This is a genomic window from Mycolicibacter longobardus, assembly GCF_002102265.1.
Taxonomy (GTDB): domain Bacteria; phylum Actinomycetota; class Actinomycetes; order Mycobacteriales; family Mycobacteriaceae; genus Mycobacterium; species Mycobacterium longobardum.
In genome coordinates this window covers 1-57,406 of the sequence record NZ_LQPG01000033.1, presented here as the reverse complement: position 1 = coordinate 57,406, position 57,406 = coordinate 1, and the positions used below count along the sequence as shown (strand labels likewise).

Genomic DNA, 57,406 nt, shown 5'->3' with positions numbered 1-57,406 from the left:
CCCGGCTGGTCGAACGCTTCCAGCAGGCACAGCCAGTCCTCGGCGGCCCGCGAGGCGAACACGTCGGTGTCGCCGGTGTAGACGACCGGGATGCCGAGCCGGGTCAGGGCGTCGCGGCACAACGCCGCGTCCTGATGCTGCTCGACCAGGATCGCGATGTCACCGGCGCGCACCGCCCGGCCGTCGTAGCGGGCGCCGGAGTTCAGCAGGGCGCCGATGTCGGCGGCCAGGTCGGCCGGAATATGTTCGCGCAGTGGGCCGATCAGCAGATTGTCGCGGCCCTGGCGGCCCAGCGTGGGTCGCTTGACGACCCGCAGCCGGAACGGGGCGTTGTGCGGGGCTCCGGTCAGTCGATGCCCGGTGCGGTGCGCCTCGATGGGCGGCACCGTGATCTCGGGGTGGCCCAGTTGGGCGCCGCTGAGCACCGTCTGCAGGCTGTCGACGAGAACCTTGTCGCTGCGGTAGTTGGTGGCCAGGGTGCGCTGGTCGCCGGCGGCCCGGACCGCGGCCAGGTAGGTGTAGATGTCGCCGCCGCGGAAGCCGTAGATGGCCTGCTTGGGGTCACCGATGAGCACCAGCGTGGCATGCCCGGTGAAGGCGCGGTCGATCACCTGCCACTGCACCGGGTCGGTGTCCTGGAACTCATCGACCATCACGAACTTCCAGCGTCGGCGCATCCGGTCCGCGGCGTCGGAGTCGCTGTGCTGCAGGGCATCCGCCAGCCGGGTCAGCAGGTCGTTGTAGCCGAGGATCCCCAGCCGGCGCTTGCGGTGCGCGAGCTCCTCGAGCACCGCCTCGGCGAACGCCAGCCGGACTCCCGCCTCGGATTCCGGGTCGGGGCCCACCGGGCGCAGCTGCGCGGCCGGATCTTCGACGGCCTGGGTTGCCAGCTCGATCGCCTCCTTGCGCGTGAAGGGCGGCTTGTTCTCATCGTTGCCGAAATGCGCCAGGTAGTGGTCGTCGACGATCTCGGTGACCAGATCGGTGAGGCTTTCCACCAGCGTCGCCGACGAAGCCGTATCACCCGCCACGCCAAGTGATTTCAGCACCATGGCGCAGAACTGGTGGATGGTGACGATGGTGGCGGCGTCGAAGTCGGCCAGCGCGTCCCGCAGCCGGGCGCCGCGCCGAGCCGCCTCGTCGGTGCCGGGGCCGCCGTCGAGCAGATGGGCCTCCAGGTCGTTGCCGGGCTCGCGGCGGCCCTCCAGCACCGCCAGGGCGTCGCTGATCTGGTCGCGCACCCGTTCCCGCAGTTCCCGGCTGGCCACCCGGCCGAAGGTGATCAGCAGCAGCTGGTCCACGGTCGCCACCCCGTCGGCCAGATAGCGGGTGACCAGGCCGGCCAGGGCGAACGTCTTGCCGGTGCCGGCGCTGGCTTCCAGCACCACGGTGGAGCGCTCGGTGGGCAGCGGCCCCAGCAGGTCGAAGCGATTGGTCACGACAGGACCTCCGCGCTCAGCAGCGGCGCCCACAGTCGCACCGCCAGCGCCCCCAACCGGGTGCCCTCGCCGGTGACTTCCTCGCCGGGGCGCGGGGTGTCCAGCAGCTTGTCCAGCGGGGCGCCCGGGCCCCACACCTTGATATGGGCGGCATCGGTGCCCTCGCCGAACCTGCCGCCCCAGGCCTGCCTGGCGGCCTCGACCGGGTCCTCGTTCTCGCGGCGGGCTAACGCCCAGGCGTGCGACGTCGCCAGCGGAAGCGGCAGCGGCTCACGCCGGCCGGCGTCGTAGATCGCCACCAGATCACCGAGTGCTGCGGCCGGGTCCGTCGGCGGCACGAAACGCCGCTGCCGGATATGGTTGCGGCCCGTACCCCGGCCGATGCACAGTGCGCTCCACCGCGTTTCGGGATGCTGGACGGCCAACGTCAGCAACGGAATCCAGGCTGCGAGTACATGTTTGGCGGCCAGCCGCGAGTAGACCACCGAGACGGTACCGGTGCCGTACACCCCGGAGACGGTTCCGGTCAGCCGCTGGCCACCGCCCAGGTCGACGTCGACGTCGTACGCCTCCGGGTCCCCGACGCGATGGCCGAACGCCGCCTCGGCGAGCGCGCGAGACAGGTCGCGGATCTCACAGGCGGTGCGCATACCGAGCCGGCCGGGCGGCAGCGTGCCGCGCCGCCATTCGGCGTTCGCGGCATCCTCGGGGTGCATACCGGAGAGCATGTCGGCGAGCATCCGGTCGCCGACCGTCCACTGCTTGAGGCTGTCGATCTCGACGGGCATGGCGTCCTCCACCCCCTCGACGTCCCACGGCAGGGTGTAGTCCAGCGCCCGGAAGTAACCCTTGACCGGGTCCTTGAAGAATCGCGTCAGCTCATCGAGTTCCACGTCGGCGGCCGGTGGCGGCGGCAGCAGCGCGGCGAAGGTGTCGGTGGGTTCGGTCCGTTTGCCGGCGGCGGCCTCGGCGGCGGTCAGCGCCGTCGGGTCGAAGGTGAACGGCTGCCCCGGCACACCCAGCTCGCCCGGCTGGACATTGCGGATATCGAAGGGCTGCAGGGGGTGCCGCACCACGACGTGGTCGCGTACCGGCTCGGCGGTGGTGGCGTCCAGCGCGTCGAGGAGTTCGGCGAGCGGCACCGCGGGCGGGCGCACCTTGCCGGTGCTCTCGTCGGCGCCGGCGTAGGTGATGACCAGGGTCTCGGTGGCCGCGCACACCGCGTCCAGCAGCAGTTGGCGGTCTTCGGAACGGATGTCGCGTTCCCCGGTCAGTGGGCGGCGGCACAACACGTCGTCACCGTCGACGTGATCGACGCGGGGAAACACGCCGTCGTCGAGGCCGACCAGACACACCACCCGGTGCGGCACCGAGCGCATCGGCACCATGGTGCACACCGTCAGGCCGCCGGTGCGGAAGTTGGCCCGGGTGGGCCGGCCGGCCAGGTGACCGGCGAGCAGCGCGCGCACATCGGACAGCTGCAGCGCGGTCCCGGCGTGCGAACCGGCCCGGGCCACCACCTCGGACAGCTCCCGCTGCAGCTGGCCGGCCTGCCAGCCGTCGTCGAGCGACACCCGGGTCAGCGCGGTCACGCCGTCGATCAGGGCGGCGATCCACTCGTCGAGCGGCCGCGCCCCGGTGAGCGCGTCGGCGGCGCTCTGCAGCCGGGCGACGAACTCGGCCAGCCGCCCGGCCAGCTCCACCCGGTTACTGCCCACGTCATCGAGCGGCAGGGCGGTGCCCAGCCACGCCCGGGAATCCTGCGACATCGCCACCCCGGTCAGGATCCGGTCCAGCCCGAACCGCCAGGTGTTGTGCTGGATACCGTTGAGCCCGTAAGGCTCCCGATGGGCGGCGTCGAAACTCCACCGCACGTTGGCTTCCTGCACCCAGGCGGTGATGTCCTCCAGGTCGTCGTCGGTGAACGCGAACCGGGCCCGCACCGGCGCGGCCTGCGCCAGGTTGAGCACCGCGGAGGCCGTGGCACGGCTGTCGGCGATATCCAGCAGTTCCTCGGCCACCCCCAGCAGCGGGTTGGTCTGGGTGAGCGCGCGGTCGGCCAACTGCACCCGCAGCAGGTGAGCCGGATGGCTCTCGCCGACCAGCTCACCCAGCCCGAAGCCGGCGACGATCAGCGGTGCGTAGCTTTCGATGTCCGGACACATCACCACGATGTCGCGCGGCTGCAGGGTGGGATCGTCTTCGAGCAGGCCGAGCAGCACCTCACGCAACACGTCGACCTGACGGGCCGGGCCGTGACAGGCGTGCACCTGAATCGACCGATCGGCCGGGGTGGCCGAGCGCCCGTCCGGGCGCACCGCGTTGGCGGCGATGTCGGCCTGCAGCCATCCCAGCAGCGTGCCGGATTGTGTTGCGGCACCGTGGTAGACGTCGCTGTCGGGTGCCGGGGGCAGCGCCCGTTGCAGCTCGCGCAGGTCACGGCCCAGGGTCTGCAGCAGCGGATGGGCCGCGCTGTGCCGGCTCTCGTCGGTGGCGCGCGGCACGATGCCCTGCACGTCGCTGAGTGCCTGCCACAGCGCATCGGAGGGGTGCGGCAGCCACAGGTGCAGCTCGTGGTGGGTGGCCAGTGCGCCGAGCAGGTCGATGTCGGTGCACGACAGCCGGGTGTGCCCGAACAGCGACAGCCGGGCCGGCAGGTCCGCCGCGGCGGCCTCCTGCAACCGTGCCACGGCCCGGCGGTGCCGCAGGTGCGGGGGATCGGCTGGGACGGCGGCGACCAGCGCGCGCCACAGCGGCGGCTGCCAGGCCAGGTCGGAGTCCAGTGTCCCGCCGGCGCCGTCGCCGGAGCCGCCGTCGAGCCAGTCGGCCAGCATGTCCGGACGCTGCCGCGCGTAGGAGGCGAACAGTCCGGCCAGCCGCCGCGCCACCGCATAGCGCCGGCCGCGCCGCACGTCTGCGTCGTCGCCGGTGTGAAAATGACCCAAATGCCTTGCCAGGGTGGCACACCACGGCTCGTCCAGGCTGGCGTCGATCACCGCCAGCAACGGCCAACTCATCGCATCCGGCGACCATGGATCGTCGTCGCCTGCGCCGATGATCTCGGCGATCAGCGACCCCGGACTACGGAACTCAACCCCCGCGCACACCCCGTCGCCGCCGGAACCGGCGCCCAGCACATGCGACAGCCGCTGCGACAGCCAGCGCTCCACCCCGCGCGCGGGCACCAGCACCAGGTCGCGAGCGAACGGGTCGGCCGGCGGCGTCGCCAACAACGCGCCGAGGCCGTCGGCGAGGACATCGGTGCGTTCGGCGCGGTGCAGGTGCAATCCCATCGCGGCCACCATAAACCGCGACACCGACACCGAGTGTTGAGTCCACGCCCTTGTGACTGAACCATCGGCCGCGTCCGATCGTGGTGCAGTTATGAGGATTTACACGCTGGCGCTGTCCATCGTCGCCGCACTGGTCGCCGCACTGGTCGTCGGGCTGGCCGGCCCACCGGCCGCCACGGCCGCCGATGACCGGTTACAGTTCACCGCCACCACCATCGACGGTGCCCCGTTCAACGGCGCAAGCCTGCAGGGCAAACCCGCGGTGCTGTGGTTCTGGACGCCGTGGTGCCCGTTCTGCAACGCCGAGGCGCCGTCGGTTAGCCAGGTCGCCGCCGCCAACCCCGGGGTGACCTTCGTCGGGGTGGCGGCGCGCTCCGATCCGGCGGCGCTGCGCAACTTCGTGGCCAAGTACCACCTGAACTTCACCCACCTCAACGACACCGACGGCGCGATCTGGGCCCGATTCGGGGTGCCGTGGCAGCCCGCGTACGTGTTCGAGCGCGCCGACGGCACCTCGACGTTCGTCAACAACCCGACGTCGGCGATGACCAAGCAGGAGTTGGCCGACCGGGTTGCCGCGCTGACGAGGTGAACCAGAACCTGACCGGGTTGGCTTTCGCCGCCGGGTTGGTGGCGGCACTCAATCCGTGCGGGTTCGCCCTGCTACCCGCCTATCTGGCGTTGGTGGTGCGTGGCGAGCGCAGCCGCGGGTGGGGCGCGGTAGGCCGCGCGCTGCTGGCCACCGTGGCGATGACCCTCGGGTTTCTGGCGGTGTTCGGCGCCTTCGGGCTGCTCACCGTCACCGTCGCGGCGACGGTGCAGCGCTACCTGCCCTATGCCACCGCCGTGATCGGCGCGGTGCTGGTCGCGCTCGGTGTCTGGCTGCTGGCCGGGCGCCGACTCGGGGTTGCGGCATTCGCTGGGCGCTGGGCGCCGACGGCCCGGATCGGGTCGATGTTCGGCTACGGGGTGGGCTACGCGTGCGCGTCGCTGGGCTGCACGATCGGCCCTTTCCTGGCGGTCACCGGGGCGGCGTTTCACGGTGGTCACCACGGGGTGATGGTGTATCTGGCGTATGCGGCCGGGTTCGGCCTGCTGGTCGGGGTGCTGGCGATCGCGGTGGCGCTGGCTCGCTCGGCACTGATAGACCGGATGCGCCGAATCACGCGCTATGCCAGCCGGATCAGCGGAGCACTGCTGGTGGTCGTCGGGCTTTACGTCGGCTACTACGGCTACCACGAAGTTCGGCTGTTCGGGCTGAACGCCAGTGCGGGTGATCCGGTGCTGACCGCCGCCGGACGGCTACAGGGCACCCTCGCCGGGTGGGTACACCAGCAGGGGGCCTGGCCGTGGCTGGCGGTGCTGGCCGTTGTTGCGCTGGGTGCGCTGCGCTCGCGATAAACCGCCGCGCCGACCGGGCCGCCTCGTAGGCTTGGGTGCGTGAAAGCGGTCAGCTGCAGCAACGCGCAACTCGATGTCGTCGACCTACCGACCCCGGTACCGGCCAAAGGCCAACTGCTCATCGACGTGCTGCGCTGCGGCATCTGCGGATCGGATCTGCATGCCCGCCGGCACTGCGACGAGGTCGCCGAGGTCATGGCCGAAACCGGGTACGACGGCTTCATGCGCTCGGACCAGCACGTGGTGATGGGGCACGAATTCTGCGGTGAAGTGCTCGACCACGGCCCCCGCACCCGCAAGGCGCCGCGTCCGGGCACCCGGGTGGTCGCGGTGCCCCTGGTGCGGCGCGGGCAAGCCGTCCACGCGATCGGATTGTCGGAATCTGCGCCGGGCGGCTACGCCGAGCACATGGTCGTCGAGCAGTCCCTGGCGCTGCCGGTTCCCAACGGACTGTCGGCCGACGCCGCCGCGCTCACCGAGCCGATGGCGGTCGCCTGGCATGCCGTGCGGCGCGGCGAGGTCCGCAAACGCGACGTGGCGATCGTGATCGGCTGTGGCCCGATCGGCCTGGCGGTGGTGTGCATGCTCAAGGCACGCGGCGTGCGCACGGTGATCGCCAGTGACTTCTCGCCCGGCCGGCGTGCCCTGGCGACCCGATGCGGCGCCGACATCGTGGTGGACCCGGCGCAGGGCTCACCGTATGCCGCGGCCGCGGGTCACGGTCACCTGGAGACGGCACCGGAGGCCTTCGGCCTGGCGATCGGCACCGTGGAGAAGCTGTACCGGGCGCGGCTGCCCTGGTGGCACGTCTGGCGGGCCGCCGAAGCCGTCGGCGCCGCCACTCCGAAACGTCCGGTCGTCTTCGAGTGCGTCGGGGTGCCGGGGGTCATCGACGGCATCATCGCCGGGGCGCCGCTGTTCACCCGGGTGGTGGTGGTCGGGGTCTGCATGGGCACCGACGCGATCCGGCCCGCGATGGCGATCAACAAGGAAACCGACCTGCGGTTCGTTTTCGGTTACACCCCAATGGAATTCCGTGACACCCTGCACATGATCGCCGAGGGCAAAGTCGACGTTTCGCCGCTGATCACCGGTACGGTCGGACTGGGTGGGGTGGCGAATGCGTTCGACGCGCTGGCCGACCCGGCCAAGCACGCCAAGATCCTGATCGACCCGAAGAGCGCGCTACAGGAGGTTTAGGTGACGTCCGGCATCAAACGCATCGCGATCAGCACCGGAGGCGGGGACGCTCCCGGCCTGAACGCCGTCATCTACGCCGCCACCCTGGCCGCCCGCAACCGGGGCTGGGACGTCGTCGGGATCCGCGACGGCTTCAACGGGCTGCTGGTCAGCGACGACTACCCCGGCGGCGGCTTGATCGAGCTGACCCGGCAGCGGGTGCGCGGCATCATCCACCAGGGCGGCACCATTCTGGGCAGCACCAACCGCGGCAACCCGATCGCCTACCCGGTGCAGCAGCCCGACGGCAGCTGGATCGAGCAGGACCGCACCGAGGAGCTGCTCGGCCGGTTCGCGCAGCACGGGATCGACGCGCTGATCACCATCGGCGGCGACGGCTCCCTGACGATCGGCAACCACCTGCACGAGGCCGGGCTGCGGTTGGTCGGGGTGCCCAAGACCATCGACAACGACCTGGAGGGCACCGCGGCGACGTTCGGTTTCGACAGCGCCGTCGGGTTCGCCTCGGAGTGCATCGACCGGTTGTTCTCCACGGCCACCTCGCACAGCCGGATCATCGTGGTGGAGGTGATGGGCCGCTACGCCGGCTGGATCGCGCTGCACGCGGGCATGGCGTCCGGGGTGCACGCCATCCTGCTGCCGGAGATCCCGTATCGCCTCGAGCCGGTGGCCGAGCTGATCAACGAACGCGCACAACGCGGTTCGACGTACTCGATCGTGTGTGTCGCCGAGGGCGCCAAGCCGGTCGGCGGTGAGCACACCGTGGCGGGCCAGTCGATCGGGCAGGCCGTCCGCCTGGGCGGTATCGGGGCCAAGGTGGCTGCCGAGCTGGAGGAGCTGACCGGGCGCGAATCGCGCGCCGTCGTGCTGGGTCACCTGCTGCGCGGTGGTTCGCCGACCTCGGTGGACCGGCTGCTGGGGCTGCGTTTCGGCGCCGCCGCGGTGCGGGCCCTCGACGAGGGGCGCAGCGGGGTGATGGTGGCGCTCAACCCGCCGACGGTGGACTACGTGCCGCTGGTCGAGGCCACCAGCCGACTGAAAACGGTTCCACCGGACTGTGATTCGATCCAGGCCGCGCGTGACGTGGGTATCAGGTTCGGCGACGAGAGTTGACCGACGTCTCGTCGACCTCGTGAGTGGGAAATTCACGACGGGACACGCCGATGGTGCGTCGGGTGGTTCCGCTCGGCGCGGAACGCAACCGGCCTGGTGCGGCGTCAGAACAAGACAGTGAACCCGTGCCGCAGCACCAGATCGGCGGTGACGTCCGGGCGCTGCGCCAGTGGCCAGGACTCCACGTCGAACGCCCCGGCGGCGAAGAACGCGTAGTTGACCGAGGTCTCCGGGGTGGTGCGGGAACGGTAGACGATCGCGTCCGGGCATTCGTCGGTTTCGGGCCACCAGCGCGGCACGGCGTCGGCCAGCCGCTGGCAGGTGGCCCACACCGCGTCGTGCTGGCCGGTGCTGATCTGATCGTCGACGCCCAGGGCGTCCAGATTGAGTTCGGTGCGCAGGTCGAGCACCCGCAGGTGCCGGGCGGCGGACAGCCGAACCAGGTGGTGGCCAGCGTGGTCGGTGGGGATCATCAGGCCGGTCAGACGGTAACGCTCCCGGAATGCGCCGACGAGATCGGTTGCCGCGTAACGGGTGCGGAACGCTCCCGACTGCGGGTCGAACCGGTAGCGCGGCTCGGCGAACCCGTCCCAGTCCCACTGGTCGGGGTGCTGCGCGTCCAGGCGCCACAGCAGCGTTCCGGCGGGAATCCTGCGGCGGCGCAGTCCGGTCGGCTTGGCGTCGGGCAGGGGAGCCCGGTAACCGGAGGGAAGCTCAGGCACCGAGCGAGGCGAGCAGTCGCCGCGCGGCCTGCGCGGTGTCCGGGTGCCGCAGCGCTTCGGCGATCGAGGCGCCGCCCAACTCGTCATGGGTGAGCCGCATGATGCGGTCGGCGGCGAGCGGGTCGGTGGTGAACCGCCCCAGCAACTCCAGGATCTCCGGCAGGTCGGGGCGCACCCGCGCGTCATCGAATTGCCAGGCCGGGAACCAGGTTTGGTTGCCCACAGCCGCGCCGACGAGCTTGCCGCGGCTGCGCAACCGGTGGACGGCCTGCGGTGTGCCCAACCGCAGCAGTTCCTGCACCTTCGGGGTGGGCAGCGCCCCGGCGACGAAGTCGTCGACAACCGCGGCGCGGCGCTGATCGTTCAGCGCGTGGGCGGCGATGCGCTCCAGGGTGCCCTGCGGCGCCGTGGGCGCCTCCAGCAGGGCGTCGAGGACATGCGCGAACCCCGCGTCGGTACGGGCACGTTCGGCGACCTGGCGGGCGATCGGTGCGACGGCGGTGGGCATGCGAACCATGCTACCCGCTGCGGCGCGGGATTGAAACAATCGAAACAATCGTGCCATCGGGTCACGTCGGGCTAGAGTTCCTGCATGGCACGCGGCCGCCTGGAACACACCGCCGACATCGCGGCGCCGCCCGAGGCCGTGGCGACGTTTCTGGCCGACCTGGTCAACTACGAAGCCCTGCACCCGATGCTGGTCGACGTGCGCCAGATCCCCGGCGGCCCCGACGGCGCCACCCGCTACCTGGCTCCGCACCGCATGCGCCTGTACGGCATACCGATCCGGTTCACCTGCCGGGTGGACCTGCGCACCGCCGGCCCCGGCGAGATCCGCACCCACACGCTGCAGCGGCCCGGCATCGAGATGTGGTCCACCATGACGGTGCGCCCGAACGCCGGCGGCACCCGGCTGCACGAACAGGTCGACATCAGCGCGCCGCGGCTGTTGATGAAGACCGTGCTGCGCGACGGTGGCAGCTCGCACGCCGCGATGTGGGACAACCTGCGCCGCCATTTCGAACGCTGAGCAACAAGGGCATGCTGGAAATCATGAACCGGAGCCAGATCACCGAACAGATCATCGCCGCACGCCTTGCCAAGGGACTGACCTGGCAGGAACTGGCCGACGCGATCGACAAGCCCGTCGTGTGGACCACGTCGGCACTGTTGGGTCAGCACCCCATCCCCGCCGAGCTGGGCGAGACCCTCGCCGGCCTGCTGGGGCTGGACCCGGAGGTGGTGCCGGTGTTGGCCGCGGTGCCGATGCGCGGCGGGCTCACCGGGCCGCCCACCGACCCGACCATCTACCGGCTCTACGAGGCGGTGGGGGTCTACGGTCCGGCGATCAAGGAACTGATCCACGAGCAGTTCGGCGACGGCATCATGAGCGCCATCAACTTCAGCATGGACATCGAGCGCAAGCCGCATCCGGGCGGTGACCGGGTGGTGATCACCTTCGACGGCAAATTCCTTCCCTACGAGTGGAATTCAGCGAACCGGGCGTGAGCCGATGCCCACCAGCCGATCGAAAGACACCCAGCCGCTGACGGCCGATCTGGTGCTGTCCGGCGGGGGAGTCCGGTTCGCCGGGCTGGTCGGTGCGGTGGTCGCGCTGATGGACGCCGGCTACACGGTGCAGCGCGTCTCGGGGGTGTCCGGCGGTTCGGTGGTGGGCACCATCCTGGCTGCCGCCGCCCGGGGCGATCAGCTGACCGCGGCGCAGATCAAGGAGCTGGCCCTGTCGGTGCCGCTGCCCAAATGGCGCGACGCGGTGGTGCCGCTGCCGGTGCTGGGCCCGGCGTTGGGATTCCTGCGGGACAACGGCCTGTACCGCGGCGACTTCGCCCACGACTGGATCCGTGGTGAACTGCGGAACCTGGGGGTGAGCACCTGGGGGGATCTGGCCTACCACGGCGACGACCTGCTGGCGGAGCGGCGCTACCGCGCGGTGGTCAGCGTGACCGACGTGACGACCGGACAGCTGGTCCGGCTGCCGTGGGACTACCGGCGGGTCTACGGACTCGATCCCGACGAACAGCCGGTCGCCGATGCGGTACGCGCCTCGATGTCGGTGCCGTTCTTCTACCGCCCGATGACGCTGACCAGCACCGCCGGGGTGCGGTCCACACTGCTCGACGGCGGGGTGCTCTCCAACTTTCCGATCGACAGCTTCGATCGGCCCGACGGCCGGACACCGCTGTGGCCCACCTTCGGGGTGACGGTGGCTCCGGAACCCACCGGCGACGACATCGGCGCCGCGATTCCGGCCCTGGGGCCGCTGCGGCAGTTCGGGCAGGCACGGCTGCTGGAGGATCTGATCACCACCTTGCTGGTCGGCCACGACCAGACTCACCTGAACCTGCCGTGGGTCAGTGTGCGCGCCATCAGGGTCAACCCGACCGACGTCGGGGTGCTGGACTTCGACATCTCCCGCGTCCGGCTCGAAGAGCTCTACGACAACGGCTACCGCGCGGCCGCGCAGTTCCTGTCGACCTGGGACTGGCCGGGCTACCTGCAGCGGTTCCGCGCCGCGCACTATCCCGGCGCCGAACCGGTAGGGCCCGACTAGGCCTCTGCTAGCTGCGGTGCTTGCCCAACTCGGCGCTGGCGTCGCCGAGGCGCACCGTGATGTCGGTGTTGCCGGAGCTCTCCAGCTGCTCGCGGCCGCGCAACCGGTCCTGGATCTCGCGGGCCGCCCCGTTGATCCGCTCGATCTCGGCGCGGAACGCGTCCGGGCGGGTCTCCTTGCTCGCGTAGTGGAAGTAGCTGAGCAGGCTGCGCAGCAGCTCCAGCTTCTGCTTCTCCCGCTTGGCCAGGTCATGCGTCGTCATCAACTCGACCCGCCGCACCGGGGGCAGGTCGCCCCAGTCCAGCGTCACCTTGTTCTCGTAGCGGGTGCGCTTGCCGCGGCCGAACCAGCCCTTGGGCTCCTCAGGGGTGTCGTAGTAGCTGACCGTCCCGGTGAATCGCGACTCGATGCCCTCACCGAGCTCGGCCCGGTCGATCGCCGAGTCCCACACCGTTCGCCACTCCTGGTTGGGCGCCAGCACCGTGAGCTCCTCGGGCAGCTGCAACGCGACCACGTCGGCGTAGCCGTCGGAGGCCGTCTCGTAGCGGGCCACGGTGGGCGGCTGGGCGAACGAGAACCGGATGTCGTAGGCCGCGGTCTTGCCGAAGTTGCGGACCACCAGCTCGATGACGTGCCAGTCCGCAGCGTGCGGCTCCATGTACATCGCCACGTGCGGGCGGGTCTGCTCGGCGGCCGCCCGCCGATTGCGCTGCAGTTGCCGGTTCAGGTAGATCAGCGCCAGCACGGTGATCCCGATCGCCAGCCACGCGGCCCATGCCAGCCAGGCATCCGGCCCCGCGTGAGTCAGGCCGTGCAAGTGGTCCTCGACTGATCCCATCGACTATCCCCTCATCCACCCATCAGCATGCGCCACCGGTCCAGGCTTCCGGCGCTGAATACGTAGTTGGATCGCTTGACCTCTGACAGTGCAGCGCTGGGATCGGCCGAATACCAGTGGCCGGGGAACACCGTCGGGTCACCCGGCAGTGCCGCCAGCTGCTGCAGACTGCGGTACATCTCGTCGGAGTCGCCGCCCGGAAAGTCGGTGCGGCCGCAGCCCTCCAGGAACAGGGTGTCGCCGGCGACCAGGCGGCCGTCCAGGAGGAAGCACTGGCTGCCCGGGGTGTGCCCGGGGGTGTGCAGCAGCTCGATGTCGATGTCGCCGATGCTGACCCGGTCGCCGTGATGGTGCGTGGTCAAGTCCGTCATCGGGATCTCGGTCACCCGCGAAACCCACTGCGCCTCATGGGTGTTCACGTGAACCGGAACGCTGACCCGCTCCAGCAGCTCGGCCAGCCCCTTGAGCTCGAAGCCCATCATCTTGCCGCCGACGTGATCGGGGTGGTGATGGGTCACCAACACGCCGGACAGGCGCATGCCGTCGGCCTCGAGGGTGTCGAGCAGATCGCCGGCGGCATAGGCCGGGTCGACCATCACGGCGTCGCCGGTCTGCCGGTCGCCGATCAGGTATGCGAAGTTACGCATCTGGGCGGCAATCGGGTCCCCGGCGGCGAAATCGCGTCCGGAGAGCAGCTGGCGGAAATACAGCCGGTCGGATTCGGGCACGCCCTCCACCCTAAAGCAGCCGCGATTGCAAGCGGGGCGAAGCCGGGCGCGGCAGATCGCCGCCGTTGGCAGGGCGATTGCAAGCGGGGCGAAGCCGGGCGCGGCAGATCGCCGCCGTCTGGTGGCGTCTAGAGCGGGATCCGTCATTGCGGTTTGGTGACCTCGCGGGCGAGGTTGTAACCTTCTACAGGCTTGCGGCGCCCGAACGGGACACCGCGGGCAGCAACAAGTAGGCCCCCTTAGCTCAGTCGGCAGAGCGTTTCCATGGTAAGGAAAAGGTCAACGGTTCGATTCCGTTAGGGGGCTCGGTGGACGCCGGGCCTGCTGGCAGGTGTATTACCCGCGGCGATGTAGCTCAGTTGGTTAGAGCGAACGACTCATAATCGTTAGGTCGCCGGTTCAAGTCCGGCCATCGCTACTACGAGAACCAGCGCAACAACAGATGAAAGAGGGCAGCTGACGTGGCCTCCAGCACCGATGTGCGGCCGAAGATCACTTTGGCCTGTGAGGTGTGCAAGCACCGCAACTACATCACCAAGAAGAACCGCCGCAACGACCCCGACCGGCTGGAGCTGAAGAAATTCTGCCCCAACTGCGGCAAGCACGAGTCGCACCGCGAATCTCGGTAGGTAGCGCGAACCGTGTCGTTGGCAGATCGCCTCGCCGGGGCGCACTATCGCTACCCCGACCACTATGACGTGGAGCGGGAAAAGATCCGTGAGTACGCGCGCGCGGTCAAAGCGGTGGACCCGGCCAGCTTCGACCTGCGGGCCGCTGCCGGGCTCGGCTACGACGGCCTGGTCGCCTCGCTGACCTACATCTCGGTGTTCGGGCACAAGGCGATCTCCGGGTTCTTCGAGCACTGCGGCGTCACGGTCGATGACGCCCAGATCGTCCAGGTCGACCAGAAGCTGGAATTTCTTCAGCCGATCAAGGAGGGCGACCGGCTGTACTGCGACGTGTCGGTCGAATCGATACGTCGCGCACACGGCACCGACATCATCATGACCAAGCAGGTGGTCACCAACGATGCCGGTGACATCGTGCAGAAGACGTACACGACGCTGGCAGGCCGCGCCGGCGAAGGAGAAAAGGGTTTCACCGATGGCGTTGCGTGAGTTCAGTTCGGTCAAGGTCGGCGATCAGCTGCCGGAGCGGGTCATCCCGCTGTCGAGGCAGGACCTGGTCAACTATGCCGGTGTGTCCGGTGACCTCAACCCGATCCACTGGGACGACGAGATCGCCCAGCAGGTGGGCCTGGACACCGCGATCGCCCACGGCATGCTCACCATGGGGCTCGGCGGCGGGTACGTCACGTCCTGGGTGGGTGACCCGGGTGCGGTGACCGAGTACAACGTCCGCTTCACCTCCGTGGTACCGGTTCCCAATGACGGCAAGGGCGCGGAGATCGTCTTCAGCGGCCGGGTGAAGTCCGTCGACCCCGAAACGAAGATGGTGACGGTTGCGCTCACCGCCACCACCGGTGGCAAGAAGATCTTCGGACGGGCGGTCGCCTCGGCGAAGCTGGCCTAGGGGAGACGCAGCAATGGCGATCAAAACCGATATCCGGGGCATGATCTGGCGTTATCCCGAGCCGTTCGCCGTAGGCCGCGAGAAGATCCGCGAGTACGCTCGGGCCGTCAAGGCCGAGGACCCGTCCTGTTACGACGAGGAGGCGGCAGCCGAACTGGGCTACGACTCGCTGCTGGCGCCGTTGACCTTCGTGGCGATCCTGGCGAAGCTGGTGCAGTCCGACTTCTTCCGCCACGTCGACACCGGCTACACCACCATGCAGATGGTCCAGGTCGATCAGGGGTTCACCTACCGCAAGCCGATCAAGGCCGGCGACATGCTCTACGCGCGGATGGAGATCGCCTCGGTGAACGAGCGCTTCGGCGCCGACATCGTGACGACCCGCAATATCCTGACCAACCAGGATGGCGACGTGGTGCTGGAGGCGTTCACCACCATGATGGGCCACGACGGTGACGATTCGGTCAACCTCAGGTGGGACGCCGAAACCGGTCAGGTCGTCCGAACAGCCTGATTAGTAACTGGCCGCGGCGGCGAGGTACACTCGGACTTCGGGATTTTCCCAGCACTAGCGCGCTTTCCGTGAGGCGAACGGGGGGCGCGCGAATTGTGTGGGCCGGAGACGGCGCACAGGGCGAATCTCCGAGAACACGCAGGTTGGTCTGCCAACCGCGAAGGGGCGTAGCTCAACTGGCAGAGCAGCGGTCTCCAAAACCGCAGGTTGCAGGTTCAAGTCCTGTCGCCCCTGCTGACGTGCCATGGTGGACACTGGAGTACACCATGCGCGATACGGCAATGAGATAAGCGAGAAGAACGAAGGAGCATGCGGTGACCGACGAGCTCGACCGTCCCGACGCCGCAGCCGACGGCGACAGCGATGCCGAATCCACCGGCCGCAACGCTCGCACGGCCGTGGTGAGCAGGCAGGTCGGCGAACCGCTGCGGCCCACCGGCAAGCGCTCGCGGCGACGCGGCGCGGGTGACGATGCAGACGTGGATTCCACGGCCATCGAGCTGGACTCCGAAGACGCCGGGACCGTCAAGAAGGCGAAGAAGCCCAAGAAGAAGACGGAGGGGCCGTCCCGCAACCCGTTCGTCTTCGTCCTCAACTACCTCAAGCAGGTCGTCGGCGAGCTTCGCAAGGTGATCTGGCCGAACCGCAAGCAGATGGTCACCTACACCGCGGTGGTGCTGGCGTTCCTGGTCTTCATGGTGGCTTTGGTCTCCGGGGCAGACTTCGGATTCGCCAAGCTGGTGCTGCTGGTGTTCGGCGAGTGAAGTTATAGGAAGGACTGACAACCGTGACTACCTTCGACGGCGATACGCCCGCGGGCGAGCCGGTCGACGTGGCGGAGACCACCGAGGTTGCCGCTGACGACTCCGCGGTGGAGGCCGCTGCGGCTCCCGAGGTCGCCGAGGCCGCTGAGCCTCAGCCGGCCGAGGAAGCGCCGGCTGAGGAGGAACTCGACCCCGCGGTGGCGCTGAAGGCCGAGCTGCGCTCCAAGCCGGGCGACTGGTACGTCATCCACTCCTACGCCGGTTACGAGAACAAGGTGAAGGCCAACCTCGAGACCCGCGTGCAGAACCTCGACGTCGGCGACTACATCTTCCAGGTGGAAGTGCCCACTGAAGAGGTCACCGAGATCAAGAACGGCCAGCGCAAGCAGGTCAACCGCAAGGTGCTGCCGGGCTACATCCTGGTCCGGATGGACCTCACCGACGACTCCTGGTCGGCGGTGCGCAACACCCCCGGCGTCACCGGATTCGTCGGTGCCACCTCCCGGCCCACCTCACTGCCGCTGGACGACGTGGTCAAGTTCCTGCTGCCCCAAGGCGCGGCCAAGAAGCAGGCGCGGGGTACGGCGAGCACCGCGGCGGCCGCCGCCGAGGGCGGCCTGGAGCGGCCGGTCATCGAGGTCGACTACGAGGTCGGCGAATCGGTCACCGTCATGGACGGCCCGTTCGCCACGCTGCCCGCCTCGATCAGCGAGGTCAACGCCGAACAGCAGAAGCTCAAGGTGCTGGTGTCCATCTTCGGTCGCGAGACACCAGTGGAACTGGCCTTCAACCAGGTCTCCAAGATTTAGTACGTAGGAAAGGAACACCCCACTCATGGCCCCGAAGAAGAAGGTCGCCGGTCTGATCAAGCTTCAGATCGAAGCCGGCCAGGCCAACCCCGCGCCGCCGGTCGGACCCGCGCTCGGTCAGCACGGCGTCAACATCATGGAGTTCTGCAAGGCGTACAACGCCGCGACGGAGAGCCAGCGCGGCAACGTCATCCCGGTGGAGATCACCGTCTACGAGGACCGCAGCTTCACCTTCGCGCTCAAGACCCCGCCCGCGGCGCGGCTGCTGCTCAAGGCCGCCGGTATCGCCAAGGGCTCGGCCGAGCCGCACAAGACCAAGGTCGCCAAGGTGAGCTGGGATCAGGTGCGCGAGATCGCCGAGACCAAGAAGGCCGACCTCAACGCCAACGACATCGAGGCCGGCGCCAAGATCATCGCCGGTACCGCCCGCTCCATGGGCATCACCGTCGAGTAAGACCTGTTGATTCTGCGCTGACGGTGGAGAAGTGCGAGTAAGCACCGCCCTGGACGCAGACTCAACGCAGAAGGAAAGTGTGGGAGGGCCAGCTTCGGCCCGCTGACCACAACCAACCACGAGATTGGAAAATCGATGAGCAAGAACAGCAAGGCCTACCGCGCCGCCGCCGAGAAGGTGGACCGCGACAACCTCTACACCCCGCTGCAGGCGGCCAAACTGGCCAAGGAGACCTCCTCGACCAAGCAGGACGCCACCGTCGAGGTCGCCATTCGGCTCGGGGTCGACCCGCGCAAGGCCGACCAGATGGTCCGCGGCACCGTCAACCTGCCGCACGGCACCGGTAAGACCGCACGCGTGGCGGTGTTCGCGGTCGGCGAGAAGGCCGAGCAGGCCATCGCCGCCGGCGCCGACGTGGTCGGCAGCGACGACCTGATCGAGAAGATCCAGGGTGGTTTTCTTGACTTCGACGCGGCGATCGCCACCCCGGACCAGATGGCCAAGGTGGGTCGTATCGCCCGCGTGCTGGGTCCGCGCGGCCTGATGCCCAACCCCAAGACCGGCACCGTCACCCCCGACGTCGCCAAGGCCGTCTCCGACATCAAGGGCGGCAAGATCAACTTCCGGGTGGACAAGCAGGCCAACCTGCACTTCGTCATCGGCAAGGCCTCGTTCGACGAGAAGAACCTGGCGGAGAACTACGGCGCCGCCCTCGACGAGGTGCTGCGTCTCAAGCCGTCGTCCTCCAAGGGCCGCTACCTCAAGAAGGTCACCATCTCGACCACCACCGGCCCCGGCATCCCGGTGGACCCGGCCGTCACCCGCAACTTCGCGGGCGAGTAGTCCACAGCGAAAAGCCCCCGCACGCTAGGCGCGTGGCGGGGGCTTTTTCATGCTGTCCGGGTCAGGCGGCGTCTTTGACGTAGGTGACCAGGCTGACGTCCAGGGCCTCGTCGGTGAAGTAGTACTCGCAGCCGCGCAGGTACTTCATGTAGCGCTGGTAGACCTCTTCGGACTGGATCGCAACGGCCTCGTCGTGATGGGCCTCCAGCGCGTCGCCCCAGATCCTGAGGGTCTTGATGTAGTGCGGCCGCAGCGAAATCGCCTCCGGCACAGTGAAACCGGCCTTCTCGCCGTGGTCGATCATCATCTGGGTGGTGGGCAGGCGCCCGCCCGGGAAGATCTCGGTGAGGATGAACTTGATGAATCGTGCGGTCTCGAACGTCAGCTTCTTGCCGCGCGCGTTGAGCTCATAGGGGTGGAAGCCCACGCTGCTCTGGATCGCCATCCGGCCGTCGGCCGGCATGATCTCGTAACAGTTCTTGAAGAAGTCGTCGTAGTTCTCGAAACCGAAGTGCTCGAACGCCTCGACCGAGACGATCCGGTCCACCGGCTCGTGAAACTCTTCCCAGCCCTGCAGCAGGACCCGCCGCGACCGGTCGGTGTCGATGGCATCCAGCAGTTCCTGAGAGTACGCGTGCTGGTTCTTCGACAAGGTCAAGCCGATCACGTTGACGTCGTACTTCTCGACGGCGCGCTTCATGGTCCCGCCCCAGCCGCAACCGATGTCCAGCAGCGTCATTCCCGGCCGCAGATCCAGCTTGTCCAGGTTCAGGTCGAGCTTGGCGACCTGAGCCTCCTCCAAGCTGATGTCCCACGGCTCGAAGTACGCGCAGCTGTAGGTGCGGCTCGGGTCCTGGAACAGCGCGAAGAAGTCATCAGACAGGTCGTAGTGCGCCTGGATGTTTTCGAATTTCGGACGCATCCCCGCGGTGTGTGTCGCTTTGTCCGCCATCTGTGACTGATTGCCTTCCTGATGAAGCCCGGTGTGACTGCACATGGCGTCTGCTCTGTCGCCTGTGCGGGTCAACTGTTGCAGCTTAGCGTGTCGAGGGTGGGCCGGTTGACGTGAAATGTAGCGAAGCCGGAACCCGGGGCAGGCCCGATCCGTGCTATTTCTGCAGCGTGTACTGGTGCACGCTGTTGTACCCCTCGCGGAACAGTCTTACGCAGCCGTTGAGGTACTTGTCGAAGCGGTCGTAGGCTTCCTGGCCCTGGACCTCGATCGCCCGCTCCTTGTTGGCCGCCAACATCGCCGCCCAGTCCTCCAGGGTGCGTGCGTAGTGCGGCCCGATCTCGTCGTCGCGGGTCACACGGAAACCGGCCTCGGCGGCGAACTTGCGGGGCAACCACGCCGACGGAAGCTGCCCGCCCGGGAAGATCTCCTTCATGATGAACAGGGTGAACTTGGCCAGCTCCATCGTCATCGGAAGACCCTTCTGCTGGGCTTCGTCCTGGCCGCTGATGCCGGTGATGGTGTGCAGCAGCATCCGTCCGTCGGCCGGCAGCGCGTCGTAGGTGATCTTGAAGAAGTCCGCCCAGCGGTCACGCCCGAAGTGCTCGAACGCGCCGATCGACACGATCCGGTCCACCTTGTCGGTGAACTCCTCCCAGCCCTGCAGTCGAACCTCGATGTTGCGGTTGGTGTCCACCTTGGACAGCTTCTCGATGGCGTAGTCGCGCTGCTCGCCACTGAGGGTCAGCCCGATGACGTTGACGTCGTACTTCTCCAGCGCGTGCTGCATGCAGGCCCCCCAGCCGCATCCAACGTCGAGCAGCGTCATACCGGGCTCCAGACCCAGCTTGCCCAGCGCCAAGTCGAACTTGGCGATCTGCGCCTCGTCGCAGGTGGTGTCCTTGTCCGGATAGAACCCGCAGGTGTAGCCCATCGTCGGACCTAGGAACAGCTCGTAGAACTCGTTCGAGATGTCGTAGATCGACTGCAGTTCCTCGTACTTCGGCTCCAGTTTGGGCATGCTTGGTTCACTCACGATCTTCTGGGGGGTATAGGGAGAGGCTCCGACATCTTAGCGTTTGACGGCGCGAATCCAGCAATGGGCTCAGTGTGCGGCGGCAAATGTCATGGTCAGCTCGCTGATCACCGAATCCCACAGCTCCTCGGGCAGGTCGTGGCCCATCCCTTCGAACAGCACCAACCGGGCGCGGTCGATGGCGTCGGCCACCGCCTTTCCCCCCGACGGGCGCATCAGCTTGTCGGCCAGGCCGTGGATGACCACCGTCGGCGCGGTGATCAGCTGGTCGTAGGCCGCCAGGCTGCCGGTGGCCAGGATGGCGCCGAACTGCCGGGCGATACCCCACGGGTAGTAGCTGCGTTCGTAGGCCTCGATGATGTTGGCCCGCAACTGATGCTCCGGCGTCGGGTACCGGGGACTGCCGATGATCCGGCTGGCCCGCACCGCGTTGTCGACGATCACCTCGCGGGGCGAGTCCGGTGATGGCCCGCTCAGCAGCGCCAGCAGCGCGCGCGGCGCCGGCGGCGGCAGGAAGCGCCGGTTGTTGCTGGAGAAGATCACTCCCAGCGACTGGGTCCGCGCGGCGAACCGGGCCGCGAAGATCTGCGCGATCATCCCGCCCATCGAGGCGCCGACCACGTGTGCCTGGTCGATATCCAGGTGGTCCAGCACGGCGGCGGCGTCGTCGGCCATGTCCTCGAGGGTGTACACCGCCGAGCTGGGCTTACCCAGCCAGAACCGGGCCATCTGGGGGACCAGCGCGCCGCGGGCATGCTCACGGCCCAGTTTGGTGGACAAGCCGACGTCGCGATTGTCGTAGCGGATGACCCGCAGGCCCTGGGCCACCAGCTTCTCGCAGAACCCGGTGCGCCACAGCAGCAGCTGGGCGCCCAGGCCCATCACCAGCAGAACGGGCGGGTCGGCTGGGTTTCCCAGGTCCTCGTAGAAGATCTCCAGGTCTCCCGAGCGGGCGGTACCGCTGCGCACCTCCACGGTCAGACCCCCAGCTCGTCTTGGTCGTTCTCGTGGTCGTCCTTGTGTTCGCGGCTGACATCGACCATGAAGTTGGCGAAGTAGCCGGTCAGCTGGGGATCCGACATCATCTGCCAGCGCGGCGCCAACAACTTCATGTACCGCTCCACGTAGAGGAACTGCTTGCCGATCAACACCAGCTCGCGCGGCAACTTAACGTCGTAGGCGTCGGCCAGCGCCCCGAGCTGCCTGCCGATGTCAGCGTAGGACATGTCGCCCAGCGACTTCATGGTCAGCGGGGTGGCGAACGCCTCCAGATCCTTGGCGGCCTGGCCCTCCGGTTTGACGGTGCCCACCGCGCCCATCAGCACCACGATCTTGCCGGCCGCGGCGTGGTCCTTCTTGACCAGCAGCGCGTACACCAGCTCGCGCAGCAGCCAGCGGGTGCGCGGGTCGATACGGCCCATGATCCCGAAGTCCAGGAACACCACCCGGCCCTGGTCGTCGACCAGCAGGTTGCCGGCGTGCAGGTCGCCGTGGAACAGGCCGTGCCGCAGCCCGCCCTCGAAGGTGGAGAACAGCAGTGCCTTGACCAGCTCGACGCCGTCGAAGCCGGCCTTGCGGATGGCGGGGGCGTCGTCGATGCGCAGGCCCGCCACCCGTTCCATGGTCAGCACCCGCTCGCTGGTGAAGTCCCAGTGCACGTCGGGCACTTTGATGTTCTTGCCGAGCGGGGAGGCGTGCAGATGCGACACCCAGGTCTGCATGGACTGCGCCTCGATCCGGAAGTCCAGTTCTTCGGCGAGGTTGTCGGAGAAGTCGGCGACGACGTCCTGGGCGGACAGTCGGCGGCCGAGCTTGGCCAGCTCGACGACCTGCGCGAACCGTTTGAGGATCTGCAGGTCCGCGGCGACCCGGCGACGGATGCCCGGCCGCTGGATCTTGACCACGACCTCCTCGCCGCTGTGCAGGGTGGCGAAATGGACCTGTGCGATCGACGCCGACGCGATCGGGGTCTCGTCGAACTTGGCGAACAGCTCCTGCGGTTCGGCGCCCAGCTCCTCGACGAACAGGGTGTGCACCGAGGCCGGGTCGGCCGGTGGCACGGCGTCGAGCAGGCCGCGGAACTCCCGGGACAGCTGCTCGCCGAATGCGCCGGGGCTCGAGGCGATGATCTGGCCGAACTTGACGTAGGTGGGGCCCAGGTCGGCGAAGGTCTGCGGCAGCTCGCGGATCACCTTCTGCTGGATCGGGCCGGGCCCGAGCAGCCGGCTGAAGACCCGGGTGACGGCGCGGGTGAGCTGCCAGCCCGTCGCACCGATGCGGGCGGCTTCGACCGGCAACGGCACCCGGTCCAGCTGGGCCACCTGGCGGGGTGGGGTCGCACTCATTGCTGCAGTCTGCCAAATCAGCGGCGGAAGTTCTCTGTCCGGTGAACGTACAGATCCCGCAGGCACGCGATCTCGGCTCCGTGGTGGATGGCTTCGCGGTGGATGTGCAGGACCAGCTGCGCCATGGTGTGGTCGGCCCACGGTCCCTCGGCCGGTCCGATCGGCCGGGCCAACGCGGGCTCGTCGAGGCCACGCACCCCGGCGATCCAGCGTGCGTAGGCGTCGTCGAGCTGGTGCAGCGCGGTGGCGGCGTCCAGCGCATACGGCCAGGTGTCGTAGTCGGCCGGCGGGCCGGCGAAGTGGTGATGGTTGCGCATCGCGAACACGCCGACGGTGATGTGCGTCATCCGCCAGGCGATGGTGGTGAACGGTGCCGGCACCGGCGACGGAAACGCGAAGTCGATTCTGCCGGGGCGCACGTTCCAGCAGTCCGGCACCGGCTCCCACAGGTACTCGTCGTCGCTGAGGCCGTCCAACCGCGGGCGCAGCAGGTGCTGCCAGTGCCAGTCGAGTTGGTCGGCCAGTACATCACTGGTGACGGGCATACCCCGAGCCTGCCAGGCACGCCCGGTCGCCGAAAGGCGCCATGCAGCCGCCGCGCATCCGTAGGTTTGTGCCATGCGGATCCTGGAGGCCGAATCGACCGAGAAGTTCGTCGGGCCGGCCGGTGTGCCCGTGCAGCTGGTGCGGGTGAGCTATGCCGACGCCGACGTGCCGACATCGGTCCGGATCGACGGCGACGGCCTGGCCGGGGAAGCCGTCGCCGAGGCGGGCAGCGGTGTCATCGAGGTGCCGGTGACCGTCGAGAACCCGGTGCCCGGACAGCAGCGGGCGGCCCGGGTCAACGGCACCACGGGTTTTGAGTTCACCGTGGCCGAACCCGGTTGGACGATGTTCATGGTGGGCCACTTCCACTACGACCCGGTGTGGTGGAACACCCAGGCCAACTACACCAGCGTGTGGACCGAGAACCCGCTCGGCGCGTGCCGGCAGACCAACGGCTTCAGCCTGGTGCGCGGTCACCTGGACTGGGCCCGGGACAACCCCGAGTACAAGTTCGTGCTGGCCGAGGTCGACTACCTCAAGCCGTACTGGGACACCCACCCCGAGGACCGCGCCGAACTGCGCGAGCTGATGGCGCAGGGCCGGGTCGAGGTGATGGGCGGCACCTACAACGAGCCGTCGACCAACCTCACCGATGCCGAGACGACGATTCGGAACCTGGTGACGGGTCTGGGGTTCCAGCGCGACATCATGGGCGCCGATCCAGCGACGGCCTGGCAGCTCGACGTGTTCGGGCACGACCCGCAGTTCCCCGGACTGGTCGCCGACGCCGGGCTGACCTCCAGCGCCTGGGCCCGCGGACCGTTCCACCAGTGGGGGCCGATGGCTGATGGCGGCGATCCGCGCCGGATGCAGTTCCCATCCGAATTCGAATGGATCGCGCCGTCGGGACGCGGCCTGCTGACCCACTACATGCCCGCGCACTACGCGGCCGGCTGGTGGATGGACGCCCAGGAAACCCTGGCCGACGCCGAGGACGACGTCTACCGGTTGTTCACCGAGATGAAGAAGATCGCCGCCACCCGCAACGTGCTGCTGCCGGTGGGCACCGACTTCACTCCGCCGAACCGCTGGATCACCGAGATCCACCGGGACTGGAACGCCCGCTACACCTGGCCCAGGTTCGTCTGCGCCCTGCCGAGTGAGTTCTTCGCCGCGGTGCGCGCCGAACTGGACGAGCGCGGCGCCGCGCCGTCCCCGCAGACCCGCGACATGAACCCGATCTACACCGGCTGCCACGTCTCCTATATCGACACCAAGCAGGCCAACCGGGCCGCCGAACAGGCGGTGCTGGGCGCGGAGCGCTTCGGCGTGTTCGCCGCGGCCCTGACCGGGGCGGACTACCCGGAGGCGGCGTTGGCCAAAGCGTGGGCGCAACTGTGTTACGGCGCCCACCACGACGCCATCACCGGTTCGGAGGCCGACCAGGTCTACCTGGACCTGCTGACCGGCTGGCGCGACGCCTGGCAACTGGGCGCCGACGCCCGCGACAACGCGTTGGCGGTGCTGTCGGGGCTGGTGGACGCCGGGGACGCGGACGGCGCGGGGGTTGTGGTGTGGAACCCGGTGGCGCAGCGACGCACCGACGTGGTCACGGTGCGGTTGGAGAAGCCACTGGCGGCCGGGGCGCGCGTCATCGACACCGACGGCACCGAACTGCCCGCCCAGGTGGAGCACGACGGCACCACGGTCAGCTGGCTGGCCCGCGACGTGCCGTCGCTGGGCTGGCGGTCCTACCGGCTGATCCCCGCCCCGGACGCGCCGGGCTGGCAGCCGGTGCCCGGCACCCGGATCGGCAATGAGCACCACCGGCTGACCGCCGACCCGGCCCGCGGCGGCGGCATCACGTCCTGGCTGCACGGGGGCCGCGAAATGGTCATCGACGGCGGGCTGGGCAACCAGCTCGCCGTCTACGACGAATATCCCCGGCACCCGCAGTCCGGTGAGGGGCCGTGGCATCTGGTGCCCAGCGGCAACCTGTTCACCTCCGCGGTTGCCCGCGACGTGACCGTGCAGGCCTACCGCGGGCCGTTGGGGGAGCGGCTGGTGGTCTCCGGACGGATCCGCAACGTGCTGGCCTACACCCAGACGCTGACGCTGTGGCACGGCGTGGACCGGGTGGACTGCTCCACGACCATCGATGAGTTCACCGGCTCCGACCACCTGCTGCGGCTGCGCTGGCCCTGCCCGGTGCCCGGCGCCATGCCGGTCGCCGAGGTGGCCGATGCCGTCATCGGCCGCGGGTTCGGCCTGCTGCATGAGCCCAGCGGGCGTTCGGTGGACACCGCGCGCCATCCCCGCACCCTCGATACGCCCGCCAACCGTTGGTTCGGCCTGTCCGCGACGGCCCGGATCAGCGTCGGCGGAGTTGCCGGGGGCAGCCGGGCGGTGTCGGTGGCCGAAGTCATCACCCCCGACGGGCTGGCCGCGCCGCGGGATCTGATGGTCGCGCTGGTGCGTGCGGGCGTCACCGCCACCTGTTCGGACGGCGACGGTCCCCGCTACGGCAACCTCGACGTCGACTCCAACCTGCCCGACACCCGCATCGCGCTGGGCGGACCGGACCGCAACACCTTCACCAAAGCGCTGCTGGACGTCGCCGATCCCGCCTACGCCGCCGAGCTGCACCGCCAGCTCGAGCGGCACGGGCGGGCCCGGGTCTGGGTGCCCGCGGAGAAACCGCTCACCGAGGTGTGGGTTCCCGGAGCCGACCTGACCGGTCCGCGTGCGCTGCCGGTGCTGATCGTCGCCGCCGGTGACGAGGCTGGTCTGTCGGCCGAGATCGCCCGAGTGGCCGACGACCTGGCCGCCGCCGAGATCGTGGTGGACCAGGATGCTCCCGCTGAGATGGAGCCCTTCGAGGCGCGCACCGTCGCACTGATCAACCGCGGCGTGCCCAGTTTCGCCGTCGATTCGGCGGGCACACTGCACACCGCGCTACTGCGGTCCTGCACCAGCTGGCCGTCGGCGTCCTGGACCGACGACCCGCGCCGCACCGCCCCCGACGGCAGCGCTTTCCAACTGATGCACTGGACGCACACCTTCGACTACGCGCTGGTGGCCGGCGACGGCGACTGGCGGCAGGCGGGGATCCCGGCACGCAGCGCGGAATTCGCCGACCCGCTGCGAGCCGTGCCGGTGGCCGGGGGCTCCGGCCCGCTGCCGGCCAGTGGCTCGCTGCTGAGCGTCGATCCGGTCGAGGGTGTCGGCCTGGGGGCGCTCAAGGCGGCCGGCAACCCGATGGCACGCGGCAGTGCAACGCCCGTCGAGCCGAAGACCGTCACCCTGCGGCTGGTGGAAACCCACGGGACCGACACCGCGGTCAGGCTGCGCAGCGACCTGGGCCCGGTGACGGTGCTGGGCCGCGCCGACCTGCTGGAGCAGCCGCGCGAGCACCCAGCCCCGGACCGGCTGCACGGCTACGAGATCGCCACCGTCACCGCCCGGCTCGGCGTTGAAAGTGTGGGCGCCGGCGGCCCTTTGGGCTCCGATGCCGAAGCCGCGCAGCCGCTGTACGCCCGCTACTGGCTGCACAACCGTGGGCCGGCGCCGCTGGGCGGACTGCCGGTGACTCCCACCCTGCATCCGCACCGGGTGGACGCAGCGCCGGGCGAGCAGCTGAACCTGGAGCTGAGCGTGGCCAGCGACTGCGTCGACGCGGCACTGTCCGGCGCGGTGACGCTGGCCTGCCCGGACGGCTGGACGGCCACGCCGGCCGAACAAGACGTGCGGCTGGCGGCGGGGGAGCACGCACGCACTCCGATAGCGGTGACGGTGCCGCCGGATGCCGCTCCGGGGCTCTATCCCGTCCGCGCCCGGCTCGACCTGACCGGCGACGTGCCGCGGTCCTGGCGCCAGCCGGTCGAAGACGTGACGGTGGTGCGCGTCGGCGATCCGGGTCCCGACCGGCTGGTCTACCTCGACGATCCCGGCGGGGTCGAGGTGACCGCGGGTCGGTCTGCGCGGCTGACGGTCACCGTCGGCACCGATGCGCGTGCCGACCTGGCGGTGGAGGCTCATCTGATCAGCCCGTGGGGCACCTGGGAGTGGGCCGGCCCGGCCTCGGTGGGCGCGGTGGTGCCGGCCGGTGGCCGGGTCCAGTTGAGCTTCGTGATCGCTCCGCCGGCCTGGGTTCAGCCCGGAGCCTGGTGGGCACTGGTCCGGGTCGGCGGTGCGGGCGCGTTGGCGTACTCGCCGGCGGTGCCGATGACGGTGCTGGCCCCCGGCGCGGTGGGTCTCGACTGATGGCCGGCGTACTGGCGCTGGACGTCGGCGGCACCAAGATCGCCGCCGGGCTGGTGGACGCCGACGGAGCACTGACCTACACCGCCACCCTGCCCACCCGGGCCGATCAGGGCACCGAGGTGGTGTGGTCGGTGGTGGCCGAGCTGATCGACGGCGCCCTCGCGCAGGCCGGGGGCCGGGTCGACGCGGTCGGGATCGGCTCGGCCGGGCCCGTCGACGTCAACGCCGGGACGGTCAGCCCGATCAACATCCCCGGCTGGCGCGGTTTCGCCCTGCGTGACCGGGTCGCCGCCGCGGTGCCCGGAGTATCGGTCCGGTTGGGCGGCGACGGCCTGTGCATGGCGCTCGGCGAACATCGCTACGGGGCGGGCCGAGGAACGCGATCCATGCTGGGCATGGTGGTCTCGACGGGGGTGGGCGGCGGCCTGGTCCTCGATGGCGCCCCCTTCCACGGCCGCTCCGGCAACGCGGGGCACGTCGGGCACGTCATCGTCGACCCCGACGGCGAGTTGTGCCGCTGCGGGGGCCGGGGCTGTGTGGAGACCATCGCATCCGGCCCGTCGATGGTGCGTTGGGCGCTGGCCAACGGGTGGGCGCCGGAGGGGACCGCGGCGGATGCCAAGGCGCTCGGTGACGCCGCCGAAGCCGGCGACCCGGTGGCCCTGCGGGCGTTCCGGCGCGGCACCGACGCGCTGGCGGTGATGATCGCCTCGGTGGCGGCGGTGTGCGACCTGGATCTGGTGGTGATCGGCGGGGGAGTCGCCAGATCCGGCGCCTTGTTGTTCGACCCGCTGTGGGCGGCGCTGGCCGAGCGTGCCGGGTTGGACTTCCTGGCCGGCCTGCGGGTGGTGCCCGCCGAACTCGGTGGTGAGGCCGGGCTGGTGGGCGCGGGGGTGCTGGCCACCCTGCCTTGATGTTGTGCGGGTGCAGAGTCAACGCGACAGGTGGACGCGGCCCCACTCGCACAGCTGGGCCAGTACCGGAGCCAGCGTCGTCCCGTACTCCGAGACCGAATAGTGCACACATGGCGGCACGGTGCCGGCGTCGTGCCGCTCGATGATCCCGTCGGCGACGAGCTCGTGCAGATGACGGATGAGCATCCGTTCGGTGATGCCCGGAATGCTGCGCCGTAGCTCGGCGGTGCGCATCGGCCCGTCGGCCAGGCGCCACAGGATGGTGCCCTTCCAACGGCCGTTGATGACCGACAGCGCGGCGTCGATCGGGCAGTCGCTGACGATTGTTCTTGATGCCGCCACCAGCGCTCCTAATGCTGACTAATTTGTCAGTACCTTGTTTTTTGTCAGCATAGACGTCACAGTCGACTGTTGTGAAGCAGATTGTGGAGATACTTGCGCTGGTGGTGGTCGGGGCCTTGGTGGGTTCGGAGTTCGCAGTGGCGGCGTTCTTTCGCCCAATCGTCGGGCGGCTGCCCGACGACGCCTTCTGGGCCGCCCGCGGTGACGGCGCCGGACTGCTGGGGAAGGTGATGCCGTTTTGGTACCTGACCGCGTTGGCGCTGTTGGTCGGGGCCGCCGCCGTCGCCGGTCCGCAGCGGTGGCTCATCGGTGCCGGCGTGGGCCTGATGGTGGTCGTTGCGCTGCTGTCGGTGCTGGTGCTGGTGCCGATCAACAACAAGATCGCAGCGTGGCGCAGCGCCGACGAGGTGTCCCGAGTGCTTGCGGCGCGCTGGGATCGGCTGCACTGGTTGCGGGTGGCGATGTTGGCGGTGATCTTCGTGCTGTTGGTGGTCGGCGTCGTGAACGCCTGACCCTCGGCCGACGGCGCCCGTTTTGGCTGATCGGGCCTCGTCACGCTATGGTGTGTGGCGATCCACCGAAGACCGTCGGTCACCGAGCAATCGGTTGAAGGTCCGGGAACATCCCGGCGGCCCACGCAGGAGGACGAGGCACCGGCCCCGCCGGCACGTATTCGTGACGCCCCGACCGCTTCCTGCGTCGGGGCGTTCGTTCGTTTCTCGGGTGGTTCACCTGGACAAGTACGACAAGTACAGCGACCCCGAGGAGGTATGCATGGCGCGGGCTGACAAGACCGCCGCCGTCGCGGACATCGTCGAGCAGTTCAACGACTCGACCGCCACCGTGATCACCGAGTACCGCGGTCTGACGGTTGCGAACCTGGCCGAGCTGCGGCGTTCGCTCGCCGGTTCGGCCACCTACACGGTGGCCAAGAACACACTGGTCAAGCGCGCCGCTGCCGAGGCCGGGGTGGAGGGGCTCGATGAGCTCTTCGCCGGCCCGACGGCGATCGCGTTCGTCCGGGGTGAGCCGGTCGATGCCGCCAAGGCCATCAAGAAGTTCGCCAAGGACCACAAGGCGCTGGTCATCAAGGGCGGCTACATGGACGGCCACGCGCTCAGCGTCGCCGAGGTGGAGCGCATCGCCGACCTGGAGTCGCGCGAGGTGCTGCTGGCCAAGATGGCCGGTGCCATGAAGGCCAACCTGTCCAAGGCCGCCGGCCTCTTCGCCGCCCCGGCGTCGCAGATGGCCCGCCTGGCCGCGGCGCTGCAGGAGAAGAAGCCTGCCGAGGCTGCGGCGGCACCGGCTGCCGCCGCGGCCCCGGCCGAGACCGAAGCCCCTGCCGAGACCGAGGCTCCGGCCGAAACCGCCGAGGCTCCGGCCGAGACAACCGAATAACCACGCATAACCCAAACCCAACTTCCTAACCGGAATCAGAAAGGACCGAAATCATGGCCAAACTTTCCACCGACGAGCTGCTCGACGTCTTCAAAGAGATGACCCTGCTGGAGCTGTCGGACTTCGTGAAGCAGTTCGAGGAGACCTTCGACGTCACCGCTGCGGCTCCGGTCGCCGTTGCCGCCGCTCCGGGTGCTGCCCCCGCCGCCGCTGAGGCCGGCGAGGAGCAGTCCGAGTTCGACGTCATCCTGGAGTCGGCCGGCGAGAAGAAGATCGGCGTCATCAAGGTGGTCCGCGAGGTCGTGTCCGGCCTGGGCCTCAAGGAGGCCAAGGACCTGGTCGACGGCGCTCCCAAGCCGCTGCTGGAGAAGGTCGCCAAGGAGGCTGCCGAGGAGGCCAAGGCCAAGCTCGAGGCTGCCGGCGCCACCGTCACCGTCAAGTAGTTCAGTACGGCCGAAGCCCCCGGGACCCGTGAGGTTCCGGGGGCTTCGGCTGTTTCAGCCCGCGGAACCCCGGCCAGGGTCAACGGCTGATTCTCGGCGCCCGCAGCGGGGTGCCGATGGATTCCCGGGGATTGAAGGTCGGCGGACTGGGGCGGACCGCAGATAAGGGTCGCGTCGGTGCGCTACAGTGGCCCAAGCCACAATGGCAGACGTGGCACGACGAGACGTTGCGGAAGGACCTCACCAATGGGTGTAGCCATCGATGTAAACGGGCTGACGAAGTCCTTCGGATCAGCTCGAATCTGGGAGGACGTCACACTGACGATCCCCGCTGGCGAGGTGAGCGTCATGCTGGGCCCGTCCGGTACCGGCAAGTCGGTCTTCCTGAAGTCGCTGATCGGCCTGCTGCGCCCGGAGCGCGGCTCGATCGTCATCGACGGCACCGACATCCTGCAGTGTTCGGCCAAGGAGCTCTACGAGATCCGCACGCTGTTCGGGGTGCTGTTCCAGGACGGCGCGCTGTTCGGGTCGATGAACATCTACGACAACACCGCCTTCCCGCTGCGCGAGCACACCAAGAAGTCCGAGAAGGAAATCCGTGACATCGTCATGGAGAAGCTCGACCTGGTCGGTATGCCCAACGACGGCTACAAGTTCCCGGGTGAGATCTCCGGCGGTATGCGCAAGCGTGCCGGCCTGGCCCGCGCCCTGGTGCTGGACCCGAAGATCATCCTGGTCGACGAGCCGGACTCGGGCCTGGACCCGGTCCGCACCGCCTACCTGAGCCAGCTGCTGATCGACATCAACGCCCAGATCGACGCGACCATCCTGATCGTCACGCACAACATCAACGTGGTTCGCACCGTGCCGGACAACATCGGCATGCTGTACCGCAAGAAGCTGGTGATGTTCGGTCCGCGTGAGGTGCTGCTGACCAGCGACGAGCCGGCCGTCAAGCAGTTCCTCAACGGCCGCCGGATCGGCCCGATCGGCATGTCCGAGGAGAAGGACCAGGCCACCGCCGCCGCCGAGCAGGCCGCCATCGACGCCGGGCACGCCGACGGCGGTGTCGACGAGGTTGAGGGTGTGCCGCCGCAGATCGTCGCCAGTCCCGGCATGCCGGAGCGCCAGGCGGTCGGCCGGCGTCAGGCCCGGGTGCGGGAGATCCTGCACACCCTGCCGCCGAACGCCCAGGCGGTGATCCGGGACGAGCTGGAGGGCACTCACAAGTACGCCGTGCACCAGTTCCCGTCCGACGACGACGCCCCGACCGCCTCGATTCCGGCCTCGCAGGGCTGAGTCCTCGCCGGTCTCAAGCCGTGTCAGCTCTTGACGGACGGACGTAAACGGTCCAATCTGGTCAGCAGCGTTTGTGCGGGGAGTCCGGCGGAGGCCAGCCAGCACCGATAGGGTCCCGGACGTCGCAGTTGAGGATTGCGTGAGCCTGCGCTATTGTTGGACGTTGCGCTGGCTTCCTCCTGCCCACCCTTACCCGCACCCGACACCGCAGTACCAGCCTGAGTCACGTTTGTTGGCTCGTTTCAGGCTGTGACCTCGTGGTTTGGTTGTGCGTGAGACCGGACAGAGCGTTCGCCAGCCGAACCAACGGTCGATATTCGCAGCGAACGGGGTCAGGTGAGAACCGGAACCCGCTGGCCGCATTAGGTGCTGGAAGGATGCATCTTGGCAGTCTCCCGCCAGAGCAAGAAGAACGCTTCAGGTACTACCACCCAGAATTCTCCCAATAGTTCCGTGCCCGGGGCTCCGAACCGGATCTCCTTCGCCAAACTGCGCGAACCTCTCGAGGTTCCGGGTCTGCTCGACGTGCAGACCGACTCGTTCCAGTGGCTGATCGGGGCGCCGGAATGGCGCGAGAAGATGGCGCAGCAGACCGGCGCCGCACCCAAGGGTGGCCTCGAGGAGGTGCTCGAAGAGCTCTCCCCGATCGAAGACTTCTCCGGCTCCATGTCGCTGTCCTTCTCCGACCCCCGGTTCGACGAGGTCAAGGCCCCTGTCGAAGAGTGCCGCGACAAGGACATGACGTACGCGGCCCCGCTGTTCGTCACCGCGGAGTTCATCAACAACAACACCGGCGAGATCAAGAGCCAGACGGTGTTCATGGGTGACTTCCCGATGATGACCGAGAAGGGCACCTTCATCATCAACGGCACCGAGCGGGTGGTGGTCTCCCAGCTGGTGCGGTCGCCGGGCGTGTACTTCGACGCCAGCATCGACAAGTCCACCGAGAAGACGCTGCACTCGGTCAAGGTGATCCCGGGCCGCGGTGCCTGGCTGGAGTTCGACGTCGACAAGCGCGACCTGGTCGGCGTCCGTATCGACCGCAAGCGTCGTCAGCCGGTCACCGTGCTGCTCAAGGCGCTGGGCTGGACCAGCGAAGCGATCCGGGAGCGGTTCGGCTTCTCCGAGATCATGATGTCGACGCTGGAGAAGGACAACGCCGCCAACTCCGACGAGGCGCTGCTGGACATCTACCGCAAGCTGCGTCCGGGCGAGCCCCCCACCAAGGAGTCCGCGCAGACCCTGCTGGAGAACCTGTTCTTCAAGGAGAAGCGCTACGACCTGGCACGGGTGGGCCGCTACAAGATCAACAAGAAGCTGGGCCTGCCGTCCACTCCGGGCGAGCTGCCGACCACGCTGACCGAAGAGGACATCGTGGCCACCATCGAGTACCTGGTGCGCCTGCACCAGGCCGCTCAGGACGGTGTGTCCGCCACCATGACGGTGCCGGGCGGGGTCGAGGTGCCGGTCGAGGTCGACGACATCGACCACTTCGGCAACCGGCGCCTGCGCACCGTGGGTGAGCTGATCCAGAACCAGATCCGGGTCGGGCTGTCCCGGATGGAGCGTGTGGTCCGCGAGCGGATGACCACCCAGGACGTCGAGGCCATCACGCCGCAGACCTTGATCAACATCCGCCCGGTGGTCGCCGCCATCAAGGAGTTCTTCGGCACCAGCCAGCTCTCTCAGTTCATGGACCAGAACAACCCGCTGTCGGGTCTGACCCACAAGCGCCGGCTGTCGGCGCTGGGGCCGGGCGGTCTGTCCCGTGAGCGGGCCGGCCTGGAAGTTCGTGACGTGCACCCGTCGCACTACGGCCGGATGTGTCCGATCGAGACCCCGGAAGGTCCCAACATCGGTCTGATCGGCTCGCTGTCGGTGTACGCGCGGGTCAACCCGTTCGGATTCATCGAAACCCCGTACCGCAAGGTCAACGACGGTGTGGTCAGCGACGACATCGAGTACCTGACCGCCGACGAGGAGGACCGCCACGTCGTGGCGCAGGCCAACTCGCCGCTGGAGGACGACGGTCGCTTCACCGAGGACCGAGTTCTGGTGCGCCGCAAGGGCGGTGAGGTCGAGTACGTGTCGTCGGCCGAGGTCGACTACATGGACGTCTCGCCGCGCCAGATGGTGTCGGTGGCCACGGCCATGATCCCGTTCCTGGAGCACGACGACGCCAACCGTGCCCTGATGGGTGCCAACATGCAGCGCCAGGCGGTTCCGCTGGTGCGCAGCGAGGCGCCGCTGGTGGGTACCGGTATGGAGTTGCGGGCCGCGATCGACGCCGGCGACGTGATCGTCGCCGAGAAGACCGGTGTCATCGAGGAGGTGTCCGCCGACTACGTCACGGTGATGGCCGATGACGGCACCCGGCAGACCTACCGGATGCGCAAGTTCAACCGGTCCAACCACGGCACCTGCGCCAACCAGCGTCCGATCGTCGACGCCGGCGAGCGCGTCGAGACCGGCCAGGTGATCGCGGACGGCCCGTGCACCGACAACGGCGAGATGGCCCTGGGCAAGAACCTGCTCGTGGCGATCATGCCGTGGGAGGGACACAACTACGAGGACGCGATCATCCTGTCCAACAGGCTGGTCGAGGAGGACACGCTGACCTCGATCCACATCGAGGAGCACGAGATCGACGCCCGCGACACCAAGCTGGGCGCCGAGGAGATCACCCGGGACATCCCGAACGTCTCCGATGAGGTGCTGGCAGACCTCGACGAGCGTGGCATCGTCCGCATCGGCGCCGAGGTCCGCGACGGCGACATCCTGGTCGGCAAGGTCACCCCGAAGGGTGAGACCGAGCTGACCCCCGAGGAGCGGCTGCTGCGCGCGATCTTCGGTGAGAAGGCCCGCGAAGTCCGGGACACCTCACTGAAGGTGCCGCACGGCGAATCCGGCAAGGTCATCGGCATCCGGGTGTTCTCCCGCGAGGACGACGACGAGCTGCCCGCCGGGGTCAACGAGCTGGTGCGCGTCTACGTCGCGCAGAAGCGCAAGATCTCCGACGGTGACAAGCTGGCCGGCCGCCACGGCAACAAGGGCGTCATCGGCAAGATCCTCCCCGCCGAGGACATGCCGTTCCTGCCGGACGGCACCCCGGTCGACATCATCCTGAACACCCACGGTGTGCCCCGTCGTATGAACATCGGTCAGATCCTGGAGACCCACCTGGGCTGGATCGCCAAGACCGGCTGGAACATCGATGTGGCCGGCGGCGTGCCGGACTGGGCGGACAAGCTCCCCGAGGAGCTCTACTCCGCCGGCCCGGACACCCGCACCGCGACCCCGGTGTTCGACGGCGCCCAGGAGGCCGAGCTGCAGGGCCTGCTGTCCTCGACGCTGGCCAACCGGGACGGCGATGTCATGGTCAACGGCGACGGCAAGGCCAAGCTGTTCGACGGCCGCTCCGGTGAGCCGTTCCCGTACCCGGTGACCGTCGGCTACATGTACATCATGAAGCTGCACCACCTGGTGGACGACAAGATCCACGCCCGCTCGACGGGTCCGTACTCGATGATCACCCAGCAGCCGCTGGGCGGTAAGGCGCAGTTCGGTGGTCAGCGGTTCGGTGAGATGGAGTGCTGGGCAATGCAGGCCTACGGTGCGGCGTACACGCTGCAGGAGCTGCTGACGATCAAGTCCGACGACACCGTCGGCCGCGTCAAGGTCTACGAGGCGATCGTCAAGGGGGAGAACATCCCCGAGCCGGGTATCCCGGAGTCCTTCAAGGTGCTGCTCAAGGAGCTGCAGTCGCTGTGCCTCAACGTCGAGGTGCTGGCGAAGGACGGTGCGGCGATCGAATTGCGCGAAGGCGAGGACGAGGACCTGGAGCGGGCAGCCGCCAACCTGGGAATCAACCTGTCCCGCAACGAATCCGCTTCTGTGGAAGACCTGGCCTAGTTACTACTTACTAAACCCGCAAGGGGAAAGGGAGTTACGTGCTCGACGTCAACTTCTTCGATGAACTCCGGATCGGCCTGGCCACCGCCGAGGACATCCGGCAATGGTCCTACGGCGAGGTCAAGAAGCCGGAAACGATCAACTACCGCACGCTCAAGCCCGAGAAGGACGGCCTGTTCTGCGAGAAGATCTTCGGACCGACTCGCGACTGGGAGTGCTACTGCGGCAAGTACAAGCGCGTGCGCTTCAAGGGCATCATCTGTGAGCGCTGTGGCGTCGAGGTGACCCGCGCCAAGGTGCGCCGTGAGCGGATGGGCCACATCGAACTGGCCGCCCCGGTCACTCACATCTGGTACTTCAAGGGCGTGCCGTCCCGGTTGGGCTACCTGCTGGACCTGGCGCCCAAGGACCTCGAGAAGATCATCTACTTCGCGGCCTACGTCATCACCAGCGTCGACACCGAGATGCGCCACAACGAGCTGTCCACGCTGGAAGCCGAGATGGTGGTCGAGAAGAAGGCCGTCGAGGACCAGCGGGACGCCGACCTGGAGGCCCGCGCCCAGAAGCTGGAGGCCGACCTGGCCGAGCTGGAGGCCGAGGGCGCGAAAGCCGATGTGCGGCGCAAGGTTCGCGACGGCGGCGAGCGCGAGATGCGTCAGCTGCGGGACCGCGCCCAGCGTGAGCTGGACCGGCTCGACAACATCTGGGACACCTTCGTCAAGCTGGCTCCCAAGCAGCTGATCGTCGACGAGACCGTCTACCGCGAGCTGGTGGACCGCTACGGCGAGTACTTCACCGGTGCGATGGGCGCGGAGTCGATCCAGAAGCTGATCGAGACCTTCGACATCGACGCCGAGGCCGAGTCGCTGCGCGACATCATCAAGAACGGCAAGGGGCAGAAGAAGCTTCGTGCCCTCAAGCGCCTCAAGGTGGTCGCGGCGTTCCAGCAGTCGGGTAACTCCCCGATGGGCATGGTGCTCGACGCGGTGCCGGTGATCCCGCCGGAGCTGCGTCCGATGGTGCAGCTCGACGGTGGCCGGTTCGCCACGTCGGACCTCAACGACCTGTACCGCCGGGTCATCAACCGCAACAACCGCCTCAAGCGACTGATCGACCTCGGCGCACCCGAGATCATCGTCAACAACGAGAAGCGGATGCTGCAGGAGTCCGTGGATGCGCTGTTCGACAACGGCCGTCGCGGCCGGCCGGTCACCGGACCGGGCAACCGTCCGCTGAAGTCGTTGAGCGACCTGCTCAAGGGCAAGCAGGGCCGGTTCCGTCAGAACCTGCTCGGCAAGCGTGTCGACTACTCGGGCCGTTCGGTGATCGTGGTCGGTCCGCAGCTCAAGCTGCACCAGTGCGGCCTGCCCAAGCTGATGGCGCTGGAGCTGTTCAAGCCCTTCGTGATGAAGCGCCTGGTCGACCTGAACCACGCGCAGAACATCAAGAGCGCCAAGCGGATGGTGGAGCGGCAGCGCCCCCAGGTGTGGGACGTCCTCGAAGAGGTCATCGCCGAGCACCCGGTGCTGCTCAACCGCGCACCCACGCTGCACCGGCTGGGCATCCAGGCCTTCGAGCCGCAGCTGGTGGAGGGCAAGGCCATTCAGCTGCACCCGTTGGTGTGTGAAGCCTTCAACGCCGACTTCGACGGTGACCAGATGGCCGTGCACCTGCCGCTGAGCGCCGAGGCGCAGGCCGAGGCCCGCATCCTGATGCTGTCCAGCAACAACATCCTGTCGCCGGCCTCGGGTCGTCCGCTGGCCATGCCGCGACTGGACATGGTTACCGGGCTGTACTACCTGACCACCGAGATCGAGGGTGACACAGGCGAATACACCCCGGCCGCCAAAGACCGTCCGGAGACCGGCGTGTACTCCTCGCCGGCCGAGGCGATCATGGCCGTGGACCGCGGTGCGCTGAGCGTGCGGGCCAAGATCAGGGTGCGCCTGGACCAGCTGCGGCCGCCGGCCGAGATCGAGACCGAGCTGTTCGGCGAGAACGGCTGGCGTCCGGGCGGCGCCTGGATCGCCGAGACCACGCTGGGCCGGGTGCTGTTCAACGAGCTGCTGCCGACCGGGTACCCGTTCGTGAACAAGCAGATGCACAAGAAGGTTCAGGCCGTCATCATCAACGACCTGGCCGAGCGCTACCCGATGATCGTGGTCGCGCAGACCGTCGACAAGCTCAAGGACGCCGGCTTCTACTGGGCCACGCGTTCGGGGGTCACGGTCTCGATGGCCGACGTGCTGGTGCCGCCGCGCAAGAAGGAGATCCTGGACTCCTACGAGGAGCGGGCCGACAAGGTCGAAAAGCAGTTCCAGCGTGGCGCTCTCAACCACGACGAGCGCAACGAGGCTCTGGTGGAGATCTGGAAGGAAGCCACCGAGGAGGTCGGTCAGGCGCTGCGTGACCACTACCCATCGGACAACCCGATCATCACGATCGTCGACTCCGGGGCCACCGGTAACTTCACCCAGACCCGGACGCTGGCCGGCATGAAGGGCCTGGTGACCAACCCCAAGGGTGAGTTCATCCCGCGGCCGATCAAGTCCTCCTTCCGTGAGGGCCTGACGGTGCTGGAGTACTTCATCAACACCCACGGCGCCCGAAAGGGTCTGGCGGACACCGCGTTGCGTACCGCTGACTCGGGTTACCTGACCCGTCGTCTGGTGGACGTGTCCCAGGACGTGATCGTGCGCGAGCACGACTGCGGCACCGAGCGCGGCATCATCGTCGAGTTGGCCGAGACCCAGCCGGACGGAACGCTGGTCCGCGACCCGTTCATCGAAACCTCGGCGTACGCCCGCACTTTGGCGGTCGACGCGGTGGACGAGAAGGGCAACGTCGTCGTCGAGCGCGGCCACGACCTGGGTGACCCGTCCATCGAGGCTCTGCTGGACGCGGGCATCTCGCAGGTGAAGGTGCGCTCGGTGCTGACCTGCGCCACCGGAACCGGCGTGTGTGCGACCTGCTACGGCCGGTCGATGGCCACCGGCAAGCTGGTCGACATCGGTGAGGCGGTCGGTATCGTCGCGGCCCAGTCCATCGGCGAGCCCGGCACCCAGCTGACCATGCGTACCTTCCACCAGGGCGGCGTCGGTGAGGACATCACCGGTGGTCTGCCGCGTGTGCAGGAGCTTTTCGAGGCGCGTATCCCGCGCGGCAAGGCGCCGATCGCCGACGTCGCCGGACGGGTGCAGCTCGAAGAGGGCGACAAGTTCTACAAGATCACGATCGTGCCGGACGACGGTGGCGAGGAAGTGGTCTACGACAAGTTGCCCAAGCGTCAGCGGCTGCGGGTGTTCAAGCACGAGGACGGCTCCGAGCGTCTGCTCGCCGACGGCGACCACGTCGAGGTCGGCCAGCAGCTCATGGAGGGCTCCGCGGACCCGCACGAGGTGCTGCGGGTGCAGGGCCCCCGCGAGGTGCAGATCCACCTGGTCAAGGAGGTCCAGCAGGTCTACCGGGCCCAGGGTGTGTCGATCCACGACAAGCACATCGAGGTGATCGTCCGGCAGATGCTGCGCCGGGTGACCATCATCGACTCGGGCGCCACGGAGTTCCTGCCCGGTTCGCTGACCGAGCGGGCCGAGTTCGAGACCGAGAACCGTCGGGTGGTGGCCGAGGGCGGCGAGCCCGCGGCCGGGCGTCCGGTGCTGATGGGTATCACCAAGGCGTCGCTGGCCACCGACTCGTGGCTGTCCGCGGCGTCCTTCCAGGAGACCACTCGCGTGCTGACCGATGCGGCGATCAACTGCCGCAGCGACAAGCTGCAGGGTCTGAAGGAGAACGTGATCATCGGCAAGCTGATCCCGGCCGGTACCGGGATCAACCGGTACCGCAACATCGCGGTGCAGCCCACCGAGGAGGCGCGCGCAGCCGCCTACACGATCCCGTCCTACGAGGATCAGTACTACAGCCCGGACTTCGGCGCCGCCACCGGTGCCGCGGTCCCGCTGGACGACTACGGGTACAGCGACTACCGATAGTCGGCGACGCGAAGGGGCCTCGGGGTGCAACCCGGGGCCCTTTCTCGTTCCTGGCCCATTCCTGGCCGAAGGGGAATCCGGCGACGGTTTCGCGGCCTGTCGCATCGCCAGATTCCCACTCGGCGACGGGCCCGATGTTGCGGGCCGTGGCGTGGCCGGGTTGCATCTTGGGTATGGGTGACGAGGTGAACCGCACCGCTTACAGTCACACCCAACGCCGGCTCTACCGGCGCAAGATTCAGCAGTGCCTGGACGTTTTCGAGATGATGCTGACGCGGTCCAGCTTCGACTGCGACCAGCCGCTGACCGGCATGGAGATCGAGGGCAACCTGGTCGGCGGGGACTACCGGCCGGTGATGTCGAACTCCCACGTGCTCGCCGCGATCGACGATCCGGCCTACCAACGCGAATTGGGCGCCTACAACATCGAATTCAACGTCCCGCCCCGCCCGCTGCCCGGGCGTTTGGGGCTGGAGTTGGAGGCCGAGGTGCGCGCCAGCCTCAATGCCGCCGAGGCCAAAGCCCACGCCGACGGTGCCCGCATCGTGATGATCGGCATCCTGCCCACACTGATGCCCGAGCACCTGACCGGTGACTGGATGAGCGACTCGGCCAGGTATGCCGCGCTCAACGAGTCGATCTTCGCCGCACGCGGTGAGGACCTCGCCATCGACATCGACGGTCCGGAACCGCTGAACCTGCAGGCGGCCACCATCGCGCCGGAATCGGCGTGCACCAGCATGCAGCTGCACCTGCAGGTGTCGCCGGGCCAGTTCGCCGATCACTGGAACGCCGCCCAGGTGCTGGCCGGGCCGCAGCTGGCGTTGGGCGCCAACTCCCCGTACTTCTTCGGCCACCGCCTGTGGGCGGAAACCCGGGTGGAGTTGTTCGCCCAGTCCACCGACACCCGACCCGACGAGCTGAAGAACCAGGGCGTGCGACCCCGGGTGTGGTTCGGCGAGCGGTGGATCACCTCGATCTTCGACCTGTTCGAGGAGAACGTGCGCTACTTCCCCTCGCTGCTGCCGGAGGTCTCCGAGGAGGATCCGGCCGCCGAACTGGCGCAGGGACGCACACCGCAGCTGGCCGAGCTGCGGCTGCACAACGGAACGGTGTACCGGTGGAATAGGCCGGTCTACGACGTGGTCGACGGAAGGCCGCACCTGCGCGTGGAGAACCGGGTGCTGCCGTCCGGGCCGACGGTCGCCGACATGCTGGCGAACGCGGTCTTCTACTACGGCCTGCTGCGCCGGCTGGCCCGTGAGCGGCGGCCGCTGTGGACCCAGATGAGCTTTGCCGTCGCCCACGACAACTTCCGCGCGGGCGCGCGCCACGGCATGGACGCCCGACTGTATTGGCCGGGTCTGGGGGAGGTCGGCGTGGAAGAGCTGACCCGGCGCGAGCTGCTGCCGATGGCCCGGCAGGGTCTCGACGAGTGGGGGGTGGCCGGCGAGGTGTCGGACCGGTTCCTCGGCATCATCGAGGGGCGGGTCGCCTCGGGACGCAACGGCGCCACCTGGCAGGTGACGACGGTCCGGGCGTTGCAGGCACAGGGGATGAGCCGGTCGGACGCGCTGGCCGAGATGCTGCGGCGCTACTGCGCACATATGCACACCAACCAGCCGGTGCATACCTGGCCGGTGGAAGGCTGACTGTCCAGAGCCGGCTCGTCCCTCGCCGGTATCGTCGCCGGACTGGGCTGACTGTCCGCCTCCTCAACCGGCTCGTCCCTCGCCGGTATCGTCGCCGGACTAGGCTGGCCGCCGTGTTGATCGGATCCCATGTGCGTCCTGCCGATCCGTTGGGTTCGGCCGAAGCCGAGGGCGCCGACGCGGTGCAGATCTTTCTGGGCAACCCGCAGAGCTGGAAGCCCCCCAAACCCCGCGAGGACGCGGCACAGCTACGGGCGGCGGCGCTGCCGATCTACGTGCACGCGCCGTACCTGATCAACGTCGCCTCGCCGAACAACCGGGTCCGCATTCCGTCGCGCAACGTGCTGCAGCAGACGTGCGACGCCGCCGCCGAGATCGACGCGGCCGCGGTGATCGTGCACGGCGGACATGTCACGGCCGACGACGACCCGCAGGAGGGGTTCGCCCGGTGGCGCAAGGCGCTGGACCGGCTGGAGACCAGCGTCCCGGTGTATCTGGAGAACACCGCCGGTGGTGACCACGCCATGGCCCGCCACTTTGACACCATCGCCCGCTTGTGGGACCACATCGGCGACACCGGTGTCGGGTTCTGCCTGGACACCTGCCACACCTGGGCAGCCGGCGAGTCCCTGCCCGATGCCGTAGAGCGGATCAAGGCCATCACCGGACGCATCGACCTGGTGCACTGCAACGACTCCAAGGACGCCGCCGGCTCCGGGCGGGACCGGCACGCCAACTTCGGCACCGGTCAGATCGACCCGGACCTGCTGGTCGCCGTGGTCACGGCCGCCGGCGCCCCGGTGATCTGCGAGACCGCAGAGGAGGGCCGCAAGGCCGACATCGCGTTCCTCAAGGAGCGAGTGGGCTGATCCAGCGCTCGAAGGGGAGTGCTGCACGAATCATCCGAAAAGATTGGTTTTCCATCTAATAGATGACAGACAGTCGGATCGTGTGGTACTAATTTCCTCGGACGCGGACGAATCCACGGTGCGGCAGGTGCGAACCCTGGCCGAGCGCCCCATGGTCGAACGGCGGTCTCGGCCCGGAACCTCCCGACCTCGGGCCGTGACCGCCGTTCTTTTTGGCTGCCGCGCCTTTAGTAGTGATAGCGGGCCTTGAGGATCTTGATCTCGTCGTCGGTCGCTCGATAGACCAGGCGGTGCTGATCATCGATTCGACGCGACCAGTAGCCCGACAACTCACCCTTCAGGGGTTCCGGCTTGCCGATTCCGCCGAACGGATCCCGTTGGATCTCTCCGATGAGGCGGACGATTCGACGGGCGATCTTGCGATCGGAGCCGAGCCAGAACAGAAAGTCCTCCCAGCCATCAGGATCGAAGGAGATGCCCCTCACTCCTCGCCGCCGGCCATCTCCCGCAGCTCATCGATGGACCTGGTGGGGGTCGACTGCCCCGCCCGGTCGCGAGCGACAGCTTCCATCAGCCGCTTCGCGTTCTCCGGGGAGCGCAACAGATAGACCGTTTCCTGCCACGAGTCGTAGTCGTCGGCGGACATGAGCACCGCATCCCCTCCACGCGAGGTGATGCGCACCGGCTGGTGATCGGTGTTCACCTGCTCCAGTAGGGGGAACAGACGCTGCCGGGCTTCGCTGGCGCTGATAGTCATAGGAGCCGCCCCTCATAATTGTACGGAATTACTGTACCAGTACAGTACGGGAATCTCAGGTAGTTACATCTCTTGTGCATAAGTTGAAAAACTGTAATATTCGACTATGGCCGACACGCACATCGTCACCAACCAGGTCCTTCCGCTGGAGGGCTACAACCCGGCGTCGTCACCGGTCCTCATCGAAGCGCTGATCCGTGAGGGCGGCCAGTGGGGCGTCGACGAAGTCACCGACCTCGGGGCTCTCTCCGGGTCCAAACAGGTACAACGCTGGGGCGAGTTGGCCGACCGTAACGGGCCGGTGCTGCACACCCACGACGTCGTCGGCAACCGGATCGACGAAGTGGAATACGACCCCGCCTACCACGAGTTGATGCGCACCGCGATCAGCCACGGCCTGCACGCCGCCCCCTGGGCCGACCCGCGGCCGGGTGCCCACGTCGTGCGCGCCGCGGCAACCGGGGTGTGGACCGCCGAGCCCGGCCACATGTGCCCGATCTCGATGACGTACGCGATCGTGCCCGCGCTGCGCAACAACGCCGAACTCGCCAAGACCTACGAGCCCCTGTTGACCAGCCGCGTCTACGACCCCGTGCTCCAGGTGCCGACCACCAAAGCCGGCATCACCGCCGGCATGTCGATGACCGAGAAACAGGGCGGCTCCGACGTGCGCGCCGGCACCACCCAGGCCGTGCCGAACGCTGATGGCAGCTACACCCTGACCGGGCACAAGTGGTTCACCTCCGCGCCGATGTGCGACGTGTTCCTGGTGCTGGCTCAGGCGCCGGGCGGCCTGAGTTGCTTCTTCCTGCCCCGGGTGCTGCCCGACGGCACCCGCAACCGGATGCGGCTGCAGCGGCTCAAGGACAAGCTCGGCAACCACGCCAACGCCTCCAGCGAGATCGAGTACGACGGCGCCACCGCGTGGCTGGTCGGGGAGGAGGGCCGCGGCGTCTCGGTCATCATCGAGATGGTCAACCTCACCCGGCTGGACTGCGCGCTGGGCAGTGCCACCAGCATGCGGATGGGCCTGGCCCGCGCCACCTACCACGCCCAGCACCGAAAGGCGTTCGGCGCCTACCTGATCGACCAGCCGCTGATGCGCAACGTGCTGGCGGACCTGGCGGTGGAGGCCGAGGCCGCCACCATGGTGGCGATGCGGATGGCGGGCGCCACCGACAAGGCGGTGCTTGGCGACGTCCGGGAGGGGCTGCTGCGTCGGATCGGGCTGGCCGCCACCAAGTACTGGGTGTGCAAGCGCGCCACCCCGCACGCGGCCGAGGCGATGGAGTGCCTGGGCGGCAACGGCTACATCGAGGACTCGTTGATGCCGCGGCTGTACCGGGAGGCGCCGCTGATGGGCATCTGGGAGGGCTCGGGCAACGTCAGTGCCCTGGACACGCTGCGAGCCTTGGCCACCCAGCCCGAGTCGGTCGCCGTGCTCTTCGACGAGTTGGCCGGCACCTCCGGGCAGGACCGCCGGCTGGACGCCCACGTCGAGGCGTTGAAGGCCCAGCTGGCCGGCCTCGGCGACGATGTCGTGACCGCCCAGTACGCGGCTCGCAAGATCGCCGAGGACATCTGCCTGGCGCTGCAGGGTTCGCTGCTGGTTCGCCACGGCCACCCGGCCGTCGCCGAGGCGTTCCTGGCGACCCGGTTGGCCGGCCAGTGGGGCGGCGCGTTCGGCACCCTCCCGGCGGGCCTGGACCTGGGTCCGATCCTGGAGCGTGCCCTCGTCAAAGGCTGAGGCATAGGCTGAAGCACCATGCGGCACCACATCGCCCCGGTCGAATTCGACAACCTGCGGACCATGACCTACGAGGTCACCGACCGTATCGCCCGAATCACCTTCAACCGCCCCGAACACGGCAACGCGATCACCGCTGACACCCCGCTGGAGCTGTCGGCGCTGGTGGAGCGGGCCGATCTGGACCCGAACGTGCACGTGATCCTGGTGTCGGGCCGCGGCGCGGGCTTCTGCGCGGGCTTCGACCTGGGTGCCTACGCCGACGGCTCGGCGTCGGCGGGCGGCGAGGGCTACCGGGGCACGGTGCTCGACGGTAAGACCCAGGCGGTCAATCACCGCCCGGATCAGCCGTGGGACCCGATGATCGACTACCAGATGATGAGCCGGTTCGTCCGCGGCTTCGCCTCGCTGATGTACGCCGACAAGCCGACGGTGGTCAAGATTCACGGCTACTGCGTAGCCGGCGGCACCGATATAGCGCTGCACGCCGATCAGGTGATCGCGGCGTCGGACGCCAAGATCGGCTACCCGCCGACCCGGGTGTGGGGGGTGCCGGCGGCCGGGCTGTGGGCGCACCGGCTCGGCGACCAGCGCGCCAAACGCCTACTGCTGACCGGGGATTGCATCACCGGCGCCCAGGCCGCCGAATGGGGCTTGGCGATCGAGGCCCCCGATCCGGGTGATCTCGACGAGCGCACCGAACGCCTGGTGGCCCGTATCGCCGCCATGCCGGTCAACCAGCTGATCATGGCCAAGCTCGCGCTCAACACAGCGTTGCTGCAGCAGGGCGTGGCCACCAGCAGGATGGTCAGCACCGTGTTCGACGGGGTGGCGCGGCACACCCCGGAGGGCCACGCGTTCGTGGCCGACGCGGTGGCACACGGTTTCCGGGACGCGGTGCGGCACCGCGACGAGCCGTTCGGGGACTACGGCCGACAGGCCTCCGGGGTCTAGAGTGTCACCAAATGTCCACCACGCCAGCTCGCCTGACCGCCCGCTCCGTGGTGCTGTCAGTGCTCCTTGGTGCCCATCCCGCATCGGCAACGTCTGCTGAACTGCTCAGGCTCACAGCCGGTTTCGGCATCAAGGAAACCGCCATGCGAGTGGCGCTGACTAGGTTGGTGGCCGCCGGGGACCTGGTTCGCTCCGCCGAGGGCTACGGGCTCTCCGAACGCCTGCTGCAGCGGCAGCGCCAGCAGGACGCGGCCCTGGATCCGCAGACCCGGCGCTGGAACGGTGACTGGCTGGCGGTGGTGATCACCAGCGTCGGCTGCGACGCCCGAACCCGGGCCGCGTTGCGCTCGGGGTTGTCCGATCGGCGATTCGCCGAACTGCGCGAAGGGATTTGGATGCGCCCGGACAACATCGATGTCGACCTGGAGGATGAGCTCGGCGCCTACACCCGGCTGCTCACCGCGCGCGACGAGCACCCGGCGGAGCTCGCCGGCAGACTGTGGGACCTGGATGGGTGGGCGCAGACCGGCCACGAATTGCTCGCCGCGATGGCCGACGCCGACGACGTGCCGGTGCGTTTCACCGTCGCGGCGGCCATGGTCCGCCACCTGCGTCGTGACCCGGTGCTCCCGCCGGAACTGCTCCCGCCGGACTGGCCCGGCGCGCGGATCCGCAGTCGCTACGCGGAATTCGCCGACGAACTGGCTTCAAGACGTGACGCAGACCGAACAGCGGAGGCGGGATGAGTAAAGCGGTGCGGGTGGAACGCAGCGGTGCGGTCACCACGGTGATCCTGGATCGGCCGCAGGCGCGCAACGCCGTCGACGGGCCTACCGCGGCGGCGTTGTATCAGGCCTTCGACGAGTTCGACCGCGACGACACCGCCTCGGTGGCGGTGCTGTGGGGAGATCACGGAACCTTTTGCGCGGGAGCTGATCTCAAGGCGCTGGGCACGCAGACGGCCAATCAGACCCAGCGCAAGGGGCCGGGGCCGATGGGCCCCACCCGAATGATGCTGTCCAAGCCGGTGATCGCCGCGGTGAGCGGCTACGCGGTGGCCGGCGGCCTGGAGTTGGCGCTCTGGTGTGACCTGCGGGTCGTGGAGGCCGACGCCGTGTTCGGGGTGTTCTGCCGGCGCTGGGGCGTGCCGCTCATCGACGGTGGCACGGTGCGGCTGCCCAGGCTGATCGGTCACAGCCGCGCCATGGACATGATCCTCACCGGCCGGGCGGTGGACGCCCAGGAGGCGCACGCGATCGGGTTGGCCAACCGGGTGGTGCCGAACGGGCAGGCTCGCCGGGAAGCCGAGCAGCTGGCCGCCGAACTCGCCGAGCTGCCGCAGGGCTGTCTGCGCTCCGACCGGCTGTCTGCGCTGCGGCAGTGGGGCCTGACCGAGCCCCAGGCGATGGACCAGGAGTTCGAGAGCATCGAACGGGTGGCCGACGAGGCGCTGCGCGGGGCGCACCGATTCGCCGGTGGGGCAGGCCGACACGGCGCTAAGGCTTAATGCCGGCGGCCCGCTGCGCCCGGCTCCGCCGCGCTTGCGACCGCCGGGAAGCCTGATGCCGGTCAGCGCTTGTCCGTGACGGTGTTGCCCGAGCCGCGATCGTCGACCTTCGGCTCGCCGCTGCGGTAGGTGACGGAGTTGTTGAACCCGGTGATCGTCAGCGCTTTGTCGATTCGCTCGACGGTGATCCGGTTGTCGGCGCCCGGGACGTTCACCGCCTCGCAGCGCCCGCGGACCGTCAACTTGTTGTTGGATCCGTCCACGCTCAACGTTTTGCCGTCGGCGCAGTCCACCGCCGACGTCGTCCCGAACGACCCGTAGCTGATCGTGTTGGAGAATCGCCCGTCGTAGTTCTTCGAGATCCGGGCGGACTTGGGGGCCGGCTCCGACTCGCAGCCCGACAACCCGAGGGCGACGGCCAGCAGTGCGGTAGCGGCTACTACAAACGACCAGGGGTTTGTGTGGTGGTCGCGGGTCACGCCGGTACGCGTTGGAGCCGGTTCGTCATTCCCAGCTCGCGACCGCGGTCGAACAGCAGCGGGTCGCCATAGTGGTAATAGACCGTCGTGTCGTTGCCGTAGACGGTGACGTCGTTGACGATGGTTTCGGCGATCACGGTGTTCTGCGAGCCCTGCGTGGTCACCGCCCAGCAGCTTCCCATGGCGTGAACGGTGAGGTTGACCCCGTTGAGGAACAGGGTCCCGCCGTTGCAGTCCAGGGTGTGCGTCTCATGCACGCCGTAGATGTGGATGTCGCCGGGCACGGCGTGCGCGCTCGCGGCGCCACTCACCGAGCCGCCGACAAAACACAGCAGCGCAGTAGCCAGCACGGTCAATTTCATCTGCGTGCCCCTCTCGCCGGACGCGATTTGGGCAAAGCTTACGTCCCACTGGCTGGGCCGTACGCGGGTTCCCCCAGTTATCTGTGGATTAGAGTTCGTTGCTGACCTTCTCCTCGGGCAGGCAAACATACGAAGGGCGTACACCATGTCAGCTCGACCAGACCCGCCGGCGGCGGGTGGTCGCACGCGCACCAACGGCAAATCGGGGGCGCGCCCGGTCAAGCTGAGCCGAGAAGCCATCGTCAACGCCGCACTGAACTTTCTGGACCGCGAGGGCTGGGACGCCCTGACCATCAACGCGCTGGCCACCCAGCTGGGCACCAAGGGCCCGTCGCTGTACAACCACGTGCACAGCCTCAATGACCTGCGCCGCGCGATGCGAATGCGGGTGATCGACGACATCCTGGAGATGCTCACCCAGGTCGGCCAGGGCCGCGAACGCGACGACGCGGTGCTGGTGATGGCCGGCGCCTACCGCAGCTATGCCCATCACCACCCGGGCCGCTATTCGGCGTTCACCCGGATGCCGCTGGGCGGGGACGACCCGGAATACACCGCCGCGGCCACCCGTGCCGCCGCCCCGGTGATCGAGGTGTTGTTGTCCTACGGGCTCGAGGGCGACCGGGCGTTTCACGCGGCCCTGGAGTTCTGGGCGGCGATGCACGGATTCGTGCTGTTGGAGATGACCGGGGTGATGGACGACGTGGACACCGACGCCGTCTTCGCCGACATGGTGCGGCGGCTGGCCTCCGCGATGGACAGCCGTACCGGGTAGCCCGCCGAGGAGCGCTGGGGGGCCGGTTCGACGCGCTTTGACCTGCCGGAGTGCTGCCGGGTATTGTGGTAGCTCGTGCCTGGCCACCGAGGCGCGTTTGGTGACATAACGCGCGCGCCTGGCCCAATTCGCATGTCCATTATGCAGCGGAGGAATCCGCGGCGGCCCATGCGACACGCCCGACCGCGGGGTAGCGGTGGGGCACAGACTGCAGGATTTACAAGAGTTTGAACAGCGATACAGGAAGCCGGTAGATGCCAACCATTCAGCAGCTGGTCCGCAAGGGTCGCCGCGACAAGGTCGCCAAGGTCAAGACCGCGGCCCTCAAGGGCAGCCCGCAGCGTCGGGGCGTGTGCACCCGCGTGTACACCACCACCCCGAAGAAGCCGAACTCGGCTCTTCGCAAGGTGGCCCGCGTCAAGCTGACCAGCCAGGTGGAGGTGACCGCCTACATCCCGGGTGAGGGTCACAACCTGCAGGAGCACTCGATGGTGCTGGTGCGTGGTGGCCGGGTGAAGGACCTGCCGGGTGTGCGCTACAAGATCATCCGCGGCTCGCTGGACACCCAGGGGGTCAAGAACCGCAAGCAGGCCCGCAGCCGCTACGGCGCCAAGAAGGAGAAGAGCTGATGCCGCGCAAGGGTCCCGCGCCGAAGCGTCCGTTGGTCAACGACCCGGTCTACGGGTCGCAGCTGGTCACCCAGCTGGTCAACAAGGTTCTGCTGGACGGCAAGAAGTCGCTGGCCGAGCGCATCGTCTACGGCGCGCTGGAGCAGGCTCGGGAAAAGACCGGCACCGACCCGGTGGTGACGCTGAAGCGCGCGCTGGACAACGTCAAGCCGGCTCTCGAGGTGCGCAGCCGCCGCGTCGGTGGCGCCACCTACCAGGTTCCGGTCGAGGTGCGCCCCGATCGCTCCACCACGCTGGCCCTGCGCTGGCTGGTCAGCTTCTCCAAGGCCCGTCGCGAGAAGACCATGGTCGAGCGCCTCGCCAACGAGATCCTCGACGCCAGCAACGGCTTGGGTGCCGCGGTGAAGCGCCGCGAGGACACCCACAAGATGGCCGAGGCCAACCGGGCCTTCGCGCACTACCGCTGGTGATTTTGCCGGCGTAACTCGCCGGACCCAGTGACAACAAGCAATTCAGTTACCGAAAGAGTGGGAAGACTGCTGTGGCACAGGATGTGCTGACCGACCTGAACAAGGTCCGCAATATCGGCATCATGGCGCACATCGATGCCGGTAAGACGACGACGACCGAGCGGATCCTGTACTACACCGGCGTCAACTACAAGATCGGTGAGACGCACGACGGTGCCTCCACGACCGACTGGATGGAGCAGGAGCAGGAGCGCGGCATCACCATCACCTCCGCCGCGGTGACCTGCTTCTGGAACAAGAACCAGATCAACATCATCGACACCCCGGGCCACGTCGACTTCACCGTCGAGGTGGAGCGGTCCCTGCGTGTCCTCGATGGCGCCGTCGCGGTGTTCGACGGCAAGGAGGGCGTGGAGCCGCAGTCCGAGCAGGTGTGGCGGCAGGCGGACAAGTACGACGTGCCGCGAATCTGCTTCGTCAACAAGATGGACAAGCTCGGTGCGGACTTCTACTTCACCGTGCGCACCATCGAAGAGCGCCTCGGCGCCCGTCCCCTGGTGATCCAGTTGCCGATCGGCGCGGAGAACGACTTCGAGGGCATCGTCGACCTGGTCGAGATGAACGCCAAGGTGTGGCGTGGCGAGACCAAGCTCGGTGAGACCTACGAGACCATCGAGATCCCGGCCGACCTGGCGGACAAGGCGGACGAGTACCGGACCGCCCTGCTGGAGGCCGTCGCCGAGACCGACGAGGCGCTGCTGGAGAAGTATTTCGGCGGTGAGGAGCTCACGGTCGAGGAGATCAAGGCCGGTATCCGCAAGCTGACGGTCTCCTCCGAGCTGTACCCGGTGCTGTGCGGCAGCGCGTTCAAGAACAAGGGTGTCCAGCCGATGCTGGACGCCGTCATCGACTACCTGCCGTCGCCGCTGGACGTGGAGTCGGTGCAGGGCCACGTGCCCGGCAAGGAAGACGAGATCATCAGCCGCAAGCCCAGCATCGACGAGCCGTTCTCGGCGCTGGCGTTCAAGATCGCGGTGCACCCGTTCTTCGGCAAGCTCACCTACGTGCGGGTGTACTCCGGCAAGGTGGAGTCCGGCGCCCAGGTGGTCAACTCGACCAAGGGCAAGAAGGAGCGGCTGGGCAAGCTGTTCCAGATGCACTCCAACAAGGAGAACCCGGTCGAATCGGTGTCCGCCGGCCACATCTACGCGGTGATCGGCCTGAAGGACACCACCACCGGCGACACGCTGTGCGACCCGAACAACCAGATCGTGCTGGAGTCGATGACGTTCCCGGCTCCGGTCATCGAGGTTGCCATCGAGCCGAAGACCAAGAGTGACCAGGAGAAGCTGAGCCTGGCGATCCAGAAGCTGGCCGAAGAGGACCCGACCTTCAAGGTGCACCTCGACCAGGAGACCGGCCAGACCGTGATCGGCGGCATGGGCGAGCTGCACCTGGACATCCTGGTGGACCGGATGCGCCGCGAGTTCAAGGTCGAGGCCAACGTGGGCAAGCCGCAGGTTGCCTACAAGGAGACCATCAAGCGCATGGTGGACAAGGTCGAATACACCCACAAGAAGCAGACCGGTGGGTCCGGCCAGTTCGCCAAGGTCCTCATCTCCGTCGAGCCGTTCACCGGCGAAGACGGCGCGACCTACGAGTTCGAGAACAAGGTCACCGGTGGCCGCGTTCCGCGCGAGTACATCCCCGCGGTGGACGCCGGCGCCCAGGACGCCATGCAGTACGGCGTGCTGGCCGGCTACCCGCTGGTCAACTTGAAGGTCACCCTGCTCGACGGTCAGTACCACGACGTCGACTCCTCCGAGATGGCATTCAAGGTTGCCGGCTCGCAGGCGCTGAAGAAGGCTGCCGCCGCGGCGCAGCCGGTGATCCTGGAACCGATCATGGCCGTTGAGGTCACCACGCCCGAGGACTACATGGGTGATGTGATCGGCGACCTGAACTCCCGCCGTGGCCAGATTCAGGCCATGGAGGAGCGCAGCGGTGCGCGTGTCGTCAAGGCGCAGGTGCCGTTGTCGGAGATGTTCGGCTACGTCGGAGACTTGCGGTCGAAGACCCAGGGCCGGGCGAACTACTCCATGGTGTTCGACTCCTACGCCGAAGTGCCGGCGCAGGTGGCGAAGGAGATTATCGCGAAGGCAACGGGCGAGTAGGTAGCTTCCCGCCCGTGCCGCTACGGTGGCACAAACCAAAAAAGATCAATCCTGCTGTAACCCAGCACCAACAAGTCCAGGAGGACAAGAAGTGGCGAAGGCGAAGTTCGAGCGGACGAAGCCGCACGTCAACATCGGGACCATCGGTCACGTTGACCACGGCAAGACCACGCTGACCGCGGCTATCACCAAGGTTCTGCACGACAAGTACCCGGACCTGAACGAGTCGCGTGCGTTCGACCAGATCGACAACGCTCCCGAGGAGCGTCAGCGCGGTATCACGATCAACATCTCCCACGTGGAGTACCAGACCGAGAAGCGGCACTACGCCCACGTCGACGCGCCGGGCCACGCCGACTACATCAAGAACATGATCACCGGTGCCGCCCAGATGGACGGCGCGATCCTGGTGGTCGCGGCCACCGACGGCCCGATGCCGCAGACCCGCGAGCACGTGCTGCTGGCCCGTCAGGTCGGTGTGCCCTACATCCTGGTCGCGCTGAACAAGTCCGACATGGTCGACGACGAGGAGCTCCTCGAGCTCGTCGAGATGGAGGTCCGCGAACTGCTGGGCGCCCAGGAGTTCGACGAGGAGGCCCCGGTGGTCCGGGTGTCGGCGCTCAAGGCGCTCGAGGGCGACGAGAAGTGGGTCAAGTCCGTCGAGGAGCTGATGGAGGCCGTCGACGAGTCCATCCCGGACCCGGTTCGCGACACCGACAAGCCGTTCCTGATGCCGGTTGAGGACGTCTTCACCATCACCGGTCGTGGCACCGTGGTCACCGGTCGTGTGGAGCGCGGCGTGATCAACGTGAACGAGGAAGTCGAGATCGTCGGCATCCGTCCCGAGGTCACCAAGACCACCGTGACCGGTGTGGAGATGTTCCGCAAGCTGCTGGACCAGGGCCAGGCCGGCGACAACGTCGGTCTGCTGATCCGCGGTATCAAGCGTGAGGACGTCGAGCGTGGCCAGGTTGTGGTCAAGCCCGGCACCACCACCCCGCACACCGAGTTCGAGGGCCAGGCCTACATCCTGTCCAAGGACGAGGGTGGTCGCCACACGCCGTTCTTCACCAACTACCGTCCGCAGTTCTACTTCCGCACCACCGACGTGACCGGTGTGGTGAGCCTGCCGGAGGGCACCGAGATGGTGATGCCCGGTGACAACACCGAGATGACCGTGAAGCTGATCCAGCCCGTCGCCATGGACGAGGGTCTGCGGTTCGCCATCCGTGAGGGTGGTCGTACCGTCGGCGCCGGCCGGGTCACCAAGATCATCAAGTAGTTCAATTTCTTCCGCGAGCTGGGGGTCCCCCCGCTTGCGGGGGAACGCGAAGGCCCCCTTTTCCATTGTGGAAAGGGGGCCTTTTGCTGGGGGCACCTCCCGCGTGCGGGGGACTGCTCGCCGTGGTGGCCGACCGGCGCTGACGCTAATGTGACGCACATGTTGTGGCGTTATATAAAGGCCCAGGCCATCGTGCTGGTGTGTGGCGGCCTGGTGGGGCCGATTTTCCTCATCGTCTACTTTGCGATGGGCCCGCTGGCGGAACTGAAATGGATGTTCTACGCCGGGCTGTTCGTCACTTTCTGCGACTTCATGGCCGCGTTGTTGTTGACCGCCTTCGGCGCGAAATCATCGGCCAAGCAGCAATTCCTGGAGCAGCACGGCGTGCTGGCCATGGCGCAGGTGACCGGTATTCACGAGACAGGCACCCGGATCAACAACCGGCCGCTGGTCAAACTCGACCTGCACATCGAGGGAGCCGGCCTGGCGCCCTTCAACACCCAGGACCGGGTGATCGCCACGATGAACCGGTTACCGCTGATCACCGGGCGCAAGCTGGCCGTCCTGGTCGATCCCACCACCAACAACTACCGAATAGATTGGCAGCGCAGTGCGCTGCTGAGCGGTACGGTTCCCGCCCGGTTCACCCTCTCCGAGGACAACCGGACCTACGACCTGACCGGCCAAGACGGCCCGCTGATGGAGATTTTCCAGATCCTGCGGGCCCACGACGTACCGGTGCAGGGCACGATCGACATCCGGTCCAATCCGGCAGCGCGCCAACAGGTGTCCGCCGTGGTCAGGCGGGCCACCGAGCAGGCTGCCGCGGTGACGGCTCAGGAAGTCCCGGAGCAGCGGTCGGCGGGGGAGCGCTTGCAGGAATTGGAGGCCCTGCGCAAAGACGGTGTCGTCACCGATGAGGAATACGCGCGGAAACGCCAGCAGATCATCGCCGACCTATGACGGTCCGCGCGCAGTAGAACACGTTCCATTACGAGCTGTTAGCCTCGTCGGGTGAGCGAGAGCCAGAACCACAATCTGCAGGGCAAGGTGGCATTTGTCACGGGTGCGGCGCGCGGCCAGGGCCGTTCGCATGCGATCAGGCTGGCGGCCGCCGGTGCCGACATCATCGCCGCTGACATCTGCGCTCCGGCCTCGGACTGCATCACCTATCCGCCGGCCACACCCGACGAACTCGCCGAGATGGTCGCCGGGGTCGAAGCGCACGGTCGCAAGGTGCTGGCCCGCTCGGTCGACATCCGCGACGACGAGGCACTGCGCAAGCTGGTCGACGACGGCGTCGAGCAGTTCGGCCGGCTCGACGTCGTGGTGGCCAACGCCGGGGTGCTGAGCTGGGGCCGGCTGTGGGAGCTCACCGACGAGCAGTGGAACACCGTCATCGACATCAACCTGACCGGCACCTGGCGCACCATCCGGGCGTCGGTGCCGGCGATGATCGAGGCCGGCAACGGCGGCTCGATCGTGATCGTCAGCTCCTCGGCCGGGCTGAAGGCCACCCCCGGCAACGGCCACTACGCGGCGAGCAAGTACGGCCTGGTGGGCTTGACCAACACGCTGGCCCTGGAGGTCGGCGAACACCGGATCCGGGTCAACTCGATTCACCCCTACTCCGTCGACACCCCGATGATCGAGCCGAAGGTGATGGCGAAGATCTTCGCCGAGCACCCCGACTATCTGCACGCCTTCCCCCCGATGCCGTTGCACCCCCAGTCCTTCATGACTTCCGACCAGGTCTCCGACGTCGTGGTTTGGCTGGCCGGTGATGGCTCTGGAATCCTCACGGGTGTCCAGATCCAGGTCGACAAGGGCGCGCTCAAGTACTGAGCGTTACCCGAATTCGAGCAGGGTGATCGAGGGCCGTATCCGTCGCAGGAAGGCCACTTTGTCTATCCACGCGGCGTCCATCCACGGGACGTTGAGCACCTTCCACACGCCGCGACCGGCCGGCAACGGCACATCACGTGCGGAGATCACGCCGGGTACGGCGGTGAGTGCCGTTCCCTCGTCGGGTGTCAATGCGAAGGGCATCGGCGGCGCCACGTAGCGGTTGGAGAGCTTGTGACCGCGCAGCGTCCGCTGACTGAACCAGTGCGGAATGCTGTCGAACATCATTCGACCGCCCGGGAAGCGCTTGGCGCAGGCGGCGATCAGGCCCAACGCGTCGTCTGGTTGCAGGTACATCAACAGCCCCTCGGCAGTCACAAAGACACCGTCGCTGGTATCGACTCGGTCCATCCAGCTGAGGTCGAGCGCGGACTGTGCCAGCGTGACGATTCGCTCGTTGCCGGGCAGCAACCTGTCACGAAGCTCCACCACCGGAGGCAAGTCGATCGTGTACCAGGTGAGTTCACCGTTGTCCAGCCTCCAGAAGCTGGTCTGCAGGCCCTCGGCCAGCGCCACGACCGACGCCCTGGGGTGGGATGCCAGATAGTCGCGGGCCTGCTGGTCGAATGCCAACGCACGCAGCGGATGTGCCTGCGAAGGGCGGCCGAACTTCCGATAGTCGTACTCAATCGAATCAAACAGCTGAGCCGCCAGCGGGTCGTTGATCACACTGTCCGAGCGTTTGGCCTCGCTGCCTCGGTTGTGCAGCGTCCAGAGGGTGGTGGCCGATACGCCCGTCAGGGAATCGCCGCTGATCTTGGTCACGCCGTCGAGCCTGCCGGAAGCCCAATACCTGCTGCAACCGCCCAGGTGGCGCCGAGGTGGTGCGCCATCGCGCGCGGCGATCGTGTAGAAAATCCTGATGGTCACAAATGGGGTCGTCATCGTCGGCGGGGGGCTGGCCGCCGTACGTACCGCCGAGGAGTTGCGGCGCGAAGAGTATGCGGGACCGATCACGATCGTCTCCGATGAGACGCGCTTGCCCTATGACCGGCCGCCGCTGACCAAAGAGGTGCTGCGTGGCGAGCGCGACGAGACCACCCTGGAGCCGCAGGAGTTCTACGCCGGGCACAACATCGACCTGCGGCTGGGCTGCGGTGCGCGCGGTGTCGACACCGCCGTGCAGGAGGTGACGTTGGCCGACGGCTCGGTGCTGGGCTACGACCACCTCGTCATCGCCACCGGGCTGGTGCCGCGGCGCATCCCGAGCTTCGGTGACCTGGACGGCATCCGGGTGGTCCGGTCGTTCGAGGACAGCCTGCTGCTGCGCGGCGATGCGGCCGCCGCACGGCGGGCGGTGGTGATCGGTGCCGGTTTCATCGGCTGCGAGGCGGCGGCCAGCCTGCGCAAGCTCGGGGTGGAGGTGGTGCTCGTCGAGCCGCAACCCGCCCCGCTGGCCGCGGTGCTCGGTGAGCAGATCGGCGAACTGGTGGCGCGGCTGCACCGGGCCAACGGCGTCGACGTCCGCAGCGGCGTCGGGGTCGCCGAGGTCCGCGGCGCCGGGCGCGTCGAGACCGTCGTGCTGACCGACGGCGCCGAACTGGAGGCCGACGTGGTGGTGCTCGGCGTCGGCTCGCTGCCGGCGACCGAGTGGCTGAACGGCTGCGGTGTCGATGTCGACAACGGAGTGCTCTGCGACCTGGCCGGGCGCACCAGCGCGCCGAACGTATGGGCCGTCGGTGACGTGGCGTTCTGGCGCGGGGACGGTCATCAGGTGCGGGTGGAGCATTGGAGCAACGTCGTCACCCAGGTGCGGGTGATGGTGCCGGCGATGCTGGGCCGGGAGTCGCTGCACGACGTGGCCGTGCCCCCGTATTTCTGGAGCGACCAGTACGACGTCAAGATCCAGTGCCTGGGTGAGCCGGCGGCCACCGACACCGTGCACCTGGTGGAGGATGACGGCCACAAGTTCCTGGCCTACTACGAGCGCGACGGCGTGTTGGCCGGTGTGGTCGGCGCGGGCCGGCCCGGCAAGGTGATGGGGGCACGGGCCAAGATCGCCGCCGGCGCCCCGATCTCCGAGGTGCTCACCTAGCACCGGTCATCTTTCCGGCGCCAGCGTGCACCGTTGTACGCCGGACTGCGGCGTGTCGGGTGCAAACACGCACTCAGTGTCACTGTCGACGGTGCCGCGTTGCGGTGGTTGGGTTCTTCTCACCTGGTGCCTGGCTCTTGCAAACAC

54 protein-coding genes and 3 tRNA genes (1 of these 57 cut by a window edge) are annotated in these 57,406 nt (G+C 68.0%); 40 read left to right on the top strand and 17 right to left on the bottom strand.

What is annotated here, in order from left to right; genetic code table 11:
• Positions 1–1,439, bottom strand: the 5' end (the start) of a protein-coding gene (gene recB, locus AWC16_RS17190) for an exodeoxyribonuclease V subunit beta (protein WP_085265954.1). It extends 1,867 nt beyond the left edge of the window; the window shows 1,439 of its 3,306 coding nt (coding positions 1–1,439); it begins with the start codon at positions 1,437–1,439; its stop codon lies off the left edge, out of view.
• Positions 1,436–4,732 carry an exodeoxyribonuclease V subunit gamma gene (gene recC, locus AWC16_RS17185; protein WP_085266037.1) on the bottom strand — a complete coding sequence of 1,099 codons (3,297 nt, stop codon included), beginning with the start codon at positions 4,730–4,732 and terminating at the stop codon, positions 1,436–1,438. Before recC ends, recB begins: the two co-directional genes overlap by 4 nt.
• A gap of 91 nt (positions 4,733–4,823) precedes the next feature.
• Between recC and dsbE the strand changes: the two genes are divergently transcribed.
• From dsbE to AWC16_RS17165, 4 genes are read left to right on the top strand one after another with little or no spacing between them, the layout of a single operon-like run.
• Positions 4,824–5,324, top strand: a complete 501-nt coding sequence (dsbE, locus tag AWC16_RS17180; RefSeq protein ID WP_085265953.1) for a disulfide bond-forming protein DsbE — start codon at positions 4,824–4,826, stop codon at positions 5,322–5,324.
• Positions 5,321–6,133, top strand: a complete 813-nt coding sequence (locus AWC16_RS17175; RefSeq protein ID WP_085265952.1) for a cytochrome c biogenesis CcdA family protein — start codon at positions 5,321–5,323, stop codon at positions 6,131–6,133. The genes dsbE and AWC16_RS17175 overlap by 4 nt, the downstream gene beginning before the upstream one ends.
• A 39-nt stretch (positions 6,134–6,172) precedes the next feature.
• Positions 6,173–7,333: a zinc-binding dehydrogenase gene (locus AWC16_RS17170; protein ID WP_085265951.1), complete on the top strand. Its 1,161-nt coding sequence runs from the start codon at positions 6,173–6,175 to the stop codon at positions 7,331–7,333.
• The gene (locus tag AWC16_RS17165; protein WP_085265950.1) at positions 7,334–8,446 is read left to right on the top strand and encodes a 6-phosphofructokinase; all 1,113 of its coding nucleotides are present in this window, start codon (positions 7,334–7,336) and stop codon (positions 8,444–8,446) included.
• Between the two features lie 104 nt (positions 8,447–8,550).
• On the opposite strand, the gene AWC16_RS17160 is transcribed toward AWC16_RS17165, so the two are convergent.
• Positions 8,551–9,168, bottom strand: coding sequence for an RES family NAD+ phosphorylase (locus AWC16_RS17160; RefSeq protein WP_109561472.1), 618 nt, complete (start codon positions 9,166–9,168; stop codon positions 8,551–8,553).
• Positions 9,161–9,676 (bottom strand): hypothetical protein, encoded by a 516-nt coding sequence (locus AWC16_RS17155; RefSeq protein ID WP_085266036.1) that lies wholly within the window; start codon positions 9,674–9,676, stop codon positions 9,161–9,163. The genes AWC16_RS17160 and AWC16_RS17155 overlap by 8 nt, the downstream gene beginning before the upstream one ends.
• A gap of 84 nt (positions 9,677–9,760) precedes the next feature.
• On the opposite strand from AWC16_RS17155, the gene AWC16_RS17150 reads away from it, so the two are divergent.
• The 3 genes from AWC16_RS17150 to AWC16_RS17140 are packed head-to-tail and all read left to right on the top strand — an operon-like array spanning position 9,761 to position 11,740.
• Positions 9,761–10,198: an SRPBCC family protein gene (locus tag AWC16_RS17150; protein ID WP_085265948.1), complete on the top strand. Its 438-nt coding sequence runs from the start codon at positions 9,761–9,763 to the stop codon at positions 10,196–10,198.
• A 23-nt stretch (positions 10,199–10,221) separates the two neighbouring features.
• Positions 10,222–10,677 (top strand): cyanase, encoded by a 456-nt coding sequence (gene cynS, locus AWC16_RS17145; RefSeq protein WP_457920372.1) that lies wholly within the window; start codon positions 10,222–10,224, stop codon positions 10,675–10,677.
• A gap of 4 nt (positions 10,678–10,681) precedes the next feature.
• On the top strand, positions 10,682–11,740 hold the full coding sequence (locus AWC16_RS17140) for a patatin-like phospholipase family protein (RefSeq protein ID WP_085265946.1): 1,059 nt from the start codon (positions 10,682–10,684) through the stop codon (positions 11,738–11,740).
• Positions 11,741–11,747: 7 nt separating this feature from the next.
• On the opposite strand, the gene AWC16_RS17135 is transcribed toward AWC16_RS17140, so the two are convergent.
• Positions 11,748–12,578: a hypothetical protein gene (locus tag AWC16_RS17135; RefSeq protein WP_085265945.1), complete on the bottom strand. Its 831-nt coding sequence runs from the start codon at positions 12,576–12,578 to the stop codon at positions 11,748–11,750.
• A gap of 11 nt (positions 12,579–12,589) precedes the next feature.
• Positions 12,590–13,306 (bottom strand): MBL fold metallo-hydrolase, encoded by a 717-nt coding sequence (locus AWC16_RS17130; RefSeq protein WP_085266035.1) that lies wholly within the window; start codon positions 13,304–13,306, stop codon positions 12,590–12,592.
• A gap of 233 nt (positions 13,307–13,539) precedes the next feature.
• On the opposite strand from AWC16_RS17130, the gene AWC16_RS17125 reads away from it, so the two are divergent.
• From AWC16_RS17125 to rplA, 11 genes are all read left to right on the top strand, one after another.
• Positions 13,540–13,612 (top strand) — tRNA-Thr (locus tag AWC16_RS17125).
• A 38-nt stretch (positions 13,613–13,650) separates the two neighbouring features.
• Positions 13,651–13,724: transfer RNA gene (locus AWC16_RS17120), tRNA-Met, on the top strand.
• A 43-nt stretch (positions 13,725–13,767) separates the two neighbouring features.
• Positions 13,768–13,935 carry a 50S ribosomal protein L33 gene (rpmG, locus tag AWC16_RS17115; protein ID WP_024440978.1) on the top strand — a complete coding sequence of 56 codons (168 nt, stop codon included), beginning with the start codon at positions 13,768–13,770 and terminating at the stop codon, positions 13,933–13,935.
• A gap of 12 nt (positions 13,936–13,947) precedes the next feature.
• The gene (hadA, locus tag AWC16_RS17110) at positions 13,948–14,424 is read left to right on the top strand and encodes a (3R)-hydroxyacyl-ACP dehydratase subunit HadA (protein ID WP_085265944.1); all 477 of its coding nucleotides are present in this window, start codon (positions 13,948–13,950) and stop codon (positions 14,422–14,424) included.
• Positions 14,411–14,839 (top strand): (3R)-hydroxyacyl-ACP dehydratase subunit HadB, encoded by a 429-nt coding sequence (gene hadB, locus AWC16_RS17105; RefSeq protein ID WP_085265943.1) that lies wholly within the window; start codon positions 14,411–14,413, stop codon positions 14,837–14,839. Before hadA ends, hadB begins: the two co-directional genes overlap by 14 nt.
• Before the next feature lie 13 nt (positions 14,840–14,852).
• Positions 14,853–15,353, top strand: coding sequence for a (3R)-hydroxyacyl-ACP dehydratase subunit HadC (hadC, locus tag AWC16_RS17100; protein ID WP_085265942.1), 501 nt, complete (start codon positions 14,853–14,855; stop codon positions 15,351–15,353).
• Between the two features lie 161 nt (positions 15,354–15,514).
• Positions 15,515–15,587, top strand: a tRNA-Trp gene (locus AWC16_RS17095).
• Positions 15,588–15,667: 80 nt separating this feature from the next.
• On the top strand, positions 15,668–16,117 hold the full coding sequence (secE, locus tag AWC16_RS17090) for a preprotein translocase subunit SecE (protein ID WP_085265941.1): 450 nt from the start codon (positions 15,668–15,670) through the stop codon (positions 16,115–16,117).
• 23 nt (positions 16,118–16,140) lie between these two features.
• Positions 16,141–16,926, top strand: a complete 786-nt coding sequence (gene nusG / locus AWC16_RS17085; protein ID WP_085265940.1) for a transcription termination/antitermination protein NusG — start codon at positions 16,141–16,143, stop codon at positions 16,924–16,926.
• 25 nt (positions 16,927–16,951) lie between these two features.
• Positions 16,952–17,380, top strand: a complete 429-nt coding sequence (gene rplK / locus AWC16_RS17080) for a 50S ribosomal protein L11 (protein ID WP_065025307.1) — start codon at positions 16,952–16,954, stop codon at positions 17,378–17,380.
• Between the two features lie 135 nt (positions 17,381–17,515).
• Positions 17,516–18,223 carry a 50S ribosomal protein L1 gene (rplA, locus tag AWC16_RS17075; protein WP_085265939.1) on the top strand — a complete coding sequence of 236 codons (708 nt, stop codon included), beginning with the start codon at positions 17,516–17,518 and terminating at the stop codon, positions 18,221–18,223.
• A gap of 61 nt (positions 18,224–18,284) precedes the next feature.
• Here the strand turns inward: rplA and AWC16_RS17070 are convergent, their stop codons facing one another.
• From AWC16_RS17070 to AWC16_RS17050, 5 genes are all read right to left on the bottom strand, one after another.
• Positions 18,285–19,175: a cyclopropane mycolic acid synthase family methyltransferase gene (locus tag AWC16_RS17070; protein WP_085266034.1), complete on the bottom strand. Its 891-nt coding sequence runs from the start codon at positions 19,173–19,175 to the stop codon at positions 18,285–18,287.
• Positions 19,176–19,332: 157 nt separating this feature from the next.
• Positions 19,333–20,196, bottom strand: coding sequence for a cyclopropane mycolic acid synthase family methyltransferase (locus tag AWC16_RS17065; RefSeq protein ID WP_085265938.1), 864 nt, complete (start codon positions 20,194–20,196; stop codon positions 19,333–19,335).
• Between the two features lie 84 nt (positions 20,197–20,280).
• Complete coding sequence (locus AWC16_RS17060) at positions 20,281–21,186, bottom strand: alpha/beta fold hydrolase (RefSeq protein ID WP_085265937.1); 906 nt, start codon at positions 21,184–21,186, stop codon at positions 20,281–20,283.
• A 2-nt stretch (positions 21,187–21,188) separates the two neighbouring features.
• Positions 21,189–22,556, bottom strand: coding sequence for an ABC1 kinase family protein (locus AWC16_RS17055; RefSeq protein WP_109561471.1), 1,368 nt, complete (start codon positions 22,554–22,556; stop codon positions 21,189–21,191).
• 17 nt (positions 22,557–22,573) lie between these two features.
• Positions 22,574–23,101, bottom strand: a complete 528-nt coding sequence (locus AWC16_RS17050) for a DinB family protein (RefSeq protein ID WP_085265936.1) — start codon at positions 23,099–23,101, stop codon at positions 22,574–22,576.
• A 73-nt stretch (positions 23,102–23,174) separates the two neighbouring features.
• Here AWC16_RS17050 and AWC16_RS17045 point away from each other — a divergent pair, with 73 nt between their 5' ends.
• Both AWC16_RS17045 and AWC16_RS17040 read left to right on the top strand, forming a co-directional pair.
• Entirely contained in the window at positions 23,175–27,365 is a 4,191-nt protein-coding gene (locus tag AWC16_RS17045; protein WP_085265935.1) for a glycoside hydrolase family 38 N-terminal domain-containing protein, read from the top strand.
• Positions 27,365–28,279, top strand: coding sequence for an ROK family protein (locus tag AWC16_RS17040; protein WP_085265934.1), 915 nt, complete (start codon positions 27,365–27,367; stop codon positions 28,277–28,279). The genes AWC16_RS17045 and AWC16_RS17040 overlap by 1 nt, the downstream gene beginning before the upstream one ends.
• Before the next feature lie 18 nt (positions 28,280–28,297).
• On the opposite strand, the gene AWC16_RS17035 is transcribed toward AWC16_RS17040, so the two are convergent.
• Positions 28,298–28,621: a winged helix-turn-helix transcriptional regulator gene (locus AWC16_RS17035; RefSeq protein WP_085265933.1), complete on the bottom strand. Its 324-nt coding sequence runs from the start codon at positions 28,619–28,621 to the stop codon at positions 28,298–28,300.
• A gap of 71 nt (positions 28,622–28,692) precedes the next feature.
• Here AWC16_RS17035 and AWC16_RS17030 point away from each other — a divergent pair, with 71 nt between their 5' ends.
• From AWC16_RS17030 to AWC16_RS16995, 8 genes are all read left to right on the top strand, one after another.
• Positions 28,693–29,133 carry an anthrone oxygenase family protein gene (locus AWC16_RS17030; RefSeq protein WP_085265932.1) on the top strand — a complete coding sequence of 147 codons (441 nt, stop codon included), beginning with the start codon at positions 28,693–28,695 and terminating at the stop codon, positions 29,131–29,133.
• Positions 29,134–29,395: 262 nt separating this feature from the next.
• Positions 29,396–30,019: a 50S ribosomal protein L10 gene (rplJ, locus tag AWC16_RS17025; protein WP_085266032.1), complete on the top strand. Its 624-nt coding sequence runs from the start codon at positions 29,396–29,398 to the stop codon at positions 30,017–30,019.
• Positions 30,020–30,072: 53 nt separating this feature from the next.
• Positions 30,073–30,462, top strand: coding sequence for a 50S ribosomal protein L7/L12 (gene rplL, locus AWC16_RS17020; protein WP_085265931.1), 390 nt, complete (start codon positions 30,073–30,075; stop codon positions 30,460–30,462).
• A 246-nt stretch (positions 30,463–30,708) separates the two neighbouring features.
• The gene (locus AWC16_RS17015) at positions 30,709–31,761 is read left to right on the top strand and encodes an ABC transporter ATP-binding protein (protein ID WP_085265930.1); all 1,053 of its coding nucleotides are present in this window, start codon (positions 30,709–30,711) and stop codon (positions 31,759–31,761) included.
• Between the two features lie 366 nt (positions 31,762–32,127).
• Positions 32,128–35,673 carry a DNA-directed RNA polymerase subunit beta gene (rpoB, locus tag AWC16_RS17010; protein WP_109561470.1) on the top strand — a complete coding sequence of 1,182 codons (3,546 nt, stop codon included), beginning with the start codon at positions 32,128–32,130 and terminating at the stop codon, positions 35,671–35,673.
• 38 nt (positions 35,674–35,711) lie between these two features.
• The gene (locus AWC16_RS17005; RefSeq protein WP_085265928.1) at positions 35,712–39,662 is read left to right on the top strand and encodes a DNA-directed RNA polymerase subunit beta'; all 3,951 of its coding nucleotides are present in this window, start codon (positions 35,712–35,714) and stop codon (positions 39,660–39,662) included.
• A gap of 173 nt (positions 39,663–39,835) precedes the next feature.
• On the top strand, positions 39,836–41,314 hold the full coding sequence (locus AWC16_RS17000) for a glutamate-cysteine ligase family protein (RefSeq protein ID WP_085266031.1): 1,479 nt from the start codon (positions 39,836–39,838) through the stop codon (positions 41,312–41,314).
• Between the two features lie 113 nt (positions 41,315–41,427).
• Complete coding sequence (locus AWC16_RS16995; protein ID WP_085265927.1) at positions 41,428–42,183, top strand: deoxyribonuclease IV; 756 nt, start codon at positions 41,428–41,430, stop codon at positions 42,181–42,183.
• Between the two features lie 227 nt (positions 42,184–42,410).
• On the opposite strand, the gene AWC16_RS16990 is transcribed toward AWC16_RS16995, so the two are convergent.
• On the bottom strand, positions 42,411–42,668 hold the full coding sequence (locus AWC16_RS16990) for a Txe/YoeB family addiction module toxin (protein WP_085265926.1): 258 nt from the start codon (positions 42,666–42,668) through the stop codon (positions 42,411–42,413).
• Entirely contained in the window at positions 42,665–42,940 is a 276-nt protein-coding gene (locus AWC16_RS16985) for a type II toxin-antitoxin system Phd/YefM family antitoxin (RefSeq protein WP_085265925.1), read from the bottom strand. Before AWC16_RS16985 ends, AWC16_RS16990 begins: the two co-directional genes overlap by 4 nt.
• A gap of 106 nt (positions 42,941–43,046) precedes the next feature.
• On the opposite strand from AWC16_RS16985, the gene AWC16_RS16980 reads away from it, so the two are divergent.
• Genes AWC16_RS16980 through AWC16_RS16965 form a run of 4 tightly spaced genes read left to right on the top strand, consistent with a single transcriptional unit; the run spans position 43,047 to position 47,148 of the window.
• Positions 43,047–44,687 (top strand): acyl-CoA dehydrogenase family protein, encoded by a 1,641-nt coding sequence (locus tag AWC16_RS16980; protein WP_085265924.1) that lies wholly within the window; start codon positions 43,047–43,049, stop codon positions 44,685–44,687.
• An 18-nt stretch (positions 44,688–44,705) separates the two neighbouring features.
• Complete coding sequence (locus AWC16_RS16975) at positions 44,706–45,641, top strand: crotonase/enoyl-CoA hydratase family protein (protein WP_085265923.1); 936 nt, start codon at positions 44,706–44,708, stop codon at positions 45,639–45,641.
• Between the two features lie 11 nt (positions 45,642–45,652).
• The gene (locus AWC16_RS16970) at positions 45,653–46,387 is read left to right on the top strand and encodes a PaaX family transcriptional regulator C-terminal domain-containing protein (RefSeq protein WP_085265922.1); all 735 of its coding nucleotides are present in this window, start codon (positions 45,653–45,655) and stop codon (positions 46,385–46,387) included.
• On the top strand, positions 46,384–47,148 hold the full coding sequence (locus AWC16_RS16965) for a crotonase/enoyl-CoA hydratase family protein (protein WP_085265921.1): 765 nt from the start codon (positions 46,384–46,386) through the stop codon (positions 47,146–47,148). The genes AWC16_RS16970 and AWC16_RS16965 overlap by 4 nt, the downstream gene beginning before the upstream one ends.
• Positions 47,149–47,210: 62 nt before the next feature.
• On the opposite strand, the gene AWC16_RS16960 is transcribed toward AWC16_RS16965, so the two are convergent.
• A complete protein-coding gene (locus AWC16_RS16960; protein WP_085265920.1) occupies positions 47,211–47,627 on the bottom strand; it encodes a DUF3060 domain-containing protein in 417 nt (138 codons plus the stop codon).
• On the bottom strand, positions 47,624–47,989 hold the full coding sequence (locus AWC16_RS16955) for a DUF3060 domain-containing protein (protein WP_085265919.1): 366 nt from the start codon (positions 47,987–47,989) through the stop codon (positions 47,624–47,626). The genes AWC16_RS16960 and AWC16_RS16955 overlap by 4 nt, the downstream gene beginning before the upstream one ends.
• Positions 47,990–48,134: 145 nt before the next feature.
• Between AWC16_RS16955 and AWC16_RS16950 the strand changes: the two genes are divergently transcribed.
• The 7 genes from AWC16_RS16950 (at position 48,135) to AWC16_RS16920 (ending at position 55,164) form a co-directional block, all read left to right on the top strand.
• Positions 48,135–48,764 (top strand): TetR/AcrR family transcriptional regulator, encoded by a 630-nt coding sequence (locus AWC16_RS16950; protein ID WP_085265918.1) that lies wholly within the window; start codon positions 48,135–48,137, stop codon positions 48,762–48,764.
• Positions 48,765–49,018: 254 nt separating this feature from the next.
• Positions 49,019–49,393, top strand: a complete 375-nt coding sequence (rpsL, locus tag AWC16_RS16945) for a 30S ribosomal protein S12 (RefSeq protein ID WP_007767794.1) — start codon at positions 49,019–49,021, stop codon at positions 49,391–49,393.
• On the top strand, positions 49,393–49,863 hold the full coding sequence (gene rpsG, locus AWC16_RS16940) for a 30S ribosomal protein S7 (RefSeq protein WP_068245961.1): 471 nt from the start codon (positions 49,393–49,395) through the stop codon (positions 49,861–49,863). Before rpsL ends, rpsG begins: the two co-directional genes overlap by 1 nt.
• 71 nt (positions 49,864–49,934) lie before the next feature.
• Positions 49,935–52,037 carry an elongation factor G gene (gene fusA, locus AWC16_RS16935; RefSeq protein WP_085265917.1) on the top strand — a complete coding sequence of 701 codons (2,103 nt, stop codon included), beginning with the start codon at positions 49,935–49,937 and terminating at the stop codon, positions 52,035–52,037.
• A 91-nt stretch (positions 52,038–52,128) separates the two neighbouring features.
• Positions 52,129–53,319, top strand: a complete 1,191-nt coding sequence (gene tuf, locus AWC16_RS16930; RefSeq protein ID WP_085265916.1) for an elongation factor Tu — start codon at positions 52,129–52,131, stop codon at positions 53,317–53,319.
• Between the two features lie 159 nt (positions 53,320–53,478).
• Positions 53,479–54,282: an SHOCT domain-containing protein gene (locus AWC16_RS16925; RefSeq protein ID WP_085265915.1), complete on the top strand. Its 804-nt coding sequence runs from the start codon at positions 53,479–53,481 to the stop codon at positions 54,280–54,282.
• Positions 54,283–54,333: 51 nt separating this feature from the next.
• Positions 54,334–55,164, top strand: a complete 831-nt coding sequence (locus tag AWC16_RS16920) for a mycofactocin-coupled SDR family oxidoreductase (protein WP_085265914.1) — start codon at positions 54,334–54,336, stop codon at positions 55,162–55,164.
• A 3-nt stretch (positions 55,165–55,167) separates the two neighbouring features.
• On the opposite strand, the gene AWC16_RS16915 is transcribed toward AWC16_RS16920, so the two are convergent.
• A complete protein-coding gene (locus AWC16_RS16915; protein ID WP_234812317.1) occupies positions 55,168–55,989 on the bottom strand; it encodes a class I SAM-dependent methyltransferase in 822 nt (273 codons plus the stop codon).
• Between the two features lie 97 nt (positions 55,990–56,086).
• Between AWC16_RS16915 and AWC16_RS16910 the strand changes: the two genes are divergently transcribed.
• On the top strand, positions 56,087–57,259 hold the full coding sequence (locus AWC16_RS16910; RefSeq protein WP_085265913.1) for an NAD(P)/FAD-dependent oxidoreductase: 1,173 nt from the start codon (positions 56,087–56,089) through the stop codon (positions 57,257–57,259).
• The last annotated feature ends 147 nt before the right edge of the window (positions 57,260–57,406 follow it).

Coding starts and splice junctions, on each gene's coding strand:
- recC (WP_085266037.1), bottom strand. CDS start 4,732: ATGGGATTGCACCTGCACCGCGCCGAACGCACCGATGTCCTCGCCGAC.
- dsbE (WP_085265953.1), top strand. CDS start 4,824: ATGAGGATTTACACGCTGGCGCTGTCCATCGTCGCCGCACTGGTCGCC.
- AWC16_RS17155 (WP_085266036.1), bottom strand. CDS start 9,676: ATGCCCACCGCCGTCGCACCGATCGCCCGCCAGGTCGCCGAACGTGCC.
- AWC16_RS17150 (WP_085265948.1), top strand. CDS start 9,761: ATGGCACGCGGCCGCCTGGAACACACCGCCGACATCGCGGCGCCGCCC.
- cynS (WP_457920372.1), top strand. CDS start 10,222: ATGAACCGGAGCCAGATCACCGAACAGATCATCGCCGCACGCCTTGCC.
- AWC16_RS17140 (WP_085265946.1), top strand. CDS start 10,682: ATGCCCACCAGCCGATCGAAAGACACCCAGCCGCTGACGGCCGATCTG.
- AWC16_RS17135 (WP_085265945.1), bottom strand. CDS start 12,578: ATGGGATCAGTCGAGGACCACTTGCACGGCCTGACTCACGCGGGGCCG.
- hadB (WP_085265943.1), top strand. CDS start 14,411: ATGGCGTTGCGTGAGTTCAGTTCGGTCAAGGTCGGCGATCAGCTGCCG.
- hadC (WP_085265942.1), top strand. CDS start 14,853: ATGGCGATCAAAACCGATATCCGGGGCATGATCTGGCGTTATCCCGAG.
- rplK (WP_065025307.1), top strand. CDS start 16,952: ATGGCCCCGAAGAAGAAGGTCGCCGGTCTGATCAAGCTTCAGATCGAA.
- rplA (WP_085265939.1), top strand. CDS start 17,516: ATGAGCAAGAACAGCAAGGCCTACCGCGCCGCCGCCGAGAAGGTGGAC.
- AWC16_RS17070 (WP_085266034.1), bottom strand. CDS start 19,175: ATGGCGGACAAAGCGACACACACCGCGGGGATGCGTCCGAAATTCGAA.
- AWC16_RS17065 (WP_085265938.1), bottom strand. CDS start 20,196: ATGCCCAAACTGGAGCCGAAGTACGAGGAACTGCAGTCGATCTACGAC.
- AWC16_RS17055 (WP_109561471.1), bottom strand. CDS start 22,556: ATGAGTGCGACCCCACCCCGCCAGGTGGCCCAGCTGGACCGGGTGCCG.
- AWC16_RS17050 (WP_085265936.1), bottom strand. CDS start 23,101: ATGCCCGTCACCAGTGATGTACTGGCCGACCAACTCGACTGGCACTGG.
- AWC16_RS17045 (WP_085265935.1), top strand. CDS start 23,175: ATGCGGATCCTGGAGGCCGAATCGACCGAGAAGTTCGTCGGGCCGGCC.
- AWC16_RS17040 (WP_085265934.1), top strand. CDS start 27,365: ATGGCCGGCGTACTGGCGCTGGACGTCGGCGGCACCAAGATCGCCGCC.
- rplJ (WP_085266032.1), top strand. CDS start 29,396: ATGGCGCGGGCTGACAAGACCGCCGCCGTCGCGGACATCGTCGAGCAG.
- rplL (WP_085265931.1), top strand. CDS start 30,073: ATGGCCAAACTTTCCACCGACGAGCTGCTCGACGTCTTCAAAGAGATG.
- AWC16_RS17015 (WP_085265930.1), top strand. CDS start 30,709: ATGGGTGTAGCCATCGATGTAAACGGGCTGACGAAGTCCTTCGGATCA.
- AWC16_RS17000 (WP_085266031.1), top strand. CDS start 39,836: ATGGGTGACGAGGTGAACCGCACCGCTTACAGTCACACCCAACGCCGG.
- AWC16_RS16985 (WP_085265925.1), bottom strand. CDS start 42,940: ATGACTATCAGCGCCAGCGAAGCCCGGCAGCGTCTGTTCCCCCTACTG.
- AWC16_RS16980 (WP_085265924.1), top strand. CDS start 43,047: ATGGCCGACACGCACATCGTCACCAACCAGGTCCTTCCGCTGGAGGGC.
- AWC16_RS16975 (WP_085265923.1), top strand. CDS start 44,706: ATGCGGCACCACATCGCCCCGGTCGAATTCGACAACCTGCGGACCATG.
- AWC16_RS16970 (WP_085265922.1), top strand. CDS start 45,653: ATGTCCACCACGCCAGCTCGCCTGACCGCCCGCTCCGTGGTGCTGTCA.
- AWC16_RS16965 (WP_085265921.1), top strand. CDS start 46,384: ATGAGTAAAGCGGTGCGGGTGGAACGCAGCGGTGCGGTCACCACGGTG.
- AWC16_RS16955 (WP_085265919.1), bottom strand. CDS start 47,989: ATGAAATTGACCGTGCTGGCTACTGCGCTGCTGTGTTTTGTCGGCGGC.
- AWC16_RS16950 (WP_085265918.1), top strand. CDS start 48,135: ATGTCAGCTCGACCAGACCCGCCGGCGGCGGGTGGTCGCACGCGCACC.
- rpsL (WP_007767794.1), top strand. CDS start 49,019: ATGCCAACCATTCAGCAGCTGGTCCGCAAGGGTCGCCGCGACAAGGTC.
- rpsG (WP_068245961.1), top strand. CDS start 49,393: ATGCCGCGCAAGGGTCCCGCGCCGAAGCGTCCGTTGGTCAACGACCCG.
- AWC16_RS16925 (WP_085265915.1), top strand. CDS start 53,479: ATGTTGTGGCGTTATATAAAGGCCCAGGCCATCGTGCTGGTGTGTGGC.
- AWC16_RS16910 (WP_085265913.1), top strand. CDS start 56,087: ATGGTCACAAATGGGGTCGTCATCGTCGGCGGGGGGCTGGCCGCCGTA.